This is a genomic window from Burkholderia theae, assembly GCF_048565265.1.
GTDB lineage: Bacteria > Pseudomonadota > Gammaproteobacteria > Burkholderiales > Burkholderiaceae > Burkholderia > Burkholderia theae.
In genome coordinates this window covers 2,727,302-2,784,972 of record NZ_CP183462.1, presented here as the reverse complement: position 1 = coordinate 2,784,972, position 57,671 = coordinate 2,727,302, and the positions used below count along the sequence as shown (strand labels likewise).

The 57,671-nt window shown below is 64.0% G+C and carries 33 protein-coding genes and 1 pseudogene (2 of these 34 running past the window's edge); 27 read left to right on the top strand and 7 right to left on the bottom strand.

What is annotated here, in order from left to right:
• On the top strand, nucleotides 1–15,224 hold the 3' portion of the coding sequence (locus ACN22W_RS30045; protein WP_419688228.1) for an Ig-like domain repeat protein. Its footprint begins 4,201 nt before the window's first position; 15,224 of the gene's 19,425 nt are visible here — the last part of the coding sequence; its start codon lies off the left edge, out of view; its stop codon occupies nucleotides 15,222–15,224.
• Nucleotides 15,225–15,821: 597 nt separating this feature from the next.
• The gene (locus tag ACN22W_RS30040; RefSeq protein WP_419688227.1) at nucleotides 15,822–16,286 is read left to right on the top strand and encodes a DUF2846 domain-containing protein; all 465 of its coding nucleotides are present in this window, start codon (nucleotides 15,822–15,824) and stop codon (nucleotides 16,284–16,286) included.
• Nucleotides 16,287–16,740: 454 nt separating this feature from the next.
• On the opposite strand, the gene ACN22W_RS30035 is transcribed toward ACN22W_RS30040, so the two are convergent.
• Nucleotides 16,741–18,012, bottom strand: coding sequence for a hypothetical protein (locus ACN22W_RS30035; protein WP_419688226.1), 1,272 nt, complete (start codon nucleotides 18,010–18,012; stop codon nucleotides 16,741–16,743).
• Between the two features lie 367 nt (nucleotides 18,013–18,379).
• On the opposite strand from ACN22W_RS30035, the pseudogene ACN22W_RS30030 reads away from it, so the two are divergent.
• A pseudogene (locus tag ACN22W_RS30030) lies at nucleotides 18,380–18,573 on the top strand (IS3 family transposase); the annotation flags it as partial.
• 30 nt (nucleotides 18,574–18,603) lie between these two features.
• On the opposite strand, the gene ACN22W_RS30025 reads toward ACN22W_RS30030, so the two are convergent.
• The gene (locus ACN22W_RS30025) at nucleotides 18,604–19,422 is read right to left on the bottom strand and encodes an alpha/beta fold hydrolase (RefSeq protein ID WP_419688225.1); all 819 of its coding nucleotides are present in this window, start codon (nucleotides 19,420–19,422) and stop codon (nucleotides 18,604–18,606) included.
• Between the two features lie 385 nt (nucleotides 19,423–19,807).
• Here ACN22W_RS30025 and ACN22W_RS30020 point away from each other — a divergent pair, with 385 nt between their 5' ends.
• The 5 genes from ACN22W_RS30020 (at nucleotide 19,808) to ACN22W_RS30000 (ending at nucleotide 24,750) form a co-directional block, all read left to right on the top strand.
• Entirely contained in the window at nucleotides 19,808–21,016 is a 1,209-nt protein-coding gene (locus ACN22W_RS30020; RefSeq protein ID WP_419688224.1) for a hypothetical protein, read from the top strand.
• A gap of 135 nt (nucleotides 21,017–21,151) precedes the next feature.
• Entirely contained in the window at nucleotides 21,152–21,853 is a 702-nt protein-coding gene (locus ACN22W_RS30015) for a cupin domain-containing protein (protein ID WP_419688223.1), read from the top strand.
• 10 nt (nucleotides 21,854–21,863) lie between these two features.
• Nucleotides 21,864–23,396, top strand: coding sequence for an asparagine synthase-related protein (locus tag ACN22W_RS30010; protein ID WP_419688222.1), 1,533 nt, complete (start codon nucleotides 21,864–21,866; stop codon nucleotides 23,394–23,396).
• Between the two features lies 1 nt (nucleotide 23,397).
• Entirely contained in the window at nucleotides 23,398–23,748 is a 351-nt protein-coding gene (locus ACN22W_RS30005) for a hypothetical protein (RefSeq protein ID WP_419688221.1), read from the top strand.
• 15 nt (nucleotides 23,749–23,763) lie between these two features.
• Nucleotides 23,764–24,750 carry a hypothetical protein gene (locus ACN22W_RS30000; RefSeq protein ID WP_419688220.1) on the top strand — a complete coding sequence of 329 codons (987 nt, stop codon included), beginning with the start codon at nucleotides 23,764–23,766 and terminating at the stop codon, nucleotides 24,748–24,750.
• Between the two features lie 300 nt (nucleotides 24,751–25,050).
• Here ACN22W_RS30000 and ACN22W_RS29995 read toward each other — a convergent pair whose 3' ends face one another.
• Nucleotides 25,051–25,476: a DUF2384 domain-containing protein gene (locus ACN22W_RS29995; protein WP_419688219.1), complete on the bottom strand. Its 426-nt coding sequence runs from the start codon at nucleotides 25,474–25,476 to the stop codon at nucleotides 25,051–25,053.
• Between the two features lie 1,103 nt (nucleotides 25,477–26,579).
• On the opposite strand from ACN22W_RS29995, the gene ACN22W_RS29990 reads away from it, so the two are divergent.
• The 17 genes from ACN22W_RS29990 (at nucleotide 26,580) to ansP (ending at nucleotide 50,639) form a co-directional block, all read left to right on the top strand.
• Nucleotides 26,580–27,581 carry an FHA domain-containing protein gene (locus tag ACN22W_RS29990; protein ID WP_419688218.1) on the top strand — a complete coding sequence of 334 codons (1,002 nt, stop codon included), beginning with the start codon at nucleotides 26,580–26,582 and terminating at the stop codon, nucleotides 27,579–27,581.
• Nucleotides 27,578–31,615, top strand: coding sequence for a TOMM system kinase/cyclase fusion protein (locus ACN22W_RS29985; RefSeq protein ID WP_419688217.1), 4,038 nt, complete (start codon nucleotides 27,578–27,580; stop codon nucleotides 31,613–31,615). Before ACN22W_RS29990 ends, ACN22W_RS29985 begins: the two co-directional genes overlap by 4 nt.
• Before the next feature lie 33 nt (nucleotides 31,616–31,648).
• Complete coding sequence (locus ACN22W_RS29980; RefSeq protein WP_193102005.1) at nucleotides 31,649–31,993, top strand: BMA_0021/BMA_0022 family TOMM bacteriocin; 345 nt, start codon at nucleotides 31,649–31,651, stop codon at nucleotides 31,991–31,993.
• A gap of 17 nt (nucleotides 31,994–32,010) precedes the next feature.
• On the top strand, nucleotides 32,011–32,376 hold the full coding sequence (locus ACN22W_RS29975) for a BMA_0021/BMA_0022 family TOMM bacteriocin (RefSeq protein ID WP_343491128.1): 366 nt from the start codon (nucleotides 32,011–32,013) through the stop codon (nucleotides 32,374–32,376).
• 75 nt (nucleotides 32,377–32,451) lie between these two features.
• Nucleotides 32,452–34,689 (top strand): TOMM precursor leader peptide-binding protein, encoded by a 2,238-nt coding sequence (locus ACN22W_RS29970; protein ID WP_419688216.1) that lies wholly within the window; start codon nucleotides 32,452–32,454, stop codon nucleotides 34,687–34,689.
• 1,016 nt (nucleotides 34,690–35,705) lie between these two features.
• Nucleotides 35,706–36,029, top strand: a complete 324-nt coding sequence (locus ACN22W_RS29965; RefSeq protein WP_412023468.1) for a hypothetical protein — start codon at nucleotides 35,706–35,708, stop codon at nucleotides 36,027–36,029.
• A 71-nt stretch (nucleotides 36,030–36,100) separates the two neighbouring features.
• The gene (locus ACN22W_RS29960; protein WP_193101996.1) at nucleotides 36,101–37,423 is read left to right on the top strand and encodes a 3-dehydroquinate synthase II; all 1,323 of its coding nucleotides are present in this window, start codon (nucleotides 36,101–36,103) and stop codon (nucleotides 37,421–37,423) included.
• A 9-nt stretch (nucleotides 37,424–37,432) separates the two neighbouring features.
• Complete coding sequence (locus ACN22W_RS29955; RefSeq protein ID WP_412023467.1) at nucleotides 37,433–38,233, top strand: class I fructose-bisphosphate aldolase; 801 nt, start codon at nucleotides 37,433–37,435, stop codon at nucleotides 38,231–38,233.
• Between the two features lie 55 nt (nucleotides 38,234–38,288).
• On the top strand, nucleotides 38,289–40,709 hold the full coding sequence (locus tag ACN22W_RS29950; RefSeq protein WP_419688215.1) for an AMP-binding protein: 2,421 nt from the start codon (nucleotides 38,289–38,291) through the stop codon (nucleotides 40,707–40,709).
• An 18-nt stretch (nucleotides 40,710–40,727) separates the two neighbouring features.
• On the top strand, nucleotides 40,728–41,447 hold the full coding sequence (locus tag ACN22W_RS29945) for a methyltransferase (RefSeq protein WP_412023465.1): 720 nt from the start codon (nucleotides 40,728–40,730) through the stop codon (nucleotides 41,445–41,447).
• Between the two features lie 55 nt (nucleotides 41,448–41,502).
• A complete protein-coding gene (locus ACN22W_RS29940) occupies nucleotides 41,503–43,260 on the top strand; it encodes an FAD-dependent monooxygenase (protein WP_419688214.1) in 1,758 nt (585 codons plus the stop codon).
• Nucleotides 43,253–44,011 (top strand): cupin domain-containing protein, encoded by a 759-nt coding sequence (locus ACN22W_RS29935; protein ID WP_129516137.1) that lies wholly within the window; start codon nucleotides 43,253–43,255, stop codon nucleotides 44,009–44,011. Before ACN22W_RS29940 ends, ACN22W_RS29935 begins: the two co-directional genes overlap by 8 nt.
• Nucleotides 44,012–44,077: 66 nt before the next feature.
• Nucleotides 44,078–44,842, top strand: coding sequence for an SDR family oxidoreductase (locus ACN22W_RS29930; RefSeq protein WP_048250630.1), 765 nt, complete (start codon nucleotides 44,078–44,080; stop codon nucleotides 44,840–44,842).
• A gap of 78 nt (nucleotides 44,843–44,920) precedes the next feature.
• A complete protein-coding gene (locus ACN22W_RS29925) occupies nucleotides 44,921–46,636 on the top strand; it encodes a GMC family oxidoreductase (RefSeq protein ID WP_419688213.1) in 1,716 nt (571 codons plus the stop codon).
• Between the two features lie 114 nt (nucleotides 46,637–46,750).
• A complete protein-coding gene (locus ACN22W_RS29920) occupies nucleotides 46,751–47,500 on the top strand; it encodes an SDR family NAD(P)-dependent oxidoreductase (RefSeq protein WP_412023460.1) in 750 nt (249 codons plus the stop codon).
• Nucleotides 47,501–47,567: 67 nt separating this feature from the next.
• A complete protein-coding gene (locus ACN22W_RS29915) occupies nucleotides 47,568–48,803 on the top strand; it encodes an acyltransferase family protein (RefSeq protein ID WP_419688212.1) in 1,236 nt (411 codons plus the stop codon).
• Between the two features lie 345 nt (nucleotides 48,804–49,148).
• Entirely contained in the window at nucleotides 49,149–50,639 is a 1,491-nt protein-coding gene (ansP, locus tag ACN22W_RS29910; protein WP_129516141.1) for an L-asparagine permease, read from the top strand.
• 54 nt (nucleotides 50,640–50,693) lie between these two features.
• Here the strand turns inward: ansP and ACN22W_RS29905 are convergent, their stop codons facing one another.
• Together ACN22W_RS29905 and ACN22W_RS29900 are read right to left on the bottom strand one after the other, a co-directional pair.
• Entirely contained in the window at nucleotides 50,694–51,233 is a 540-nt protein-coding gene (locus ACN22W_RS29905) for a cytochrome b (protein WP_419688211.1), read from the bottom strand.
• A gap of 190 nt (nucleotides 51,234–51,423) precedes the next feature.
• Entirely contained in the window at nucleotides 51,424–52,374 is a 951-nt protein-coding gene (locus ACN22W_RS29900) for a helix-turn-helix domain-containing protein (RefSeq protein WP_419688210.1), read from the bottom strand.
• 345 nt (nucleotides 52,375–52,719) lie between these two features.
• Here ACN22W_RS29900 and ACN22W_RS29895 point away from each other — a divergent pair, with 345 nt between their 5' ends.
• Nucleotides 52,720–54,318: a GMC family oxidoreductase gene (locus ACN22W_RS29895; RefSeq protein ID WP_419688209.1), complete on the top strand. Its 1,599-nt coding sequence runs from the start codon at nucleotides 52,720–52,722 to the stop codon at nucleotides 54,316–54,318.
• Nucleotides 54,319–54,366: 48 nt separating this feature from the next.
• A complete protein-coding gene (locus ACN22W_RS29890) occupies nucleotides 54,367–55,857 on the top strand; it encodes an aldehyde dehydrogenase family protein (protein ID WP_419688208.1) in 1,491 nt (496 codons plus the stop codon).
• Nucleotides 55,858–55,942: 85 nt separating this feature from the next.
• On the opposite strand, the gene ACN22W_RS29885 is transcribed toward ACN22W_RS29890, so the two are convergent.
• Nucleotides 55,943–57,034 (bottom strand): porin, encoded by a 1,092-nt coding sequence (locus ACN22W_RS29885; RefSeq protein WP_419688207.1) that lies wholly within the window; start codon nucleotides 57,032–57,034, stop codon nucleotides 55,943–55,945.
• A gap of 178 nt (nucleotides 57,035–57,212) precedes the next feature.
• On the bottom strand, nucleotides 57,213–57,671 hold the 3' portion of the coding sequence (locus tag ACN22W_RS29880) for an SDR family NAD(P)-dependent oxidoreductase (RefSeq protein ID WP_412023452.1). 264 nt of this gene lie beyond the right edge of the window; only the last 459 of its 723 coding nucleotides appear in the window; its start codon lies beyond the right edge, outside the window; it ends in the stop codon at nucleotides 57,213–57,215.

Here is a 57,671-nt window from a genome sequence, read left to right as displayed (position 1 = left end):
CGAGTACCGACCAGGCTGCAATACTCGACGGGACGGTCAGTTTCTACAACGGTGCCACGCTGCTGGGTACCGCGACGCTCGTGAACGGTCAGGCGAGCCTGACGGTGAACCAGTTGCCGGTCGGCACGAATGCGCTGACCGCGGCCTACAGCGGCGACGCGCAGAACGCGACGAGCGTGTCGACGCTGAGCCAGACGGTGACGCAGTCGCCGACCACGACGACACTGACTGCATCGGCCACGAGCATCACGCAGGGCACGGCGGTGACACTGACGGCGAACGTGGCGGGGGCAGCCCCCAGTGGACTGGTGACGTTCTTCAGCGGCATGACGCCGCTGGGCACGGCGGAGGTGACCAACGGCGTGGCGACGCTGGTGACGGATTGCCTGCCGGCGGGCACGGATGTGCTGACGGCGGCCTACACGGGAGACGCGAACAACCAGGGCAGCGCGGTGGCGACGGGGCCGACGGTACAGGTGACAGCGGCCGCCGGTGCGCCCCAGCCGCCGACGGTTTCCAGCAACAGTGGTCTCACGATGTGGTGGTCGGACGGAAACACGGATGGCAATCCGGCTTTGACCATCATGGAAGCTCCGCGGATCGGGCAGTCTCCGCCGCCGACGGGCACGTTCAACGTGTTTGATGGACAAACGCTGATCGCCAGCGTCCCGGGCTCCTCCAATGAGAGGTACGTGTACCTGCCGTCGATGTCGCCGGGCACGCACAACCTGACGGTGGTGTATTCGGGCGATCCGAACAATGTGGCGGAGATGGGAACGCTGCAGGTGGTGATGGGCACGACGACGCCGTCGGTAGCGCTCAGTTCGTCCTGTTCGCAGGCGACGGCGGGTGCGCCGGTGACGCTCACGGCGGCAGTCCAGCCCGGATCGAACTATAGCGGACCGTCGGCGACGGGGACGGTGACGTTCTACAGCAACGGCACGGCGATCGGCACGGCCAGCGTGGTCAATGGCGTGGCGACGCTGGAGACCAGCGGCCTTGCGCTGGGCACGGACAGCCTGACGGCGAGCTACTCGGGTGACGCGTTGCTCCAGTCGGCGACCTCAGCCACGTTCTCGCAGCAGGTGGTGAGCCAGCCGCCGGCGACCTGGTTGTCGTTCAACCCGTCGGCGCTCAGCGAGCCCTGCGGTTCGGCGTCAACGATCCAGATCACGGTCGGCGGCCAGGGCAATCCGCCGACGGGCACGGTGAGCGTCTACGACGGCACGCAGCTGCTGAGTACTGCATCGGTCACGGCAGGCGAGGCGAACGTGAACGTGGGCAGTCTCGCAGTGGGCGCGCACAACCTGAACGTGGTGTATTCGGGGGATGACAGCAATGCCGGCAGCACGGGCAACGTCAGCGTGACGGTTACGCCGGCGGCCAGCACGCTGTCGAACCTGAGCGCGTCGACGGTGACGCCGGGCGGTGCGCTGTCGGTGCAGGTGGCGGGTGCGAACCCCACTGGGCTGGTGAACTTCTTCAATGGCACGACGCTGCTTGGTACGGCGCAGGTCGTCAACGGGGTGGCTACGCTTACCGGTGTGGCGCTGCCCATGGGCACGTGGACGTGCACCGCTGCTTACTCGGGGGATACGAACAATACCCAGAGCGTAGTGCAGTTTCCACAGACGGTCGCCAATCCGGCAGAACCCGTAACCGCTTCATGGCTGAAGGTAACGACGAATGGTCCATCGGCGCTGGGTACGCCGATGACGTTGCAGGCGAACGTGAGCGGCGGCAACGGCGGGGAGGTGACGTTCTTCAACGGCAGCACGATCCTGGGCAGCGCCGTGATGACGAACGGCACGGCCAGTTTCACGACGAGCGCACTGCCGGTGGGCGTGAGCGACATCCATGCGGTCTATTCGGGCGATGCGTCCCACCCGAGCGGGGTGTCGGCAGTCACGCAGGCAACCATTACCGGCGCGGCGACGAACGTTGCCGTGAGTTGGCAAAGCCCGGGCGTGAACTGGGGCAATGCCCCGACCTGGAGCAGCCCGGTCACGCTGTCGGCGGCAGTGACGGATCAAGTGCAAGGGCTGCCGTTGGCGAGCGGGCAGGTGACGTTCTACAACGGCACGACGGTGCTGGGCACGGCCACGCTCGTCAATGGTCTCGCACTGCTGACGCTCACGGATCTGCCAGTAGGGCAGATGAACTTCCAGGCGGTCTACGCAGGCGACGCAACGCATGCGGGGGCGAACGCCCAGGGATGGGCGTCGGCCGTTGCACGGTCGACGACGACCACGCTGCAGGTGTCCGGCACGGCCAGCACGCTGAACCTGCAGGCTTCGGTGAGTGCACTTACCGGCTTGCCCGTGACGCCGACCGGGACGGTGACGTTCTATAACGGCAGCACGGCGCTTGGCACGACCACGCTGGTCAACGGCACGGCGAACTTCTCGTATGACGGCACGCTGTCGGCGGCGCCCCTGAGCGCAGTCTACAGCGGGGATACCGACAATGTGACGAGCACCAGCGTCACCATGGGTCGGTACGAAGGCAATTCCGTCCCGCTGTCGCCGACCGAGACGACACTGTCGGCCTCGGCTTCGAGCATCACGCAGGGCACGGCGGTGACGCTGACGGCGAACGTGGCGGGGGCGGCCCCCAGTGGACTGGTGACGTTCTTCAGCGGGATGACGCTGCTGGGCACGGCAGAGGTGACCAACGGCGTGGCGACGCTGGTGACGGACTGCCTGCCGGCGGGCACGGATGTGCTGACGGCAACCTACACGGGAGACGCGAACAACCAGGGCAGCGCGGTGGCGACGGGGCCGACGGTACAGGTGACGGCGGCCGCCGGTGCGCCTCAGCCCCCGACGGTTTCCAGCAACAATAATCTCGCGATGTGGTGGGCGGACACAAACACGGATGGCGAAGTAGCTTTGGGCATCGAGGAGGTTCCGACCGGGCAGTCCCCCGCGACGGGTACGTTCAGCGTGTTCGACGGGCAGACGCTGATTGCTAGCCTCGCGGGCTCTTCCAATCAGCACTACGTGTACCTGCCGTCGATGTCGCCGGGCACGCACAACCTGACGCTGGTGTATTCGGGCGATGCGGACACTGCGGCGCAAATCAATACGCAGCAGGTGGTGGTGGGTGTAATGACGCCGCCGGTAACGCTCGGCTCGTCCTGTTCACCGGCGACCGCGGGTGCGCCGGTAACGCTCACGGCAGCAGTCCAGCCCCCTTCGTACTATGGTGGGCCGTTGGCGACGGGGACGATAACGTTCTACAGCAACGGCACGGCGATCGGTACGGCGAGCGTGGTCGATGGTGTGGCGACGCTGGAGACCAGCAGCCTGACGCTGGGCACGAACAGTGTGACGGCGAGTTACTCGGGTGACGCGTTGCTGCAGGCAGCCACCTCGGCCACGCTCTGGCAGGCGATCGATGCGTCGACTCAGGTGACATCGACGTCGACGACCTTGACGACGTCACAGTCTTCCGCCAATTACGGTGCGGGCCTGACGCTGACGGCTTCCGTGAAGTCGAGTACCGACCAGGCTGCAATACTCGACGGGACGGTCAGTTTCTACAACGGTGCCACGCTGCTGGGTACCGCGACGCTCGTGAACGGTCAGGCGAGCCTGACGGTGAACCAGTTGCCGGTCGGCACGAATGCGCTGACCGCGGCCTACAGCGGCGACGCGCAGAACGCGACGAGCGTGTCGACGCTGAGCCAGACGGTGACGCAGTCGCCGACCACGACGACACTGACTGCATCGGCCACGAGCATCACGCAGGGCACGGCGGTGACACTGACGGCGAACGTGGCGGGGGCAGCCCCCAGTGGACTGGTGACGTTCTTCAGCGGCATGACGCCGCTGGGCACGGCGGAGGTGACCAACGGCGTGGCGACGCTGGTGACGGATTGCCTGCCGGCGGGCACGGATGTGCTGACGGCGGCCTACACGGGAGACGCGAACAACCAGGGCAGCGCGGTGGCGACGGGGCCGACGGTACAGGTGACAGCGGCCGCCGGTGCGCCCCAGCCGCCGACGGTTTCCAGCAACAGTGGTCTCACGATGTGGTGGTCGGACGGAAACACGGATGGCAATCCGGCTTTGACCATCATGGAAGCTCCGCGGATCGGGCAGTCTCCGCCGCCGACGGGCACGTTCAACGTGTTTGATGGACAAACGCTGATCGCCAGCGTCCCGGGCTCCTCCAATGAGAGGTACGTGTACCTGCCGTCGATGTCGCCGGGCACGCACAACCTGACGGTGGTGTATTCGGGCGATCCGAACAATGTGGCGGAGATGGGAACGCTGCAGGTGGTGATGGGCACGACGACGCCGTCGGTAGCGCTCAGTTCGTCCTGTTCGCAGGCGACGGCGGGTGCGCCGGTGACGCTCACGGCGGCAGTCCAGCCCGGATCGAACTATAGCGGACCGTCGGCGACGGGGACGGTGACGTTCTACAGCAACGGCACGGCGATCGGCACGGCCAGCGTGGTCAATGGCGTGGCGACGCTGGAGACCAGCGGCCTTGCGCTGGGCACGGACAGCCTGACGGCGAGCTACTCGGGTGACGCGTTGCTCCAGTCGGCGACCTCAGCCACGTTCTCGCAGCAGGTGGTGAGCCAGCCGCCGGCGACCTGGTTGTCGTTCAACCCGTCGGCGCTCAGCGAGCCCTGCGGTTCGGCGTCAACGATCCAGATCACGGTCGGCGGCCAGGGCAATCCGCCGACGGGCACGGTGAGCGTCTACGACGGCACGCAGCTGCTGAGTACTGCATCGGTCACGGCAGGCGAGGCGAACGTGAACGTGGGCAGTCTCGCAGTGGGCGCGCACAACCTGAACGTGGTGTATTCGGGGGATGACAGCAATGCCGGCAGCACGGGCAACGTCAGCGTGACGGTTACGCCGGCGGCCAGCACGCTGTCGAACCTGAGCGCGTCGACGGTGACGCCGGGCGGTGCGCTGTCGGTGCAGGTGGCGGGTGCGAACCCCACTGGGCTGGTGAACTTCTTCAATGGCACGACGCTGCTCGGTACGGCGCAGGTCGTCAACGGGGTGGCTACGCTTACCGGTGCGGCGCTGCCCACGGGCACGTGGACGTGCACCGCTGCTTACTCGGGGGATACCAGCAATGTCCAGAGTACGCTGTCTTTTTCCCAGACGGTAGGGCCGACCCCGCAGGTCGCCGTGCAGACAACGCCCGATGCTTCCCTGGACCGTACGATCACCGACATCTACAACCCCAACGGGCAGCTTTTTGCGACCATCGATGCAGATGGCTATATCACGCAGTACTGTTACGACAGCGCAGGCCGCGAAACTCAGACAATCCAGTATGCAACAGCCGTGCCGGATTTCGGCAATGCAGCTTCGTTTGCTGCTGAGGTCGATGCAGCGCGTGCGAGCGGCAACCTGGGTGCGCTGCTGCCGCCTGCGAGCACGAGCGACATCCACACGTACAGTATTTACAACGCACGCGCTCAGATAGTCGGCCGGATCGATGGCGACGGTTACCTGACGGAGACGGTCTATGACGCGAACGGCAACGTTACGCAGACCATCCGCTACGCGACCGCAGTGCAGATCGCGCCGGGCGCGACACTGACGCTGGCGGCGGTCCGCCCGTCGTCATCACCAGCCGATCAGGTTGTGACCCAGACGTGGAATAGTGCGAACGAGTTGCAGTCGAGTACCGCAGCCGACGGTACGGTAACGAGCTACAAGTACGACAGCATGGGCAACGTGATCGAGGCGACGACCGCGCTCGGCACGTCCGACCAGCGTACGGTCATGACCCGCTACGACGTGCAAGGCCGCGTGATCGCCGAATTGTCCGGCGACGGCGCGGCATTGATCACGGGCAACCAGACCCAGGCACAGATCGACGCGATCTGGAATCAGTACGCGGTGACTTATACGTACGACGCCGCAGGCCGCCGTCTGAGTGCGACCGATGCAAACGGGAATCGCACGACGTATTTCTACGACGACGCCGGCCGCCTCCGTTTTACGGTCAACGCGGCCGGAGACGTGACCGAGGATACCTACGACGCGCTGGGCCATCTCGTATCGAAGACCCAGTATGCGACCGCATTGAGCGGCGCGACGCTGTCGGGATTGCAAGGTGGCCTGTTGAGCGCAGCTACGAATCAAGGTGCGGTGACGGCGCTGCAGAACGCGCGCGATGCCGACGTACAAGACAACAGCGTCACGCAGTACGCCTATGACGACGACGGTGAACTGATTCAGACGACCGACGCGATGGGGGGCGTGACGTCGACGCACTACGACACGTTCGGCGATGCGGTACAGACGACGGAAACCATTTCCGCCGGGCGTTCGGTGATCTCCACGGCAAGCTACGACCGCCGCGGTCTCCAAACGGGCACGGTCGCCGACACGGGCGGCGTGGCGGCTGCCACGAGCGTGCAATACGATGCGTTCGGGCGGGTAATCGCGTCGACCGATGCGAACGGAAACGTGACGCACACCAGCTACGACGCGTTGGGGCGCGTGATCGCGACGACCGACGCTGCCGGCTCGACGCGCTCGAGCACCTACGATGCATTCGGCCGGGTGCTGACGCAGACGGATGCGCTCGGCAATACCACGACATATACATACGATACGGCCGCGCGCACCGTCACGACGACGACGCCGGACGGCATCTCGGTCACGGTCACGCACAATCGCGAAGGCCAGACCTTGAGCGTCACCGACGGCAACGGCAATACGACCGCCTATACATACGATGCCGACGGCAATCTGCTGTCGACGGTGACGCCGCTGGCGACTACAACGAACCAGTACGACGCCGGCGACCGGTTGATTAGCAGTACCGATGCGAATGGTGTCGCCACGACTTATACGTACGACGCCGCGAATCGCTTGCTGTCTCGCACCCTCGATCCGGATGGGCTCGCGCTTACGACGCAATATGCGTACGACGCCAAGAGCGAGCAGATCAGCGTGACGGATCCGAACGGCAACGTCACGCAGAATACCTACGATCTCAAGGGCGAAGTACTGACACAGACCGTCGATCCAGATGGTCTTGCGCTGACGACAAGTTACAGCTACGACCAGACGGGCCATGTCGTCACGATGACGAATCCCGGTGGCACCGTCACGCAATATATCTACGACGACCTCGGGCGCAGGGTGATGACGCAGGTCGATCCATCCGGACTCAACCTGACCACGCGGTACGCGTACGACGCGAATGGAAACATGGTCAGTAGCACGGACGGCGACGGCAATGTCGTGCGCTACACCTACGATGCGGACAATCGTGTCGTCTATACGGTGGATGGCGCGGGCGATGTCACGCACTATGTCTACGACTGGAACGGGAACGTAATCCAGCGGATTCAGTACGCTAATCGCGTTTCCGGGTACACAGGCGGCGTACCGCAAGTCTCGGCGGATGCCGCTCACGATGTGAACATCCGTACTGTTTACGACGCACAGAACCGCGCGATCTTCACGGTCGACGGGACAGGGGCCGTCACGCAGCAGGTTTACGACGGCAACGGCAATGTACTCGAGAAAATCGCGTATGCCACGCCAGTGCCGGTGGGCACGCCCGCGACCGCGTCGTCGCTGAGCGCTGCCGTCGCGAATATCGCTGATCCGTTACACGACGAGAGCGAGCGGTACGTCTTCGATGCAGCCAACCGTGTGGTGTGGAGCGTCAACGGTGTCGGGGCCGTCACGCACTATACCTACGACGGCGACGGCAACGTGACGAGCAAGATCGCGTATGCCACTGCGCTGGCCGCCGGTGCGGATCCGTCCACGGTCGCCGTCAGCAACCAGGACGAGGAAACCGATTGGATATACGACGCCGCGAACCGTGTCATCTATCAGCTGCAGGTCACCGATCATGCCGACGACGTGATCGCAGGTGTATCGGACATGAGGGCGGTAACGTCGTATCAGTACGATGCGAATGGCAATCGCATTCGAACTGTCGAGTGCGCGTGGCCGCTGCCGAATTACGTGTCGTCGTCGGATGTGCAGAATCTCTACGACAACATGGTGGTCGCGCCGCAGCTCGACCGCGTCCAGACGGACGCGTACGATGCCGCGGGGCGTCTCGTCTATAGTCAGGATGCGTCTGGTGCGATCACCCAATATGCGTACGATGGTGCCGACCACCTGATATCGACGACTCAATACGCTCAGGTAGCTGCCGTCGACGAATCGTTCATCGGCGAGTCGGACGGCGTGCACGGATTCCAGACGACAACACCGAATGCCGCGGCCTTTGCGCAGATGGTGACTGCGACGCCTGGCCAGGATCGCACGACTCAGTATGCATACGACGGAGCGGGACGTCAGGTCTACCGGATCGACGCGCTCGGCTACGTCACGCAAACAAGCTACGACGGCGTGGGGCGTGCCGTCGGTTCCACGCTGTACGCGAATGCCGTTGCCGTCAATGCGCAGGGCAATCCGTCAGTCGTGGCTGCGGCGATCGTTGCGGTGCCATCGGCCGACGAAACCACGTCGTCGGTATTCGATGCGGCGGGCAATCTGGTCACGTCGACCGACGCACTCGGACATACCCAGCAATACGCCTACAACGGCGTCGGCGACAGGCTTGCCTATACCAACCAGAACGGCGCAACGTGGACCTACGATTATGACGCGGCAGGGCGCGTCGTTAGCGAAACCGCGCCGGCTGTCGACGTGACTGCGGTTGCGCAGGATGGAAATGGCAACCTCGTGCAGAGCGGCACATCGAGCACGAACATCGTGACGGTGATGAGCTATGACGCGCTCGGCAACCTCACATCCCGTACCGAAGCGGCGGGCACGTCAGGGGCACGCACGACACAATACGTGTATGACGCCCTTGGTCGACAGATCGAGACCATCTATCCGCCCGTTGGAGTCTACGACGCGAGCGCCGATGCGCTCAACGTCAACGGCGAAGGCGCGGCGGCGACCCGCACCGATACGACCCAGACGCTGTACAGCCAGGTGTTTTACGACACGCTCGGCAATGCGGTGGCCGATCGCGATGTGTCGGGGAACTACACTTACAAGGTATACGATCGCACCGGGCAGCTTCGCTACGACATCGATGCGCTCGGTTATGTCACCGCGTATCAGCGGGATGTGTTCGGCGATCAGGTCGGCTTGACCCGCTACGCGAATAGCATTTCCACGGCGAACTGGGGCACGACGCCACCGGTCGACGCCGACATGGCCACTCTAGTCGACGGTCTCGGCAGTGCCAACGACCGGACCATCACGACGAACTACGATCAACTCGGGCGCGCGGTGCAAGTGACGCAACCGGAAGCGTGGGCCGACAACGGCGCCGGGCAGAGCGGCATGGCGAGCGAGGTGACGAAGACCACCTACAACGCGTTCGGCAACGTGGTGCAGACATCGGCCCTGGCCGACGCGTCGAGCAATACCTGGGCGACGACGACTTACTACTACGACTTGCGCGGACAACAGGCCGCCAGCGTCGATGCGCTCGGCTACGTCACGACCCAGCAGTTCGATGCGGCGGGCAATGTCGTCGTGCAGACCCAATATGCAAGCGCTACGAGCGGATGGTCGACGTCCGGATACACGACGCCGGCAGCCAGCAGCCAGGATCGCGAAACCACCTACGACTACGATCAGGCCAACCGCAAGGTCGGCCAGACCCTGGTTGGCGTGACGTATAGCACGGCGTCGGACGGCAGTAGCGTTGTTGGCAATCTGACCACGACTTACGGCTACGATGCGGTCGGAAACCTTACGCGAGCGACCGACGCGCTCGGTAACAGTACATATACGTACTACGATGCACTGGGTCGGGTTATCGCCACGGCACAGCCACCCGTATCGGATACGGCTAACGGGCAGGCACTGATTCCATTGGCGACGTATGCGCGTGACGCGTATGGCAATGTCGTCGCGAAGACGCAATATGTGAACGGTGCCGCATGGGCCAATCAGTCGGGCTATGCGATTGCCGGTGGCAGTTCGGCCGATCGAGCCACGCTGACGGAGTACGACAGCCACGGTAACGCAATAGAGACGACCGACGCCGATGGCAACAGTCACTTCATGTCGTACAACGCGGCCGGCCAGTTGGCAAAGGACTGGCAGTCGGTGCAGGGCATCGATGGCGTCGTGCACACGATCTATACCGTGTACCAGTACGATGCGCTTGGACGACAGACGGCAATCATCACGCCCAATTCGGACAGCGTCGTGTCGGGAGGCGGCATCGCGATAGAAAGCCAGGCACAGGCCGGCTCGTTGACCACGTCGATGGTCTTCGACTCCTTTGGCGACATGGTTCAGCGCGGGAGCTATGCAACGGGTGGAGCACCCCAATACCAGGAGTATTTCGATTACGACAACGCGGGGCGACTGTGGCGGACCAACAGCGGCGACGGGACCGCGCACGTCACGCTGTATGACCTTCTGGGTTTCAAGACCGCCGACATTACGAGCGCCGGCAGTGAAGGCGGCTCGGGGGCCGGTGTCGATCTGAGTCAATCGGCGTCTGCGCAGGCAGTCGACGAGATGGGATCGAACGGGCTGCGCCGCACCGACATGCAGGTCGACTTGCTCGGTCGAACGGTTACGGTGATCTTGCCGATGAGGCAGGACAGTACCGATGCGGTGGCTTATCGGCCGGTCGTGTACCAGACGTATGACCGCTGGAATAACGTCCTCAGTCAGAGCGACGCTCGCGACAGCGCGTGGATCACTTATTACGGGTACAACTGGAACAACCAGGTTGTCGAACGTATCCAGCCTGACGAAAACGGTCAGGAAAGCGGCGACAGCCCGGTCACGCAGATTTACTACGACGCGCTTGGCCGGCAGGTGGCGATCCGCGATGCGGACGGTAACGTCAACGGTCAGGTCTGGGACGCAAACGGAAATCTGCAAAGTGAGCTGCACGCGGACGGCGGTGTCGTGACGCACGAGTACGACGCGTTCGGAGAGCAAGTCAGGCTGGTCGATGCCGACGGCAACGTAACCGACTATGGCTACGACAACATGGGCCGTGATCTCAGCATCACGAATGAAGGTGTCGGCGTCTACGTCAGCAACGGGCAGGGCGTCTCCGGCGGGATTCAGAATCTGACCACGTACTCGACGTACGACGCTGCGGGTCGCAAGCTGACTCAAGTCGATGGAACCGGGGCGGTCACCCGTTTTACATACGACCTGCTCGGTAACGAGATTGCAACGACGGATGCTGACGGCTACGCGAGCTATTCGGCGTACAACGCTCAGGGTAAGCAGGTTGGGTCGCAGGATGCGGACGGCGCAGTTGCGACGTGGAGCTACGATTATTTCGGCAAGCTGACCGGTCACACGGATATCGGCGGCGCCAGCTATGCGTTCAACTACGACAACGCACGTCAACTCGTGTCGCAGACCAATACGCGCGGCCAGAATCTTTCCTATACCTACGACGCGGCGGGGCAGCTTGTCCAGATCAACGATGCGGCGTTGAATCAACAAACCTACTACAGCTACAACGCAGCGGGCCAGCATGTATTGGAGGAGACCGTCCAGGGCGGTGTGGCGTATCAGAACCAGACGCTCGGCTACGACACGCTGGGCCGGCTGAGCATCGTCAACACGGCGGATGGCGTAAGCATCGTGACCGACTACGACAAAGTCGGCAACAAGATGCACGAGCACATTACCGTCCCGGGACAGACCGCGCAGGATCTGTTCTTCGCCTACGACAGCATGAACCGTCAGATCCTGGTCGACGGGGCGGTTGACAACAACGCCAGCAATCTCGCGAACATTACGCCGGGGCAGGGCCACATCCTCGCGTACGACCACAACGGCAACCGGATCGAGGATCGGTCGTGGGGCACGCAAGTCACACCGCAATATGCGCAGAACCACGACGAAGCCGGCGCCCCGGTTGGCGCGCCGTATTTGTCGGGTTATGCGTCAAACACCGGCATCCAGACGACCTGGTACACGTACGACTCGATGAACCGGTTGTCGACGGTGGCGACGGGGGCCTACGGTCCGGTGCAGACAGGTACGCAGCAAGTCCAGACCGGGGTCGACGAATCGGGCGCGCCGGTCTATACGACGGAGCCGGCCTACACGAACGAGCCGTTGGGTCGATCAAAGGCGATCGTGCTCGATACACGGCTGTACGACGGCGCAAGCCGTGTGGTGCAGTCGGGGCCGGATGGCAGTCTGCCGGCAGCGTATGTACAGGCGCTGACCAATGGGAACCTGGACCTGTCGGGCGCGGCGACGACGGTCAGCCAGTACGACGCGGACGGTCGACTGCTGTCACAGGCGGTGACGAATGAGGCGGATCCGAGCTCGAGTTCGACGACGCAGTACACAACCTACGACGCGGCGGGGAACCTGGAGGCGTACCAGACCACGCAAGGCGTGAACGGCGACACGATCGTGACGGATACGACGATATCGTTGGCCCGATACGACGGTTATGTCGAGACGTCGCAGCAGGCGGTGAGCACGAACGAGAGTTCGGGAAACCAGACGAGCGGCTCGACGACGGAGTCCTACGACGCGAACGGGCATTTGACCTCGGTCGTCGACTCGGCGACGCCGAGCAACAGTCGGACGCTGGTGAACGATGCGCAGGGCCATGTGCTCGACAAGATGCAGCAGGGGGAACTGCACGAGCTGGTGGTGAACGGCGAGGTGATCGGCATCTATGGGCAGGACGCTAGCGGGGCGGTGGCGAACTTCGACCTGGCGTATACGAAGGTGACGAATAGCTATCCGGCGGCGGCGACGGGTCAATACCCGGTGAAGGCCGGGGACACGCTGCAGAGCATCGCGCAGGCGGCGTACGGGGATAGCAGCCTGTGGTACCTGATCGCGGACGCGAACGGGTTGAAGGGCAACTCGGACTTGAAGGTCGGACAGGTGTTGAACATCCCGACGCGGGTCGGGGATGTGCACAACAACGCAGGGACATTTGCGCCGTATAACGCACAAAAGATTGTCGGTTCGACGTCGCCGCAACTGCCGGTGCCGGCAGGGAATGCGGACAGCGGAGGCGGGTGCGGGCCGATCGGCGAGATCATCATGGCGGTGGTGGCTGTGGTGGCGACGATCTATACGGCCGGTGCGGCATCGGTGGCGTTTGGTCTCGCGGACAGTGCAGTGGCGGCCGGAGAAAGCACGTTTGCGATCGGCCTGGATACATTGGGTGGTTCGCTGGCCGGCGCAAGTGGACTCGAAATGGCGGGCGCTGCCGCCGTGGGCGGCGCCGTGGGCTCAGTTGCGAGCCAGGCGGTAGGAGATGCGACAGGCGCGAGCTCCGGTTTCAGTTGGGAAGGCGTGGCGTTGGGTGCACTCGGCGCCGGCATAGGAGCGGGAGTAGGTGCCGAAGCGTCGACGCTGGGCATTGGTGGGTCAGGAATTCCCGATGCAGTTGGACGGGCGGCCTTGGGCAGCGTTGTGGCTCAGGGCATCGGAGTCACGACCGGGTTGCAGCATTCGTTCAGTTGGCAAGGCGTGGCAGCGGCGGCGGTCAGTGCGGGAGTAGGATCGGAGGTCGGACAGAGTTTCGGGGCCAGCGATTTTGCAAATTCGCTTTCCCCGGTGGCAGCGAATGCAGCGAGAGTTGGGTTGTCGTCCGTAGCGGGTGACTTGACGGCCAGTGTAATGAACGGCGGTCATATCGATGTGGCGCAGATCGCAGGGGATGCGTTTGGCAATGCGCTGGGCGAGAGCCTAGCAGGCGAAAATCTGGCGGCCAACGGCAACAGCGGCGGCAATCCGTTTGCGGCGCAGACGGAGAACCAGATCAACGTGGGTAATCCGGGTGACGCTGCGCTGTTCGGGCCGATGGGTAACGCCACACAGTGGGGCGGTACGGGTTCGAGCACGTCCGGCTTCGATACCAGTGCGGCGTACAACCAGTTGGTTGGGGCGTTCGGTGAAGCGCAGAACGGATACGGCAGTGCGCCGGGCATGCTACTGGCGGCCAACACCCTGACTGAACCAGGGCAGCCAACGGCGATGTCCGATGCGGGCAATGACTCAGGCATAAACTTCGGTATTAATGGCATCGGCTGGAGTCCATCCAGTACGATGCCAACGTTGGCCGATGGTACGCAGGTGTTCGAAAGCACGGATCCGAACGACCAGCGGTTGCTGGTTCAGGGTAGTGTGGGAGGGGCAATACCGACGGTGCCCGGATATCAATTATCGTCGATTAACAGTTACGGGTACGGATCGCAGAACTATTACTACACATCTGCGCTTACCGATGCGGCAGGGCAGGCAAGCCAGGAGTTGAGCATCGTATCGACCGACCCGAATACAGGTGCCATTACGTGGAACACCGGATCGGTGTCGTATCCGGTGCCGACGCCGGACGTGACCAGCCAACCGTTATCTGATGCTGGCGCTGGCATGACCGGAACCATCCGTCCGCTGAGCGACTGGGACAGCTTCCTGACATTCAATCCCGCTGGTCGGTTCATGGCCGGACTCGGCAATGGGGTGTCGAACCTTTTTACCGGGTTGGTCAATACAGCCGAGCAGGGCGTGCTAACTGCGGGAGACGCGGTTAGCTACGGGCTGTCGCGCGCAGACAATGCGCTGGGCGGCAACATGGGTTACCAGCCGCAAAGCGCGCTGGGAATCACCATTCAGAATCAGGGGGCAGGAGAAACAGCGCTGAACGTGTTTGGCAGCGTGGCCACTGGCGCGGTCAATTCGGTTTTCGGGCCGATCAACGCGCTGTATCATCAGGACGCGACGATGCTGGGGCAGAGCACAGTGGGCTTGGTGGCGATGGCTGCGCCGGCTGTGGGTGCTGAAAGCCTTGCTGGAGACGTCGCGACAGAGAGTGTGCCGGAGTTCTTCGGAGCACGAGGGCCAGCCAGTGGGCGACTGTACGACCCAACTCAGGCGGGAGGCCCGATTCAGCAACTGACTACGGACGGTGTCCAAATTACGCATGATGGGATTGACACTGTCGAGCAACACATTGCACGATTCGGTCAAGATAATGCAAATGACTTTATGGTGAATAGGCTGCGCGGCATTGCGAATGGCAACTTGGAAGCGACGCAGTATGACTTAAACTACTACACGCATGAACTGACTGAGTTCCAACGCTACACCAATCTCGGTTGGGAAGTTGGTCAGCCAGCCGATCCTACGAAGGCTTATCAGTTGTGGAATAACGCTCATACAGCCACGCTGGAGGATTTTGGCCTTAAAGATGGACAGCTTTATCATCCGGATGCACCGCAATGAATGAAGACATCAAAGTAGCGATATTGAGGCTAATCTCCGAATCAGAGGGACCTTGGAACTGGCTTAAGCTTGATCGAGCACTTTCTGCGCGTGGGTTAGGTGGTCGTTGTAATGTCGCGGAGGTAGCTGCGGTGCTGTCAGACGAAGGTCTCATTACGGTGACAGGTAGTGCTAATCCCGCAATGCCTGTTTATGCAATTACCAGCGCTGGGCGTAGGTGGCTCGATCACCTCGCATAAAGCGGTGGCGGGTAATGGCTGATTGCTTCAAGGCTAGTCAGCCATTACTGCGGCAGAAAGTGTAGGTGCAACGGCTGCTGTTGACTCTGCGGCTGACGGTGCTAACTTCATCACGCTCTATTGTGGCAATGCCTCTGCGGAATGGCGCTAGCGGACAGGTAGGGTTCGACGGTCAGGTACCCGTTTCTCCCTCGATCGGGGAGAAACGCAGCGGCACATGCTGAACTGCGGGCGGCTAGAAAACCGCTCCGTCGTCACGGCCCTCGCGTGTTGAAAACCACACGGGCAGAGCAGCAAATTCCGTGGCTGTCGACATATCGACGCTTGATGTCTAGTGGTAAATAAAGGAGCGCAATAAATGCAATTGAAGAAAGTGATCCCTTTGAGCGTCTCACTGTTGATTCTGGCGGGCTGTGCCTCGGTGCCGATGGGCGATCCGCAACGCGATGCCGAATTGAAGACATTCAGCGCTCCCCAGCAGAAAGCGGCGATTTACGTGTATCGGAACGAGAACATGGGGGGCGCCGTCAAGATGCTGGTGACGCTGGATGGGAAAATTCTGGGCGACACCGCCGCGAAGACTTACCTGTATAGCGAGGTCGAGCCAGGCCGTCATCAGTTGATCTCGAAGGCCGAAAATGATTCGACGCTCGATGTTGATACGGTCGCCGGAAAGATCTATTACGTCTGGCAGGAGGTCAAGATGGGCGTCATGTACGCTCGCAGCAAGCTGCAACTCGTCGACGACACCACCGGGCAGAATGGGGTGAAAGAATCGAAGCTGACTGTCTTGAAATCTGAGCAGGTCGAGGCTGCAAAATGACGATCTGTTGCTGCTAGCGCTTGTACCGACGCCCGCGTAAGCGGGCGTTGCCGTATCTGCGTTTGAATCTCAGAAGAGTGCGGTCGGACGGCTTGCCGAAGTAGCGTCGCTCGATGCCAAGTTGTCGTGGTGGTGGCGATTTGTAACCACTTTTCCTGCGGCGCCCCCACATCTAGGATCGAAGAAAAAGTAAGCGCGAGTGATGTGGCCGTCGTCGTTCTGTACTTAGAAATAAATAATACGCTCCCTATCCCCGGCCGTTACGTGGGGTGAGAGCTGCTGGGGAGAAAGCGGGCCTACCGCGCGAGCACAGTATCGAGCAGATCGGACGCGAGCTCGCTCTTTTTCACGGCATGACTTCCTAGTCTCGATGACAACGTCATGCCGGTATTTTCCGCTTTCAAACGGGACAGTTTGGTGGGTCAGGGTCAATCCCGCTTGCCCCGTCACCAGGTCATGCATCCCGCATGACAATATCCCACGCGGTATGACATACCTGTCCGGGCAGTGCGAGCGCACAAAGCGCCAGGCGATCGCCCCGCTTCACGGCGAGCTTGAAACGGTGAGGCAGCGCCAGCGGTTGCACTTCACCGTTGAATTCGAGTTGGGCACACATGGCGGACGGCTCTCCGCTCAGGTGCGAAAGGCTGATGTCGATCACCGCCCGCTCGCACGTCACCGCGAGTTCGACCCGGTGCGGCGCCCACACATTGAGTGCGCAGCCTTGCGGATTCCGGAACGAAACGCCCGCAGCGAGACGCGGCATGTTCGGCAGCACGTCCTCGTACGCGGCGAGCGCCAGCCCGATGGCGGCGAAACGCTCGACGTGCTGTGCATCGAAAACAGCCGGCTGTTCCCGTGCACCGGCTTCGAGCGCCAGCGCAAACGCCTGCCCGAGTTCGATCGCGCGCTGCGCATCGCGCGCTAGGTAGCGCCAGCGGTTCAGGTAACGGATTTCGCCCGTCATGTGTAGCCCGCGAATGCGCGCGCCGCGATGCTCGAGCACGATCTGCCCCGTACCGAAATCGTGCCGCTCGTGAAGCCCCCACTTCGTGACGAAGTTTTGCTCGCAACCCACGAGCCGAACGTGGCCGAGTCCGCCCCACAAATGCAGGAACGTCGTGTCGAGTCCGTAGATCACCGCAAAGTCCTGGCCGATTCTTCCCACCTGCTCGTGAACGTGCTGCGCGAACCGCGCCCAGGCCGCCCGGCCGCCCACAACGAGCCCTGCCTGTAGCGGGTGCTGCAGCCGGTCGAGTACGTCTTGGATGCATTGGCGCTCCAACGCCTCCTTACGCTCGCCGACAATTGGGCTCGTCACAAACTCGCAAAAGTGGGCGTCAGGTGCGACGTGCAGGTGATCGTCTTCGGGCACGACGTCGAAGATGTCGAAGTGCGGCCCGGGAAACCAGATATCGGCATCGTAGAGTGCGAGCGTATGCAGTTCCGGACTCGTGTCGAAGACCGCGGCCGCCGAGATGTAGCGATCGTAGGGCAAATCGCCCGACCTGACCCCTGTGTAGACCTCAATACCGTTGACCAGCAGCCGCTGCTGCTTCTCGGCGGACAGGTCATAGCCGATGACGCCGATACGGCCCCGGTAGTCGGTCGCACGCAGCGATACGATGAACGGGATGACCATCTCGTACCAGGCTTGCCTGTTGTTGTCGATCGCCAAGGCGACGAGATGGCGACGATTCGGCTCGCTGTTGTCTGACGTGCTCATGGGTGTGATTCTGGCGTCGGAAGCCCAGGGTGAAACGGGCTCTGCGCTGTTTTTTCGTCGCGAGAAGCCGCGGATTTGATTCGCGTCAGCATGCAGTTTGCCACCTAACCTTCTCGATAAATTCCTAAGGGGAAACGATTCGAAACCCCGTCCCGCGTGCACTTTAGTCCGTGTGACTTGTTTGATTGTAGTGGAGTTCAAAGGCGCCCGGTGGGCCGACCGACCGGTGCCAAAGCACACGCACCTTTTTGCATGCCGAACCGAATTGCGTCACCATAGCGCACTGAAATATCGCTCACCACGCGAGTTTCGACGCACCGTGGATTCATCAACCGTAGTGTGAGGCCGTGTCCGGGACTACGGGGTTAACTCCACCCCGATCGAATCCTTCTGGGAGCGCTGAAGAATGAACTGGTCGCTTAGCCACACGCAAGCCCGTACGCCTTGTGATCACCGAATACATCGATCTTCTACCACCGGTAACGCACGCAGGCGCGTCTGAACTATCAGTGGCCTGTCGCGTTCACGCAGCGCTTCTATCGGTATCAGATCGCTGCTTAACCTGTCGGCATCCAAGAATCTTGTCCGACCTCACTTCGGCGGCTGCTCCCCCATCGGCGTATTCTCCGTGATCCGATGCGTCAGTTGACGGCGCAGAATCCAAGCGGAGATCGCATGTACGGTCGCCGCCTCGCGGCCGAGGTAGCCATGATTGCTGAATGGACCGCATGCGTCGCCCTGCGAACCTTCGGATCCTTCCACCCAGATGACTGGGTAGCGCCCGTCGAGCGCCTGCGCATACCCAGGAGATGTGACTTTGCACGCGTCTGACACGTGATGAACGAACAACAGCGGTTGCGTGATCGTGGCGAAGTCGAACCCCTGCAACCCGCCGCCACCTCTCGACGCGCGGAATACCGTCGACGTAAGCACGACGCCGTCGACGTCGCTCGGCAGCCTGACCGCAACGTTCGCAGCGGAAATCGTGCCTCGGCTGGTGCCGACGAGATAGATCTTTTTGACGCCGGTCCGTTTCCTCATGTCCGTCAGAATCATCGCGACTTCGTCTGCGTGCTCCCGGGAGCTACGCAAACTGTCAGACAGCGCACCAAGATCCGAGCTCGGATCATACGTCGCGGTCGTCAATCCGTCTTCCGAAAAATAGTGTCGCGAACGCACGAGGAAATTGCTGCCCGGGTTTGGAATCCCTGATGCCAGCCCAACCTGACCTTGCGAACCTGCAAACAGAACGATGCCCGTATCGGACGTCGGGGCGCCCGGGTCGGACGTCAGAAGGTAGCGCAGCGTCGTGCCGTTCGGTTTGACGAGGTCGATGAGCTGCTCGGTCACTGCAGCAAACGCCGTGGGAGTGGCCAGAAGCAAAGTCGCGCATGAGGTCGCGATGAGCATGCGGAATTTTCCCGCTGAGGGTAATCGGTCCGGCGGGGTAGGCATGTCGCGATGGCGTTCGTCATGGTGAAAGGGGCGAGGTTCGATCACTGCACGGCAACGATCATCATTCGATCTCGTAAAAGGCTGCCGTTGCTTTAGGCGCTTGTCAATAGCGCATGCATCTCGCGAGGCGTCGATCCGGCGCACGGCAAAAAAATCTTCGCACTGCACTAAACATTTCCCGAGATATTCGGATAACTACCCAACAGAAGCGCGTGGATAAGGTCGCTGTTGTCGCGCAAGCGCGGTGCACGATCGCAGCGCTTCTGGCGTGCATGGGAAATGTAAATCGTGCGACCGTGAAGCTGATGCTGCGGCGCCATCATTGAGAATCGGAGATGTCATGTCCGACGAGCAAAACCTGGAATATCTCGAATCGGCCCTGCGAAAGCCCGTCGAGGATCCAGTAGCGTATGGGCGGGACCTCGATGCGATGCTGACGTACGGCTCAACCGGGCAACTGAGCGAATGGAATCTCGGGCGCGAGACGCAAGGTACTCGCTTGGGTGAATTGTTGGAAGACCTGCGCGCGCATGGCAATCACAAGCAGATCGGCATCGTAAAGAGCTGGATTGCGACAGGAGCGGGGCGTCCATGGGCGCTCTATCTTTTGAAACTGTTCAATCGCGATGTGGGCCATGCGCACGACATCGTCCGTGCGTTGTTACGGGACACGGCGGACGGACCGCCCTACCTGTTCGTGTTTCTAATCGTTCTAGCGGCATTCTATCGACGCGATCGGAATGTCTATCGCGCACTCGAATTCTCGGAGCACGCGAGATGGCGAAACATCGTGAACGGGATCGTGACGGATGGCGATGCCGCGCAGTTCATTCGGAAGCTGCCGATGCCGATTCGATATTACGGAGGCGGCACCAACACGGTTCTGGGCTTGTACGACGCTAATTTTTCGTCGCCATCGTTCGATGGATTCAACCTGAATGCCGAATTTCTTGGTGATCTGGGCGGCGGATTCGCGACCGCCGACATCAGCCGCGCAACAGGGCGCGAATGGGTCAGCCTTGACGTCAATAGCGCGAATCCATACGACCACGATCCGGACCGGCTGATCATTAGGCATGTCACGCCCGCAGGCCGTCACGCGTTACTGGATGAAGACCGTCGGTGGGCTTACATCGACGAGCAGGCAAAGATTGAATACAGAAAATGGAGCGTGCTCGACGGCCGTCCGCTAAGCGAAGTCATTGGCGACAGAAAGAGCTATTCGTTTGTCAGCACGGGTTTCTGGACGAGCACTGTTCGGCCGATCGACCCACAGCGGGCCACGGATCGTCACACCTATCGCGATACGTCTGCAATGGCGAGTCTGCGGCTCGCGGAACTGGCGGCAACCGGTCGCCATGTTTCATTGTTCACGATCGAACGGGCGACCTCGGTGCACCGTCGTTTCAAGACATGTCTGATGGAATGGCGGGACAGGAAGCTAGTCACCATGCGGCTTCAACCCAATCAGCCGTCCATTCCGAAGAGGAGCGGAGGCTATGCGTTCCTGCTCGATCAGATTGATCCGAGTACACCGTTCTTTTGGTGACCGGAGCACCGAAGAGGGTTGTTCGGCGGCACCGCCAGGCATCCGTCCCGAGGCGGTGGCTTGAATCGGGACGCGAGTCGCGCTTGGGCCGTGTGCATGTGCAAACCGGTACATCGTATTGTTAGGGAGGTAATCGTGAATCGTGCTTTCTCCGCTTTCGAATTGAATCATGGGCCTCTGGCCGTCGTTTCGACCGATACCATGCCTACTTCGCTATTCGCCTGGAACGACGAAGCGGTGCTGGATCTTCCCGCGGATGGAACGCATTTCGGTTTCGTGTATGGCGGCACGGCAGTGCTGCAATGCGCAGCGGGTCGCTTCGAACTGCAGCCGGGCATGTATTTTTGCGTGCCCGGCCGCGCTAAGGTGAGTGGAGGCGGTGGGGGAATCGTAGTCAGTCGTCACGACTATTCGGGATTCTTCCAGTTGGGTGGACCTATCGAACCGTGGGGGCGCCTGAAATATATCGACGGCTGCACGGACTCGCTGCTGATTCCCCCGGTACAGCGCGGGGATGCATGCTTGAATTTGCTGTGCTTTCCGCCAGGCATCCGCCAGACATCGCATACGCATCCATCAGTTCGAGTGGGGATCGTTGCGAGCGGATCCGGCGAATGCGTAACGCCAGACGGTGTCATTGCGCTTTGTCCCGGCAAGGCGTTCGTGATTCATGAAGAGCAGTTGCATGCATTCGTTACACATGACGACTCATTGCGGGTCATTGCCTATCATCCCGACAGCGACTTCGGACCGACGCACGAGGATCACCCGATGATCAATCGAACAATGGTCAATGGGGTGTCCGCAGCGGAACTTGAAGCCATTCGTACTCGATAACGTCGATCTCATGAACCTCTGGCTGAAGATTCATCTGCCCTCATTCACGGTGGAGCACGAAGGGTTTGCCGTCAAGGCGCTCGATCGCGCCACGCTCTACCATTCCGGCGAGGCGGAACATCTCGCCGCCATCGAACAGTTGGCAAATGCCGAGTACTGTCAAGCCGTTATCGTGGACGCGGATGCGCGGACCGCATCGTTTGGACGCGATTACCTGGGGCATTATCCGCTCAGCTTCGCGTGCACCGCGCAGCATCTCTATATATCCGACAATTTCGCGCGCATCTATCGGGCCTTGCGTGCGGACGGGGTGACCCCGACGCTGTCGGAGGAGGCGATCGCGCTTTATTTCACGATGGGCTTTGCGCCGCACGGCATGTCGATCTTCCGCGAGATCACGAATTGTGCGGCGAGCGGATATTACCGGCTGTACGATGGAAAAGTGACGCGGGTCAGTCTATTCGAGCCGATCGAAATCGGCCAGTCAGAAGCGCTGGATGGTTTGCGCGACGCGATCGAATGCGAAGTGCGTCGTGCGTCCGCGTTGTCCGACGAGATCGACGTATGGTGTTCCGGCGGTCTGGATTCGTCGATCATGGCCACTTTGTTCAATGCGGACGGCGCCGGTGCGAATCTGCTGACACTGGCTTACGGGCGCGAGATCGAAGACGAGCTTGGCGACGGGGAGCGTCGCTTTGCGGAGGCGGTAGCCGCGCATACGGGCGTGCCGCTGCGCGGTGTCGAACTGGACTGTGCGGGATTTGCCGGTACGTATCAGACATTCCTTCGCCATCACCACATGCCGGTAATCGATACGCCGCTCGTGCCGAAATATCAGCTGGCCCAGTCGACGCGTGCGGTGGCCATCACGGGTGAAGGGGGTGACAACTTCTTCGGCGGGCCGAAGAACGCGACGGTAACGTATGCGCACCAGCGTCAGCCGCATCTCTCGTACGGTGAGCTTTATGCGCTTGCGTATCACCGCTTTATTGGCGAACTGCCAGGTATCTTGCGTAATGGTGAAGCGCTTCGACACTACGCAATAGAGTATTGCGAAAAACTTGTCGGAGCATATCCTGGCGACCTTCTGAGGAAACTCTTCTACCTGAATTCGTTCGAGAAACTCTCGGGTCTGATCTTTGCCGAAAGCTACTATCCGGGTAAGCTGTTCGGCGTGCGTGTCCGACATCCATTCGCATCCCTGAGTGTTTATCGGGCTGCATTCAAACTTCCAGATCACACGAAATTCGATTTTCCGAAGACCAAGATCGCATTGACGAAGTTGTATGGTCCGATGCTTCCGGATCTTATTGTGCGCAGAAAGAAGTCTGGAACGCTGATTCCGCTGGGACACTACTTGAACGGATTGGATGCGCAAATGTTCGATCTGTCTGCTCTTGCGGAATCTGGTCTGTTTTCGGAAGCATTGCTCGATTCGATTCGCGCGAAGGCGCCAGGTACGCTGAATCACCCATTGTTCCTCTACTCGCTGTTGACGCTGAATCACTGGATAGCGAATCTTTCCAAGTCCACTGGAGATTGAGATGGAAAACTTCAAGATTTATCCGACCGCGCCAGTCGTCACCACGCACGCGGATCTGGCGTCCTGGTACGACGACCATCCGATGAGTATCGGGCTGACTTCGGCGTGCATTTCTCCGATGGAAGCGGAAGCACTGCTGGATGCGGGTGCGACGTTTACGACGATCCTGTTCGTGAATGGGGCAGGAGCCGATCTGATCGATCGTGTGCTTGCGCAATGCAATGGCGACGAAGCGACTCATACAAGTGTCGCGGAACTGGCGATCGGTGACGCTTCTGCGGAATCGGTCCGGCAGATTCACCGAGCAATCCGCGGCAAGTCACAGCGGATGTTCTATAACTTCGGCGGCTGAACGGGCGGCTATATCATGGCAAGCTATAAGGGCAACCTGCTGAACCATTTCAAGATCGTCAAGAAGTGGGCCGACCGGGCGGGCGCGGATGCGATTCTGGATGTGTCGAGCTTTCGCTTGCTGATTCGCCGAAACGATCAGCAAGCGGTGCTGTATCCGCAGTTCATGAACGTTGAGGACAGGCGTAGGCAGTATTCGCCTGAACTGACCGATGCGTCCCGAAGGTTCATCGGTTGGTTGCCTTATTCCGTACGCAGATGGGCGATAGCGAGCGACAAGATCGAATTCAAGCGTTATGCGGAGCGTGCCGGGATGCGGACGCCGGAATATTGTCTGGATGACGACCCTGCGATCCGTGATGTGATCGTCAAGCGTCGGAGTTCGTCGTTCTCCGTGGGTATTCGTGGGCCATTCAGGCATGCCGGCGAGGCGCCGCTCGATGCATCGCAAAGCGAATACTACGAGCGGTTTATCGACGGTCGGATCGGTAAGATTTGGTTTTATGAGAATTTCCCGATTTGTATGGAGATCGAGCGAATGCCAAGCGTAACCGGAGACGGCATGTTATCGGCGCGTGATCTGATCCAGGTGAAGTTGCGGGCGAAAGGCGCGACCGGCTTCGATATGGAGCGTGCAGAAACGTTGCGGCGTTTTTGCGGCGACTCGCTTGAGCGCGTGCCGGCCCGCGACGAAACGGTCGTCGTGGACTTTCGATACGGTTCTGCGCTTGCTGTCCGGGAGCCAGGGCAGAATATCAATCTGAAGAAGGCTATGCCTGAGGTGTGGAGCGACGAATTGCGCGCGATCGGCGAGGCATGCTGGCGCGGCATTCCCGCCGAGATCCAGGAAGGCACGATCTACACCGTTGATGTTGTCGTCGACCCAGAAGAGAGAATCTGGGCATTGGAAATGAACTCCAATCCATTCGTTCACCCTTTTCTCTATGGCCATCTGCTGTCCAATCTCGTGAAACGAGATGCGGCAGAACGCGTGCGTCACTAAGAAGCATCGAACCTGAGACAGCTTTCGTGATCGTTGCCCGCGGCCAACCGAACACTGGTACGCGGTGACGATCACGTCACGATATCATCGTCTCGTAGTGTGGCATCTCGACGACGCATCATGCGCACGTTTCGAATGGCCATGCGGTTGGGCGTGACCCAAAAATAAAATGCCCGCTCATCGGCGGGCACTTGAAAAGGTGGGGCAGGCAACATACCGCGGAACGACGTCCAAGCCAGTAAGCCCCGCTCCCTGTTTTCTGTCGCCGAACAATGGTCGGCGATGACGTAAGACTAGCTGCTATTTTTCAGACCCGCAACGTATGGTCTCCGCGCCGGTCTCAAGCGATGCCATGTAGCGCAGCAAGTCCTCCGTACGTCCCTCCGATACAAGCTGTTCAGCAGTCTTGTAGTCAAAGGCTGGCAACGGTTCATTGCGATACCAGAAGAGTGTGCTCTGCACGTCACCGGAGATATCGGTTGCCGCCCGGATGATCCGAAGCGCCTCCCGAAGGAACTTCTGCACGCTCTCGGAGCCCGCCAAGCGGCATATTGTGTTGCGATGTACATGGGCCAGTCGTGCGAGCGTCTGCATGTCGATATGCAGAGCGGCAGCGAAACGTCTCGCCGAGATGATCGGAGCAATGCTCTCCGGTTCTCTCAAAGACGCCATGAATTGAGCGAAATTGCTGGGCGGCGCCGAACTGCGAGTGATGTCGGATTCCATAACGGTTCACTAGTCGCACACTATATGCACATTTATAGCACATGCGAATCCGCCCTTGGTCTGTGTGTTTCGAGCGAGCAGGACATCTAAAGCCCGGATGCGGCTTAGGTGGAGTCGTTTCGATCCGCAGGTGAAATTGTTCCACGGGGCTTGATCTACATGTAAATCTTCGATTTTTATGGGGTTGTGGGGCGGCCTTCATTCAGAGGTCAACTTTTCTGCGAATTCTGTAGGGAAAGACCATCTTTTTTGCCACTTCCTGGCGGGAAAATTCGCAGAAAAGATGACCAATTCATTGATTTGGATGGACCGTGGAGGTCACCTTTTTTTGCGAACCTACACTGCGGCCGTCTGCTTGCGACGAGGATTCCCGCCGATGCGTTCCGTCAACCTTTTGGGCGGGTCGATCCTGACGACCGGACGGTTGGATGATCTGGCGGTCGACGCAAGACCTGATTTCGCAGTGGCCGCGAGCTATTAATCGAAAGGCACAGTCGTGCCGACCCTTATTCGACTACCGAAGACACTTCGAGAAACTCGTCGTGACGCAACGTCCTGATGCAATAAATGAGGCAATGCTGATTTTCAAAACACTGGCGATCATTATTTAAATTGTCGGAATGTTTTTTAAGCCGATTGAAATGAATTAATTGATTTCCGTTTCATCAAACAGATTTTCCGTGCCAGCAAAGGTATCCAAGTCAGGCGCATCATTCAATGTGATCTCACCCAGACAACGTACGTCGGCCATGGATCGCGCGTTGATGAAGATTTTCGACCCTTTATTTGCAGCCCGGAAATTCGCCGAAAATGTAAAGCATTGCAATATAAAATCCCGGATCGAGTATTCCGGTTGCGATGCGCGATTTTATTTGGCAGGATTTTCATCAAGTTGCTCGGTTTTAAAACGGCGAAACGGTCGGCAATTCTATTAACCGAAATAACACGTGCCGGATGAGCAACGATTCGAAAGGAAGCTGACGAGAAAACAGGTAACGAGGCGGCGAACAGTCGAGATTGTTCGCGATTAATGAATCAATCGCTTGCCCGGCAGCGCCGATGCGTGACTCGGGCGATCCGGGCGAATCCGATACGGGGCGGCCATGGCGATACTCAAGAACGATACCTCCGGAGAAGCATGCCTGCTCCGCGCGTATCACGTGTTCGGGCGCGATGCCGCACGCTGCGACACGGTCATCCGGGATGGGTCGGTGTCCCGCGTCCATGCCCATATCCGCTGGATCGGCGGTTCATGGGAACTCCACGATCACAGCAGCAACGGCACGTCGGTATCGGGTGTGCCGTTGCGCGACGGCGAGCATGTGGTGCTGCAACAGGGTGACGTGATCCGGTTCGGCAGGGCCGGTGTCGCGCCGTGGCGCGTCGAGGCGCTCGACGATCCGGCCGACACGCTGTGGCCGGTCCGGGGTGCCGCGCCCCCGATCGTGCTCGCGTCGCGGCAGATCCTGCCGGCACACGCCGCGCAGCCGGTCACGATCGTCCGGTCGCCGGCAGGCGAATGGCTGTGCGACGACACGTTGCCGCCGCGTGCGCTCCATGACGGCGATGAAGTGTCGACCGGCGGCATCACGTGGCGCCTGGCCCTCGTGCGCAGCGGCTCGACGGTGATGCTCGCCGCGCCCGCCGATCCGGCCGTGCCGGCGCAACTGCTCGAATTTTTCGTCAGCCGGAACGAAGAACACGTGCGGATGCTGCTGCATGTCCGCGGCGGCGTGGTCGACCTCGGCGAGCGCGCCCATCACTACAGCCTCGTGACGCTCGCCCGCGCGCGCTCGGCCGACATGCAGGCCGGCCACGACGCCGCCACGCAAGGCTGGATCGAACTCGACCGGCTGGCGCGCATGCTCGGCATCGATACGTCCCATGTCAACGTGCAGATTCACCGCGCCCGGGCCCAGTTCGCGGCGCTGCCGGGGCTGGACGGGAGCCAGCTCGTCGAACGCCGGCGCGGCAGCGTCCGGTTCGGCGATTTTCCGTTCCGCGTCATGCGCGGCGAGCACTTCGAATGCCAGTCGGTGCCGGGCGTCCAGCCGCGTATCGGCGCGCCTCGTCCGGCGCCGAGCCTGGTCGCCCACTACTCGTGAACACGGGAGAACCGGCCGTGTTGCTGACCCCGTCCCGCGCGCCCGTTGTGCAGGAAGCACGTGAACCGCGGCAGCCCGCCGCGCCTTTCGCGGAGCTGGTCGGCACCCGGCGTTATCGGCTCGGTGCGCTGCTCGGCGAAGGCGGCAATGGCGTGGTGTTTCGCGCGACCTGCGGCGAGACGGGGCAAGCCGTCGCGATCAAGCTGATGCGGGATGACGCCGCGCGGACCGCGGCGGAGCGCGCGCGCCAGCGTGCGCGCTTTCAGCGTGAGACGAGCCTGTGCGAGGCGCTGCGGCACCCGAACATCGTCGCGTTGCTGGACCGGGGGGAAGCGCCCGACGGCCGGCTGTTCGCCGTATTCGAGCTGGTGCAGGGCCGGACCCTGCGCGACCGGCTCGCGGCGGAGGGGCCGCTGTCGGCCGTCGATACGGGCCGGCTGATGACGGAGGTGCTGGACGCGCTCGCGGCCGCGCATCGGCAGGGCATCGTGCATCGGGACCTGACGCCGCAGAACATCGTGATCACGATGGCCGAAAACGGGCCGCACGCGAAGCTCCTCGATTTCGGCATCGGTGCGTTGTTGCCCGGCACGGAAGACATCGCGCGCCAGACCTCGACGCTCGCGACCGAGGTGCTCGGTTCGCCGCCCTATTGCGCGCCCGAGCAATTGCGCAACGAGCCGCCGACGCCCAGAACCGATCTGTATGCGTGGGGCCTGATCGTGATCGAATGCCTGACGGGCGAGGTCGTCATGCACGGCGCGAGCGTGGCCGACATTCTTTATCAGCAGCTCAGTCCGGTGGATGTCGCGCTCCCGCCGTCGATCGCGTCGCATCCGCTCGGCTCGGTATTGCGGCGCGCGCTGAGCAAGAATCCGGAGCAGCGCGCCGCGTCGGCCGACGAACTCGCGGTGCCGTTTCGCGCGCTCAACTTCGCCGCGCTCGTCGGCCAGTTCGATGCCAGCCGCACCAGCATGCAGACACGTCCGCGCCCGTTCGCGCCGCGCAGCGAGACGATCGCGACGGTCGGCGAGTACCGGCAGATCACCACGCTGTGCTGTTGCGTGACGATCACCGGCGTGGGCCGGCAACGCCACGCCGGAACCGATCACGGTGACTTGCTCGACGGTTACGAGGAGCAATGGCTGACGAAGTGCGCCGACATCGCTGTCGGTTACGGCGCGCAGGTCGACGGACGGCTCGGCGACACGCTGCTGTTCCATTTCGGCCTGCGCGGCGACATCGACCGGCCGGCGCGCCGTGCCGCGCGCGCGGCACTCGACATGGTGCGGGTGACCGAGCGCGCACGGCTGCCGACGGCGCCCGGCGGCCGCGCCGGTGGCGAAAGCTGGCGCGTCGAGGTGGCCGCCGCGATTCACGTCGGGCAAGTTCTCGCCCATGCGTCGCGCATGTCGGGCGTATCGACGCCCGCGGCGGCGGCGCGGCTGCTGCGGCTTGCCGGGCCCGGGCAGATCCTGATCAGCGACGATGCGCGGCTCGCGCTCGAACGGCATGCCGACTATCGGCCGACCTCGTTGCGGCTGGCGCGGGCGGGCCTCGTGCCGCAGCCGGTTCATGAATTGCTCGGCGAACGTCGTGCCGATACGCCGTTCGATTCGCTCGACGTCGGCATGCGGGCGCCGATGGTCGGCCGCGCACGCGAATTCGACGCGCTGATGCGCGCGTGGCAGGAGACGCTCGGATGGCATCGTCGCGCGATGCGCGGCGAGCCTGCGCCGCGCGGCGTGCCGCGGCTCGTTGTCGGCGATGCCGGAATCGGCAAGTCGCGCCTCGTGCACGAGCTGTGCGAGGCCGTCCGGATGCAGGGCCACACCTTCGCGCATTGCGGGTGCCTGCCCGAGCGGGAAAATCATGCGCTGTTTCCGATCCTGAGATTCATCGGCGCGCATTGGCATATCGACGCCGACAGCCCGCCCGGTGTCGCGCTCGCGGCGATCGACACCATGATCGCGCCGCTCGAATGCGATCACGCGGCGGCCCGTGTCGCACTGGCGACCTGGCTGGGGCTACCCTGCGATGCGAAGGGGTTTCTGTGGTCGAGTGCGCGCGAACAGCACGCGCTGTTCGACGTCCTCGAGCAACTGATCGTGTCGCTCGGCAACGGCGCGCCGGTGCTGCTCGTGGTCGAGGACGTCCAGTGGATCGATCGCTCGACCGAGGATTTTCTTGCGTACCTGCAGCGCTCGCCGCGCGCGGCGGCCCTTGGCATCGTGTACACGTCGCGCCCCGTCAAGCTCGGGCGCTGGCGCGGCGCGACCGAACGCCTCGTGCTGCGCCGCCTGCCGCGCGACGACGCGCAGCGCCTGATCTCGGCGTGTGTGGGCCACGGCACGCTCGATCCGGCCTGGCTCGACCGGCTCGCCCAGCGCACGGCGGGTATCCCGCTGTTCATCGAGGCCGTCGCGCGCGAGTTGACGATGAGCGGCGCGGACGGCTCGCTTGCGGAGCTGCGGGCAACCGACCCCTATCCGCTTCCGCTCAGTCTCGGCGGCATGCTCGGTCTCGCGTTCGACCGGATCGACGACGCGCGCGACACCGCGCAGCTCGCCGCGACCATCGGGCTCGAGGTGGATGCGCAACTGCTCGCCGACGCATCGCCGCATGACCGGGCCACGCTCGACGCGCATCTGCGGCTGCTGCTCGAAGAGCGGATCGTGTACGCGCAACATCGGCGCGATCGCGTGTTCTATTCGTTTCGCCACGCATTGATTCGCGACGCGGCGTACGAATCGATGCCGCCCGCCGTGCGGCGCGGCAACCATGCGCGCGTCGGCCGCGCGCTGCTCGCGCAAGGCGATCGAGGCGCCGGCGCGCATGCGTTCGGCGTTGCCGGACACTTCGCGCGCTCGGGTGCCTTCGCCGACGCGATCGTCCACGGTATCGACGCGGCGCGCCGCGCACTCGAACGTTCCCGGTACGACGACGCGATCCGCTACGGGCAGTCGGTGTTCGACTGGCTCGGCAACGCCGACTACGCGCAGCGCGAGCACGACAGCGCGCGCATCCGCGCCACGTTGACGCACGCGACGATGGCACGGTTCGGCTGGGCGGATCCGCTGGTGCGCGAGCATGCGGAGCAACTGTTGCGGCAGATGCAGACGCTCGACGACCCGGCGCTCGAGATCAGCGCGCTCTGGACGCTGTCGACCTACTACCACGTCGCGGGCGATCGTCCCACCGTGCGCAGGATCGGCACGCGGCTGGACGCGCTCGCGACCGAGCGCGGCGACGCCGGCGTCCAGGTCGCGGCGGACGCGATGCGCGGCATGAGCCTGTGGGTCGACGGCGACTATACGCGCGCCCGCGCCGCGTTCGACGCCGTGCTGGCCGGCTACGACGTACGGCGCGACGTGGACCATCGGCGCCTCCTGGGGATCGATACGCGCGCGTGGACGATGGCGTCGCTCGCGAGCGTGCGCTGGTGCATGGACGACGATCCGCAGGCCTCGCTCGTGATGGCGCGCGACGCGGTGTACTGCGCGACCTGCCTCGACCATTTGCCGACGCTCGGCGTCACGATGATGTACCTCGCACGCACGTACCAGCTGGCGGGCGATCGCGACGCGGCACGCACGCTGTCGGAAGCGATTCTCCGTCTGTCGGAGGTGCATCGGCTGCGCGCGGTCGAGCACTACGCCGCGATCATGCTTGCGTGGACGCAAGGGGATCGCGCGGGCATCGTCGCGCATCTCGACGCGCAGCGGCAATCGGGCGGCCTGCTCGGGCTGACCTACTACGCGTCGCTGCTTGCCGAACTGGACGCCGGGCGCGGCGACTACCCTGCCGCGCTCGCGCAGGTCGAGCAGTGCCTCGCGTGGTGCGAGTCGACCGGCGAACGGTATTACGAAGCACAGCTGCTGCTGAAGAAGTGCGAGTACTTGCGCCGCGCCGATCCGCGATGCGGTGGCGTGGCCGCGCTGGCCGCGTGCCGGCGCGCAATCGAAGTTGCAACGACGGCGGGCATGGGCCGCATTGCCAGGCTTGCCGAAACGATGTTGCAGTCGTTGCCGTAAGTGGTTCCATTCATCAATCAGGAGAACATACTGATGAGCACGGATAATCGATTACCGACGTACGAAGAGTTTCTCGAATACCGGGCAACCGTCATTCGGGCGATAGCGCTCGCGTGGCATTCAAAAGCGTTTCTCGACGAACTCGAGGCCAATCCGATCCACGCGTTGCGCGAGCATTTCGACTATCACTTTCCGTTCGATCTCGACCTGAAGGTGCAGACCAAGTCGTCGGCCTGGACACCGGGCGTCAACGGCGACTGGACGGCCGGCCAGAAAAACAAGCTCACGTTGTTTCTGCCGCCCGCGCCGGCGAACGAGAAGCACTTCGCGCAGGCGCTGGCCGCCTACAACGCGAACCACATCACCATCATGGAATGAGGTCAGGGGAAACCGACATGGCAAAGGAAAACGCTAATCCGACGCTCGAATCGATGCTGGAGTTTCAGAAGGTCTATCTGCGTGCGATCGCGCTTTCATGGCGAAACCCGGACTTCAAGGACGAACTGCTGAAGAAGCCGCTGGATACGCTCGCGAAATACTTCGGTTACCAGTGTCCGTGGATCATCGACATCGAGGTCGTCGAACCACCGGACGGCGATCATGGCTGGAGGGACCACGGGAAGGACGGCGGGAGCTGGCACCTGCCGCGCAACGTGATGACGGTCGGCATACCGGAAAAGCCGCTGAGCCGGGACGAAGAAGCCGTTGCACTCGCGGCTTACAGCGACGCCGGGTCGACTTACCTGTTCACCTGCTGCTGACCCGGCGCGGTCGCGCCGCGTACAGTCGCGCGGCGCGACCGCGATGTTTGTTGACCCGCTGCACGGAACCAGACGATGCTTGATGACTTTTCGCGCGTGTTGCGCTTCAAACCGCATTTGCTCGTGCTCGATGCGGGGCCCGAGACGCTGTTCGTCGTCGATGAATTCAAGCGCGCGATGCTGTCCGGCGCGCACTTCGTGCAGATCGCCGCCTGCTTGCGGGCGCGGATGACGATCGCCGAGATCGTGGCATCGCTCGCCGGCACGTTCGGAGAATGGGACGTGCTCGCGCGGCTCGATCACCTGGTGCAGCGCGGGTACCTGCGTGCCGACTCGCCGCACGACGACGATGCGGCGCGCGGCTTCTTCGAGCGCGCCGGACTCGACGGCGACGCGGCTTGTGCGCACGTCGTTCAACTGCGTGTTGCGGTCGAGGCGTTCGGCGCCGACGATGCCGCGCTCAGGCGCGCGCTCGACACGGCCGGCATCGAAGTCGTGCCGGACGCCGAATTGACCGTCGCGATCACCGATACGCACGACCGCGACGATCTCGCCGCGTGCGCCGCCCGCACGGCGGCGCGTGGCGGGGCATTGCTCGTCGTCGCGGCCAGCGGCGTGCAGACGCTGATCGGACCGTTGCTGGCCGGCGGCGGCGCGTTGGCCGACGCGCCGTGCATCGAATGCGTGCGCTACTGGATTCGCATCAACCGGCCGGTCGAGGCGCTGCTTGCACGCCATCACGGCAGCGACGCGACGCGTCTGCCGCCGGCCGCCTCGCGCGCCGGGGCCGCCGCCGCGGCGGCGCTGGTGGCGGCGACGGTCGAGCAGATCGCGGTCAACCGCACGGCGTCGGAACGGCTGCAAACGCATATCGTGGCGCAGCGCATCGACACGTCGACCGCCGAGCGGCACCGCGTGACGAGGCGTCCGCAATGCCCGTGCTGCGGCAATCCCGCGTGGATGCGCGAACAGGCGGCGCATGCGCCGCGGCTCGCCGACCATGCGCCGTTGACGCGTACCGACGGCGGCTACCGTAGCGCCGATCCGCAACAGGTGTTCGAGCGTTATGCGCATCTGATATCGCCGGTCAGCGGCGCGATCGCGTATCTGCACCCGATGCCGAAGCGACACGCGGGCCTGCGCAAGGTCTATGCGTCGGGCTTTCTCGTGTGCCCGGCCGCCGTCCCGGGCAGCAACCGGTTCGACAGGCTCTGCTCCGGCAAGGGCCGCACCGACGATCAAGCCCGTGCGAGCGCGCTATGCGAGGCGCTCGAACGATTCAGCGGCGTGTACCAAGGCGACGAGGCGACGCTGACCGGAAGCATCGAAAGCCTGCTCGCCGATCCGGCATGCGACGCCGTACCGATTCACGTGAACGATCTTCAGCAGTTCAGCGAACGGCAATTCGACGCGCGCGATGCGATCAACGCGTTGACCCACGATGTTCGAAAGCAGGTGCCGCCGCGTTTCACGGCGCACGACGTCATCGACTGGACGCCGGCCTGGTCGCTCGTGACCGGCAGGCGCCATCTGGTACCGCTGAGCTACTGCTATGCGGAAACGCCCGACAGCGCGCAGGCTCATGCCGCATGCGTGCACAATCCCAACGGCTGCGCGGCGGGATCGAGCGTCGACGAGGCGATTTTGCAGGGCATGCTCGAATTGATCGAACGCGATGCGGTCGCGATCTGGTGGTACAACCGGATCCCGCGCCCCGGCATCGATCTCGCGAGTTTCGACGATCCGTATTTCGATGCGCTCGTGCGCGAATACGCGGTGTTCGGATGGCGTCTGTGGGCGCTCGACATCACCACCGATCTCGGGGTGCCGACCGTGGCCGCGCTGGCGGAAAATCCGCAAGACGGGCGGTTCTCGATCGGCTTCGGCTGCCATCCGGACGGTCAAATCGCAGTGCAGCGGGCGCTGACCGAAGTCAACCAGTTGCTCGATATCGCAGCGGATGCTCCGCACCCGTGGGATCGCGACAAACTCTTGGCAACCGGTTTCCTGTATCCGGCGGACGGCGTGCGCTGCACGACGCGCGCGACCTGGCAGCCGACCGATGCTGCATCGTTGCCCACGGCGCTTGCGCATTGCGTCGGGCGCATCGCGGAGGCCGGCATGGACGTGCTCGTCGTCGACAAGACGCGGCCCGACATCGGCTTGTCCGTGGTGCAGGTCATCGCGCCGGGGCTGTGCCATTTCTGGCCGCGTTTTGGCGCGCGACGGCTCTACTCGGTTCCGGTGGAGTTGGGTTGGCGCGCGCAGCCGTGCGGCGAACAGGAGCTGAATCCGGCACTGCTGTTTCTGTGACTGAACCGATGGCCCTTTCGTGGCAGCGGAAGGGCCAGGTCTCCACGGCGATGACTGGCATGAACGGTTCGCTTCGCATCGTTCGACGACCGTTCGCGACCCCCGGCGATTGTCGCTCGGCTTCGGGAAACGTGCCCGAAATCTCCGTCTGGATGAGCACACCGAACTTCTTCCAACATGTCCGGAGAAATCCCGTTGCACGTTATCAATATGCCTAATGATATGGATGCCGTATCAATATAAAAATCCGTATTCCTGACATTAAGGTTGACGTGGACGTGACCAACATCAAACAGCCACGCCAATGCGGCGGCGCGCACGTGCGTCCGTTCGCGGACGATCTCCGATAAGCGGATCCCACGCATCAGGTACAGGCGTCGGCACGCCAGCTCCGCGCATGCCAACGCCGCTGCCCCGGGGTGTCCGCTGCTTCCTCTTCCGGCGCTGTCCGGCCCCTTTTTCCACCGCCTGTCAGGCAGCGACCGCCCGGTCCGCGCGCGCATTGCCATCCTGAAATCGAGCGTATTTCAGTGACAGAAAATCGCGCCCCGCGTCAATAGCGTTCTTGCTCTCTCATTCCGATAAATTTTTTTGAGATGTTATTCAATTGCAGAGCAACTTCCATTTACACTAGCGACGCGATGCCAATGAGGTTGAAGGAATGTGAATAATTCACCGGATCAAGCCGTTTGAAAGAGCGTTGGCCGTGTGAAAGAAGTCCGTTTATTCCGTAATGCTGAAAAGATCGGCTGCATTAAATCGGTTCAGGAAATTAATCGATTTTCGCATCTCGAGTAACTAACGAAATCATTGTTTCGTCATGTGAAGCGATGCGCGCATCCAGGGTTTGACGAGTGGCGATGACCTGCCGGCGAGAGACGGCAGCGTGAAACGAGAAAGGCATGTCTGCCGGGGCGGCGCTGGTGCTGGTCCGGGAGCCAGGTTGCTGACGAATTAATCACCGCGGAATCGTTGGGAGTTGAATCATCCGGTTCGCCTTGCATCGGCATTGGCGAATGGACATCTTCGGTCGCTGCATCGAGTGCATACGTTTTTCCGGCGAGTCAATGATGAATGAATCACCGCAAATCCGTTGGGTGGTTGAATTTTTCGATTCGTCAAATATTCCGAATCACGGATACATATTTTTCAGTTGTCGCAAAAGTTACATCTGTTATCCGGGAGAGCCAATTGGCTTTACTCCCGACGGTATGGCTGCGGCAATCGCCGCGTTGCGTCACTGCCTGAAACAGGCGCCACCGAGAGAAATACTGATTTCCAATAAAAAGATCGACCGTGTCTCGCAGTCAGGGATGCCTTGCGAGCTGGTTCAGGCTTGAGCGTCGACAGTTCGTGGCATGGCGCCAGTAGCCGCGCCGTGTCTTTGTTTATCCACCTGGAGAGGATGCGCATGAGCAATGCGAGTGTGACAGCGAAGATCAAGGAAACGCCCGCGCCGAAAGAACCGACGACGATTCCGACTCCGTTCGAGACTCAGGAGACGGTTGCGAAGCGGACGTCGGTGAAGCTGACCAATGTATCGGCGAACGGCCAGTCGAAGCGCGCGGCCCTGGACGGGCAACTGGTGTGGTACGACACGGCGCAACTGGCCCGGCCGCATCCCGACGACAGCATGTTCGTGCGGGTCGTCAATTCGCTGTACAGCGGCGTGGTGGTCTACCCGGACAACGCGGCCAACCTGCTGCCGGCCATTCCGGCCCGGATGCGGATCGTGCTCCGCCTGCGCAATGCCGCGGACATCAACGCGTTTCGGGAAGGTCCGCTGTTCGCCGAGTTCAAGGACGACGGCAAGCGCCGGCGCAGCGTGGCCTGTGCGGATATCGCGGCGCTGCGGCAACTGGGTGCGGAAGGCATTTCGACCTGCTACACGAGCTACGTCGACGATCGCGACAGCCTGCTCGGCGCCATCAACGACGGGCTGGGGTTCGACTATCTGTGGATCCGTTTCCGTGACCCGACCAACATTCCGCTGGAACTGGTGATCGCGTCGCTGCAATCGACGGGCACGATCCTGATGAAGGAAATCAACGAGCCGACCAACGTCGACGACGCGATCGTGTCGTACGGCGTGATGGAGTACGGCGCGGAAGGCGTGATTTTCTCGCCGCGCGACCATCAGGCGATGACCTCGTTCCTCGAGCAGATGGCGGACGCGGAACACGAGAACCTGTCGATCCAGACCGGCACGGTGATCCAGAGCCGCCCGGTGGGCATGGGCTACCGCGCATGCATCGATACGTCGACGCTGTTTGCGCCGGACGAGGGGATGCTGGTGGGCAGCACGTCGCAAGGCGGCCTGCTGGCCTGTCCGGAAGTGTTCTTCCTGCCTTACATGGAGTTGCGTCCGTTCCGCGTCAACGCGGGGGCCGTGCATTCCTATGTCTTCAATACCGGCAACCGCACCGACTACATGAGCGAGCTCAAGGCGGGCTCGCCGGTCATGCTCGTGAATGCGAAAGGCCGCGTACGGCGCGCGACGGTGGGCCGGATGAAGATCGAGCAACGTCCGCTGCGCCTGATCGAGGTGGAGTTTCCGGGCAAGGAGCGCGTCAACGTCCTGATGCAGGACGACTGGCACGTGCGCGTGTTTTCCGACGCCGCCAAGCCGCTCAACATCTCGGAACTGAAACCTGGCGACAAGGTACTGGGCTACGTGACGGAGCCGGGGCGTCACGTGGGCATCAAGATCAACGAGACGATCATCGAACAGTAGGAGACGTCGATGGGCTACGTCGGTAGAAAACTGAGAGAGCGCCGGATCCTGTTCCCGGATTCGCAGCGCGGGCTGATCGTGCCGGTGGACCATGGACTGACGCTGGGTCCGATTGCGGGCATGCAGGCGACGGAGGCACTGGAAAGCTGGGTCGGCAGCCGCGACCTCAGCGCGGTGCTCGGTCACAAGGGGCTGATCGAGCGCCTGATCGTGCGTCAATGCCTGCACCCGGCAACGGGCGTGATCGTGCACCTGAACGGCATGGCGAGCCTGTCGCCCGATGCGGACACGAAGATCATGGTGGCCGATATCGACACGGCGTTGAAGCTGGGCGCGGACGCGGTGTCGATTCAGGTGAACTTCACGACCAGCAATTTCGCGCACAACTTCGCCATGCTCGGCGCGGTGACGGACGCGGCCCATGCCGCCGGGCTGCCGTTGCTGACGATGCTGTACGACAAGGTGAAGGCGCCGACTGCCGCGGAACGCCTGGCCCGCCTGCATCACCTGGTGCGGGTCGTGACGGAACTGGGCTCGGACGCCGTGAAGCTCGCGTATGCGTCGGTGGACGAGATCGAGGCGCTGGCTTCCGTTCACGGACGCGACATCCGGATCTTCTTCGCGGGCGGCGAAAAGGCGGACGAGGAGGTGCTGGTCGCGATGTCGCAGGCTGCGATCCGGCATGGCGCAACCGGCCTCTGCATCGGCCGGAACGTGTTTCAGCATGCGCGGCCGCAGGCGCTCCTCAGGAGGCTGGCGGACAGCGTAAAAGGCCGGTCCGAGCAGGTGGCCGAACTCGATGTCGTGTGATTCCGTTCGCCGCGCCATGGGGGCGCGGCCGTGGAGAACCAATCCGATGAATGCAATGAACGATCGACCGGCAGCGGCGCAGGTCATGGCCGACCCGATGCAGCTGTCGCAGCTTTGGGCGGACATGTTTCCGGAAGGGCTGCTCGAGGAGCTGGGCGCGAACCCGTTTCTCGCGGCGTGCCGCGACGGCACCGTCAGCGACGCGCAATTGCGCGGCTTCCTGATTCAGCACCAATATTATTCGCAGTACTTCACACGTTACCTGTGCTCGCTGATGGGCGGCCTGACCGAGCTGAACGAGTTCAAGGCGCTGTCGCACAACCTCGCCGAGGAGTTGCTGGGCGACGGCACGGACCAGGTGTCGCACGCGGAACTGTATCTTCAGTCGATGGACGCGATGTCGGCGGCGCCGCGCAGCCTGCCGATGCTGTCGAGCACGCGTGCGCTGATCGACGTCATGTTCCTCTATTGCCGCGGCGCCGATCCGCTGGACGGCCTGGCCGCGCTGTGCCTCGGCGCGGAAGCGATCGTGCCGATCGTCTATGGCCCGATCCTGGACGCGCTGCGGCACCGCGATGCGCCGCTGCAGGCCACGCGATTCTTCCAGATTCACGTCGAGGAGGATGAGCAGCACGCGATCGTGATGCGCGAAATCATCGACCGGATGCTTGCCGAGAAGCCCTACCGGCGCGCGCGCGTGATCGCGGTCGGCGAGGAGATGGTGCGGCGCCGGATGGCGATGCTGACCGAGCTGCTGTCGTATCCGGGCGAGGACGTGCCCGATGCCGACGCCCGCTTGCCCGAACCCGAACTGGCCATGCTGCGCGCCGATGCGTCGCTGGGCAGCGGCAACTTCGTCGATCTGTGCCTCGCGCTGAATCCGGCGAAGGATGTCGAGTTCCTGCAGCTGGACAAGCCGGTGAACTATGGCGACGGTGTGCCGGTCCGGGCGTTCAGCCTCGCGACCCTGCAGCAGTATCGCGCGGCGCTGGCGGACTGGTACCTGGGCCAGGGCGTGGGCCGCGGCGACGTGGTGGCCGTGTGCGTCGAGGACGGCATCGCGCCGTTTCTCCACTACCTCGCGCTGACGAGCCTCGGCGCCGCGATCGCGCTGATCAATCCCGCGATGCCGGCCGAAGTGGGCGCCGCGTACATGAGCGAGAACGGCTTCGACACGCTGGTGGCGGACACGCACACGCAGGCGACGAGCGCATTCGTGCAGCACTGGCGCGCGTCGAACGCGGGTCGGCTGGTGGACGCATCGCGCGCGGCGCTGCGGCGCGACGCGCAGTTGCCGGCCTGGTGGCCGGTGGCGCCGGAGGATTCGACGCTGGTGATGCTGAGCCATACGTCGGGCACGACCGGGATCCCGAAAGCGGTGCGCTTCGAGCACCGGCAATTCTTCATGGGCAAGCGGGCCCGCATCGGGCGCTTTGCCGAGGGCCCGGACGAGCGGTTGCTGACGGCGTTGCCGCAATCGCATTCGGCGGCGATCAGTCATCTCGAAACCGCCGTGCTGCATGGCATTCCGACCTACGTGATGGGGACGCAGGAAGGCGACGCGGTGCGTGCGGCCATCCGCGCGTTTCGTCCGACCACGGTCGTCGCGTTCCCGAAGAGCTACATGCAGCTGGTCGAGGGCGGCGTCGGCGCGCGTGAATTCGACTCCGTCCGGCGCTGGTTCAGCATGGGCGACGCGGCGCACCAGAGCCATACGCGCCGTCTTCTGGTCGGTGCGCCGGAATCGCGCTTCATCGATGCGTTCGGCAGCTCCGAACTGGGCATGGCGCTGTTCCGCTGCGAATCGACCGTCGCCGCGCTGGCGCCGCAACGCGCGATCGGCCGGCCGGTGGATATCGCAGTCGCGAAGATCCTCGATCCGGTGACGGGCCGCGAAGTGGCGCCGGGCCAGCGCGGCCTGCTCGCGGTGCGTGCGCCGACGATCACGTCGGGGTACTGGCAGCAGCCGGAGCGTACGGCCGGGGCATGGCAAGGCGGCTATTTCCTGACCGGCGACGTGGCGTACTGCGAGGACGGCATCTTCTATCAGATCGACCGCGAAGTCGACGTGGTCGAGACGGCGGCGGGCCGGCTCTATACGTTGCAGCTGGAGGAAGTGGCCCAGCAGGTGGAGGGCGTGTGCGACGTGGCCGTGGTCGGTGTGGGCGGCGGCACGGCCGACGATCCGGCGCTGCTCGCGCTGGTGCTGCCCGACCGGCACGCCGCTGATCCGGCGAGCGTGGCGGAAGGCGTGCTCGAGGCGCTGCTTGCCGAATGCGGCGCGGTGCTGCCGGAACGCGGCGTGGCCGTGGCGATCGTGCGCAGCCTGGCGTTCCTGCCGGTGGGCGCGACCGGCAAGGTACTGAAGCGGCTGCTGCGCGATTCGGCGGGCTCACTGCTGCGCGAGGCGTTCGACGGTGCGGCCGGGACGCGCGACGTCCTGTATGTCGCGCGCGGTTCGGCCGCGCGCGTTTGAACAACGGATAGGCGACACATGAACGATCAAGACTACGAATCCGACGCGTTTGCATCGGTGCGGCGCCGGCTGGCCGCCGCCGAGGCGGACGGCATCGTCCACTACGTGTGCGACGGCCGCAGTTTCGAAGTGCATGCGGGGGTGTTCCCTCCGACGCATTTTCAGTCGACGGGCATCTTCACGCGGCACCTGCCGTATCGCCGCGGGGGCAGCTTTCTCGAAATCGGCTGCGGCGCGGGCGTGACATCGGTGATGGCCGCCCTCTCCGGTTGCGCGCGGGTCGTGGCCGCGGACATCAGCGCGGCTGCCGTGCGCAACACGCAGGCCAACGTGCTGTTGCACGGCGTGGCGGACCGGGTGTCGGCGCGGCACGGCGACCTGTTCGACGTATTGGAGCCCGGCGAGCGGTTCGACCAGATCTTCTGGAACTCGAATTTCGTGTTCGTCCCGGAAGATTACGTGTTCGAGAAGCCGATCCTGCAGGCGTTCTGCGACGCGGGGTACCTCGCGCATCGCCGGTTCCTGCGCGAGGCGTCGCAGCACCTGACGCCGGACGGGCAGTTGCTGATCGGCTTCAGCAGCCTCGGCGACGAACGGGCGCTGACGGACATGCTGGCCGAACACGACTACTCGTCGACGATCGTGGCGTCCGCTTACGGCGAGGGGGCCGGCGCGCACCGCTACGACATCCTGCGGCTGTGGCCGGGCGGGCAGCCGTCCGCGGTCGACGCGGCGTAAATCCGGAGCGTGCATGTCGAACGCCGCATGTGAAGCGCGCCCCCGGTCCGGAACGATGCACGAACGTCCCGTGGCGATCGTGGGCGGCGGCCCGGTGGGGCTGTTGCTCGCGTTGTTCCTCGATCGCCACGGCATCGCGTCGGTCGTGTTCAACCGGGAATCCGACAGCCGCTGGCATCCGAAGGGGAGCACGCACAATTCCCGGACGATGGAGCACTATCGCCGCCTCGGCATAGCGGAGGCCGTGCGCGCGTTGGGCTTGCCGCCCGATCATCCGCGCGATGTCGCGTATTTCACGCGGCTCGCCGACTGGGAGCTGGCTCGGCTCGCGATGGGTTCGGAGTACGAACGGATGCAGGCGGCGCGCACCGCCGAAGACGTCGACCAGGTGCCCGAGCCGCTGCTGCGCGCGAACCAGATGTACGTGGAGCAGTTCCTGCTGGCCCATGCGCGCACCCGGCCGAACATCGACTTGCGGTTCGGCTGGTGCGTGAGCCGGTTCGAGCAGGACGACGCGGGCGTCACGCTCGACGCGCAAGTCACGGACGGTACGGCGTCGGGCGAGTCATGGCGGGCCGCGTACCTGGTCGGCTGCGATGGCGGACAGAGTTTCGTGCGGCGTGCGCTCGGCATTCGTTATCTCGGCCCGAGCGGTGCGAGCGACGGGTTTCTGAGCGGCCGGATGATCTCGAGCCATGTGCGGATTCCGGCGCTGCATCGCGAGCTGCTCAAGGGGCGCGAGTCGTGGATGTACAACGTGATGGCGCCCGGCTCGCGGATGCTGCTGATCAGTCTCGACGGGGCGGACGAGTTTTTGCTGATGTCGAAGGCGGACGAAGAGGATGCGTTGCCGGACGATGCGGCGGTGATTCGCCGGATTCGCGAAGGGGTCGGCCGGCCGGTCGAGGTGGAGGTACTCGCTCACGCGCCGTGGCAGGGCGGTGTCGCGCTGGTGGCGGAGCGTTACTCGGACGGGCGCGTGTTCCTCTGCGGCGACGCCATTCACCTGTTTTCGCCGACGGGCGGTTTCGGCATGAACACCGGCATCGACGACGCCGCGAACCTGGCGTGGAAGCTGGCAGGCGCGGTGCAGGGCTGGGGCGGCGCGGCATTGCTCGCGAGTTACGAGGCGGAGCGCCGGCCGATCGCGCTGCGCAACACGGCGGCGGCGCGCCGGCTGACACAGCGCGTCGGCGAGGTGCAGGTTCCGGCGGAGGTGGAGGCGGCGGGCGCGCAGGGCGACGCGGCGCGCGCGCGGATGGGCGAAGCGCTGCAGGCGTTTCGCACGCAGTTCGAAGCGATCGGTGTGGAGCTGGGGGCGCGATACGACGGCTCGACGATCGTCTGGCCGGATGGCGACGCACCGGACGACGACCCGCTGACCTACCGGCCAAGCAGCGTGCCGGGTGGCCGTCTGCCGCATCTTTGGCTGACCGGCGCGGACGGCGTGCGCCGCTCGGTATTCGACCTGCTCGGCACGGGTTTCACGTTGTTGCGGGTGAGGACGCCGGCTGAACCGTCGGCGTCTGACGACGGCGCGGCGCGGCTCGTCGATGCCGCACACGCACGTGCCATTCCGCTGTCGATCGTCGAGATCGTATCGGACGCGGCGCCGGTGTTGTACGAGCGGCGGCTGGTCCTGGTTCGGCCCGACCAGCATGTCGCGTGGCGAGGCGACTTCGTGCCGCGCCACGCAGGCGAACTGCTCGATCGCGTGGCCGGGCGCGCGACCGGTTCGGCCGACGTCGGGCATCCGGCCGGCGCAGCACACGGGTTTAACACGGAAGTTCAACTGAGGAGCGACCATGAGTGAAATGCTGGAGGAAGCGCAAACGTCGACCGGGTCGGCCGATCATGCCGGTTCGCAGCACCACCGGGCGGATCACGACGTCGAGTCGGATTGGGCGGAAGACGCGCAGGCCAACGCGGCCGCCTTCGCGCTTGTCGAGGACGACCCCGAGCCGCTGGTCGTCAACGGCGAGCCGGAGGGCGCGTCGATCAAGTTCGTCCGCACCGGCGACAGCACGGGCGGCCGGTATCTGATGGCGAAGGTCGAGATTCCGCCGGGATCGGGGCCGCCGCTGCACCTGCATACGTTGACCGACGAATGGTTCTACGCGCCGGAAGGCGGAATCGTGATGCTGATGGGCACGAAGAAGTACAAGGATCTCGACCAGCCGCCGAACATCGCCGGGCGCGACACGATCCGGATGATCCCGATGAAGAAGGGCAGCCTCGTGTTCGGTCCGCGCAATCATATCCACGGTTTTCTCAACGTGTCGGACAAGACCGTCGTCGTGCAACTGGTGTGGACGCCCGACACGCCGGGCGAGTCGCTGCTCGGTTACTTCAAGTCCATCGCGAAGCCCATGCTGCCGGGCGTCAAGGGCGCGCTGAACAACCCGATCGTGCAGCTGAAGGCCGTCAGCGAGGCGCGTGAATTCGGGATGATGTTCAGCACCGATTTCTGGAGCTACGCCGAGAAGGTCGAGGAGGGCGTCGCTCCGTTCGGCAAGAACCTGCCGGGCCTGATCAAGCTGTTCAAATCGGGCGAAGGTTCGTGAGTGAAAGCGCCGGACGCATCTGCCGGCGCGATCTGTTAATACGCAATGCTAATCAAGGTAAAGAAAATGACTCTTCTCGCTGACAAGACCGCAATCGTGACGGGCGCCAGCTCGGGTATCGGCCGCGAGGCGGCGAAGCTGTTCGCGAAAGAAGGCGCGAGCGTCGTCCTGGTGGCGCGCCGTGCGGCGCAGCTCAACGCACTGGTCGACGAGATCGCCGGATTCGGCGGCAAGGCGATTGCACTGGCGGGCGACGTGAAGGACGAGCGTTGCGCGAAGGAAGCCGTCGAGCTGGCCGTCGGCAAGTTCGGCGGGCTCGACGTCGCGTTCAACAATGCCGCGACGATGGGTGCGCTCGGCAGCGTCACCGACATCACGCTGGACGGCTGGCGCGACACGCTCGAAACCAACCTGACGAGCGCGTTCCTCGGCGCGAAGTATCAGATTCCGGCGCTGCTCGCGCGCAAGCGCGGCTCGCTGATCTTCACGTCGTCGTTCGTCGGTCACACGGTCGGCTTTCCGGGCATGGCGGCGTACGCCGCGAGCAAGGCAGGGCTGGTCGGCCTGACCAAGACGCTCGCTGCCGAGTATGGCCCGTCGGGCCTGCGCGTCAACGTGCTGATGCCGGGCGGGACCGACACCGAGATGGGCCGCGAGGCGGCCAGCACGCCTGAGCAGAAGGCGTTCGTCGAGAGCATTCACGCGCTGAAGCGGATGGCCAATCCGGAAGAGATCGCGAAGTCGGCGCTGTATCTCGCGTCCGATCTGTCGAGCTTCGTGACGGGAACGGCGCTGCTCGTCGAAGGCGGCGTGTCGATCACGCGCACCTGATCGGTTGTCCATCGGGCGGCGCGATCGCGTCGCCCGTTCATTCCACTTCCTTCTCCAATTCCAATTGCCGGGACGACCATGAGTCACGAGGCCGAGCACCATCCGCAGCATCCGCAACTGAACGATTCGAACCCCGGCAGGCCCGCGGGCCGCCGGGCGTTTCTGGGGAAACTGGCCGCGCTGGGCGCGGGGGCTGCCGGGATCGGCGAGTTCAGCCATTTCATCGATGCGGCTGAAGCCAGCCAGACCGGGAAACTGCGCGACAGCTACGACTACGTCATCGTCGGCGCCGGGTCGGCCGGATGCCTGCTGGCCGACCGGTTGTCCGCGTCGGGCGCGTCGGTCCTGCTGATCGAGGCGGGCAGCAACCAGCTCGGCCAGTCGAAGGTCGCACTCGTCGCCGACTGGTTGCGCAATCTCGGCAGCGATACCGACTGGGCGCGCACGAGCGTGCCGCAGGGGCAGCTCGATGGCCGCCAGCAAGCGTCGCCGGCCGGGAAGACCTGGGGCGGTTCGGGCAGCATCAACGCGATGATCTGGCTGCGCGGCGATCCGCGCGATCATCGCGCGTGGCAACAACTGGTCGGTCCGGAATGGAATCCGGCCGAACTGAGTCGCGCGTACCTGCAGATGACGCAGGCGTCACGCACCTGCGGCACCGCCGCCGGTCACATCACGGTCGGCCGTTATGCCGACGCGCATCCGCTCACCGCGGCCTATCTCGCGGCCGGCGTGTCGACGGGCCTCGGGCAGATCGAGCTGAACGCCGGCCGGCGGCTCGACGGCACCGGCGTGACCGAAGTCAACGCCACCGCCGACGGGCACCGTGCCGGGCCGGCACAGGCATTCCTGGCGCCCGCGCTGGCCCGGCCGAACCTGACGATCCTGTCGAACGCCGTGGTTTCGAAGCTGGTCCTGCAGGGAACGGCCTGCCGCGGCGTCGAGGTGCGGCTCGGATCGTCCGCGCTCACGATCCACGCGACCCGCGAGACGATCGTGTCGGCCGGCACCGCCGTGTCGCCGCAACTGCTGATGCTGTCCGGCCTCGGGCCGCTCGATCAACTGGCGCCGCTCGGTATCCAGGTGCGGCAGGACATGCCCGCCGTCGGCCGCAACTTCCACGATCACCTGCTGTTGAGCGTCACGTACAAGGCCCGCATGGCGATTGCGCCGCAGGTGTCGAACGGCGTGTCGACGATGGCGTATTACGGCGGCACGGCGGTCAGCGCGCCGACCATCCAGGTGGCCGGCATGCAGTATCCGTTCGGCGGCCCGCTTGCCGCGGGCGAAGGCTACACGCTGATTCCGTTCCTCGCGAAGCCGCGCAGCCGGGGAACGGCCCGGCTCGTCAGCGCGGACCCGCGTCAGCCGCTGGCGCTCGACCCGAACTACCTGGCCGAGGCGATCGACCGCGACACGATGATCGCGGCACTCGACCGCACGCTGGCGCTCGGCGCGGCGCGCGCGCTGGCGCCGTACAACGGCGGGTTGCAGTCGAGTGCGTCGCTCGTGACGCGCGCGGACAAGCTCGCGTTCATCCGGCAGAACGCCGCACCCGGCCTGCATTTCGTCGGCAGCTGCGCCGCGGGCCGCGATCCCGCCACGAGCGTGGTCGATGCGCGGTTCCGGGTGTGGGGTATCCAGAACCTGCGCGTCGTGGACGCTTCGGTGATTCCCGAAGTGCCCGCGGTCAACATTCAGCCCTCCGTATTGACCGTCGCGCAGCTTGCCGCAAATCAGCTCCTTGCCGAGGCACGCGCAAGCGGTGCGATGGCTGCGGTCGCGGCCTGCTGAGCCGGCTGTGTCGAACGTTCCGCGCCGGGGCTGCCCCGGCGGCTTCGGGCCGCTCATCGCACGCATCGGCGCGTTGCGCGGCCTCTTTCCCATTCATTGCTGGAGACATCGCAGATGAAATCACATCTGGGCAACAAAACCGCGCTGGTCACGGGGGCGTCGCGGGGCATCGGACGCGCCACGGCGCTCGCACTCGCGCGCCAGAACGCATACGTGCTCGTGCATTACTCGACCGCGGCGGCGGAAGCGGAAGCCGTGGTGGCCGAGATCCGGGCGGCAGGCGGGCGCGCCGACGCGCTCGCGGCCGATCTCGGCACGGCGGACGGCCCGCACGCACTGGCCGCCGCGACGCGCGAGGCCCTCGACGGCCGCCTCGATATTCTGGTCGCGAACGCGGGCATCGCGATGAACGCGTCGATCGACGACATGTCGCTCGACGATTTCGACCGGCTGTTCGCGGTCAACGTGCGCGCGCCGTACTTCCTGACCCAGCAGTTGCTGCCGTTGATGGGCGACGGCGCCAGCATCGTCCTGCTGTCGTCGCTCGGTGCGCGTTCGCCGGTCGGCGAGATCTCCGCGTACGCGGCGACGAAAGGCGCGATCGACACGCTCGTCAAGCACTTCGCGCAGGCGCTCGGCAGCCGCGGCATTCGCGTGAACGGCGTCGCGCCCGGCGTCGTCGACACCGACATGTCGGCGTTCGTGCGCAGCGACGCGGGCCGCGAGCAGGTCTTCAAGCTCCAGGCGCTGCAGCGGGTGGCGCAGCCGGAAGACATCGCCGACGTCATCGCGTTTCTGGCGTCGGACGGCGCGCGCTGGATCACGGGCGACATCGTCCAGGTCGACGGCGGCACCAAGCTGTGATCACGTGGCCCGGCGTGCCGGATCGCATGCCCCGCGCCGGCGCCGCCCTATCCGGACGGAGGAAATCATGAAGGCATTGCCGGACCATTCGGCGCTCGCGCACATCGCGCAGCGGACGCCGCGCAACCTGGAGCTGGATCGCCTGCGGGCGATCGCCGTGCTCCTGACTTGCTACGTGCACTGGCGTCAGGTGTTCTATCCGTGGACGTTCACGATGCAGTTCGCCGGGCCCGCGACCCCGCTGGATCTGCTGAGCAACGCGTGGGCCGGCGTCGACCTGTTCTTCGTGATTTCCGGCTACATCATTTCGCGCACGATCGTGAGCGAATTCGATGCGCTGCGCGCCGATCCGGGCGCGCTCGCGGCGCATGTCAAGGCGTTCTATGTGCGCCGCGCGTTCCGGATCCTGCCGGTTGCGTGGTGCGTGATCCTGATCGTGGTCGCCTGCGGGGCATGCCTGAACGCGGGCGGCTATTTTGCCGACACCACTTACAACCTGCAGGCGGCGCTGTCCATCTTCACGTACACGTTCAACTTCTGGCTGCCCGATCACAAGATCGCGCCGGGCGTGCCGCTCGCGCAGTACTGGAGCCTGTCGGTCGAGGAGCAGTTCTATCTCGTGTTCCCGCTGTTTCTGATGCTGACGCGCTCCACGCGGCAGCGGGCGCTGTGGCTTGCGCTCACGCTGCTCGCCGTCTCGGTCGCGATCCGCCCGTACCTGCTTGCCGATCCGCTCAAGGTGTTCTTCTATACGCAGACGCGCTGCGACGGCATGCTGTACGGTTGCCTGCTGTATCTGGCGACCACCCGGCCCTGGTTCGCCGCGATACGCGTGAGCGCCCGCGGAAATGGTTATCTCGGCGGAGCCGTCGTGCTCGTGCTCGCGCTGGTGCTGGGCTCGATCACCGCGATCGGCTTCGACAACGTCGTCGCGGTGCCGGTCGTCTGCATGCTGTCGGCCGCGCTCGTGTTCATGGCCGCATGCGAAGGCGGCGTCGTGTCGTTTCCGCAGCCGCTGCAATGGGCGTTCGACTGCATCGGCCGGCGCTCCTACTCGCTGTACCTCGTGCATCTGCCGATGTTCTTTCTGACGAACGAGCTGATGTTCCGGTACACGCGCGCTCACGAGATTGCCATTACCGCGCGGCTGTGGCCGCAGTACACGCTGTTGATGGTGCTGCTCGTCGCCGGGGCGACGGAGCTGCTGTATCGCTGCGTCGAGCGGCCGATGATCGCGAAAGGCCGGCGTGTCGCGGCGGATGTGATCGGGGCGGCGCAAACGGCGTTGCCGAAGGCGGCTTGAGGGCAGGCTCGGCACCGGCGCGGCGGCACGTGCCGCGCCGGGCGACGCACGCGCCCTCCCGATTCCGCCGGGGCGCGCCGAATCTTTCGAAATCCTGACGTATTTCAAAAGGCTTTCCGCCCGGGTCGCATGCGCGATTCGGGGCAGGGAAAGTCGAAATTTGCATAGCGTTTGTGAGTGGAATTAAGGCTGCATACGTTTGCGGTTGACGGTGCCGCGCGCGATGTCCGGCGTGCAGCGGCCTCGATGCGCGGCGTGATGGGGCATCGTGCGGCCGTGGGCGCCGCCGGGCCCGGATCGCGGTACGGTCCGAACGAAATCACGCAAGCACGAGAGGATGCAGCCATGGCATCGATTCCCGAACCCACGCCGAGCGGCGAAATCAGCAAGCGGAGCTGGCTCGAATCCCACGAGGCCGGTTATCACAAGACCCTCGGCAATCGACAGGTGCAGATGATCGCGATCGGCGGCGCGATCGGCACCGGTCTGTTCCTCGGCGCGGGCGCTCGCCTGCAGGCCGCCGGGCCGTCGCTCGCGATCGTCTACCTGGTGTGCGGCCTGTTCTCCTTCCTGATCCTGCGCGCGCTCGGCGAACTCGTGATGCATCGCCCGAGCAGCGGCAGCTTCGTGTCGTACGCGCGCGAGTTTCTCGGCGAGAAGGCGTCGTTCGTCGCCGGGTGGATGTATTTCCTGAACTGGGCCATGACCGGCATCGTCGACATCACCGCGGTCGCGCTCTACATGCATTACTGGGCGCCGTTTTCCGGCGTGCCGCAGTGGATCTTCGCGCTGGTGGCGCTCTGCATCGTCGCGACGATGAACCTGATCGGCGTGAAGTGGTTCGCCGAGATGGAATTCTGGTTCGCGCTGATCAAGGTCGCCGCGATCGTGCTGTTTCTCGTGATCGGCTCCGTGATCCTGGGTACCGGCGGCCACGTGGCCGGCCATGACACGGGCATGCACCTGATCACCGACAACGGCGGGTTCTTCCCGCACGGATTGATGCCGGCGCTGGTGCTGGTACAGGGCGTGGTGTTCGCGTTCGCGGGCGTCGAACTGGTCGGCACGGCCGCCGGCGAATGCAAGGATGCGCGCAAGGTGCTGCCGCGCGCGATCAACAACGTGATCTGGCGTATCGCCATCTTCTACGTCGCGTCGGTCGTCCTGCTGGTCTGCCTGCTGCCGTGGAGCGCGTACAAGGCGGGCCAGAGCCCGTTCGTCACGTTCTTCGGCGCGCTCGGCGTGCCGGGCATCGGCTCGGTGATGAACCTGGTGGTGCTGACGGCGGCGCTGTCGAGCCTCAACTCGGGCCTGTATTCGACCGGACGCGTGCTGCGCTCGCTGTCGATGGGCGGCTCGGCCCCCGCGTTCCTCGCGCGGATGAGCGCGCAATCCGTGCCGTACGCGGGCATTCTCGTGACGGTCGCGATCTACGTGATCGGCGTGCTGCTCAACTATCTCGTACCGTCGAGCGTGTTCGAGATCGTGCTGAACATCGCGTCGCTCGGCATCATCAGCACGTGGGGCTTCATCGTCGTCTGCCAGATGAAGTTCCGCGCGGCGGTCCGGCGCGGCGAGGTGGACGACGTGTCGTTCAAGATGCCGGGCGCACCCGTGACGTCGTGGCTCACGCTGCTGTTCCTGCTCGGCGTGCTGGTGCTGATGGCATTCGACTACCCGAACGGCACGTGGACGATCGCGTCGATCCCGCTGGTCGTGCTGCTGCTCGTGATCGGCTGGAAGTGGGTGAGCGGCCGCGCGCGTCGCGGGTCGCTCAAGCCGACGATCCCGTCGGTCGCGCTCACGCAGAACGTGCTCGAGAAGGGCGACGACTGACGCAACGCGAGGTGCGCCGCGGGGCGGCCGCCGGCCGGTTGCCGGCGCGCCCGCTCAAATGCCCATCCGCGCGGCCACCCCGTCGCGATCGACGAACTTGTGTTTCAGCGCGGCCGCGACGTGCATGACCAGCAGCAAGCCGAGCGTCAGCACCAGTGCGCGATGCAGCGCATCGGTCAGCAGTCGCAACGGCTCGTCGCGACCGACGAGCACCGGCAGATTCGCGATGCCGAAGAAACTGACCGGATGCGCGCCGGCGAGGCGGTGCACGTAGCCCGTCAGCGGCACGAGGAACAGCAGCAGGTACAGCACGCCGTGCAGCGCGCCGGCGATCCGCGCCTGCCATGACGGCACGCTGTCCGGCAGCGGCGCCGGCGTGTGCGTCGCGCGCCATACGAGGCGCGGCACGGTCAGCATGAAGATCAGGCTGCCGATCGACGCGTGATAGAACAGGATGCCGTTGAACTGCGGCGAGTTATGCGGAAACGTATCCATGTAGAGCCCGATCGACAGGTTCGACAGGATCAGGATCGCGATCGACCAGTGCATGGCGATCGCGAAGCGTGAGTAGGCGGCGTGATTGGGCTGTGACATGAGCGGTCTCGCGGTTTCGGGTGGGTGTCGCGCGCCCGCACGTCCGGCGGCGGACGGCGTGGCGACCCCCGATATACCGGTGCCGGGCCGGATTTATTCCCGGTGCATGCATCGAGCGCTGTTGCAGCGCATCGATTATTTCCGGCTGGCCGATAGCGGGACGGGGCACCACCGGAAACAGCGCTTCAAGTCAGGAACCCGAAATCGTTCGATGCGCGAGCCGGTAAGCGCCGGGGCTGCATCCGAACCGCGCCTTGAACGCGCGCCCGAAATGCGTGATGTCCGAGAAGCCGCACGCGATCGCCAGCTCCAGCAGATTCCGGTTGGTATCCGCCGGATCCTCCAGCGCGCGCCGGCTCGCCTGCAGCCGGTATTCCTGGATCAGGCTCTGCGGCGTCTGGTCGGTCGCGGCGAGCGCGCTGTAAAGCGTGCGTCGCGATACGTTCAACGCGCTCGCCAGCCGGTCCGGCGACAGGTCGGGGTCGTGGTAGTGATGCGCGAGATGGATTTCGGCATTCATGCGCAGGGCCGCGCTGCGCGCGTCGGCGCCGGTGAGCGAATCGCCGGCTTCGCGGCGAATCACCGAATCGAGCAGCATCAGCGTCGACTGCTCGAAGCCGAACAGGCTTTCCGGATCGTTCGGCACCTGCCCGTCCATCAGAAAGTGGATGGATTGCAGCGCCAGCCGCGCATTGCCGACGGTCTGGCGAACCTGGACGCCCTCCCGCTCCACGAACCACCGCCACATCGTGCTGCTGCGCGGCGGCGTCAGCGCGGCGACGAAGCGTGACGCATGCGCGGATTCGATCCGGTACGGCTGGGTCGCGTCGTAGATCACCCATTCCCCCGGATTCACGGTCGACGTCGTGTTGCGCTGCGTGATGCGACTTTGCCCGGCGATCTGGAACAGGATCTTGTAGCAGTCGCTCTCCGTGCGCGCGGCCAGCGCGCGATCGCGGTCCACCTGGACGGCCGTCGTGTCCACCTCCGCCATGCGCAGCCCACCGACCGATGCGACACGCACCGACATCCGGAAAAGCGGGCCGGTATCGTGAAAAACCAGCGGCAGGAAACTGTCTGCGACGAGCTCGCGCAGGTTCGGGCTGCCGTTGGTGGCGCTGACGACGAGTTCATGTGCCATGGCCGGGAGAGGGAAGGTGCCGGGAACGCACCAAGGGTAATGCAAATGAATGAAGCCGGTACGGTCGCCGCGCCGTTCTGCACGCTGAGGCCAAAAGTGTGCACGCAACGCCGAGGTGCGCCGGTGACGCGCTTCTAGAATCGGAACGCGGTCGACAAGTCATCCGCCCGCATCGGGCTTTCGCCACGGCGATGCCCGCCGCGGCACGACCCACCGCACCGGCTGGCTCGCGCCATCAAGAACACCCATCGATTTTCAAGGAGACTCCGCCGTAGGCCACGCGACATACACGGCGGCGGCACGCGCCGGCGAACGTCGTGCGGACGACGGCGGGCGCATACCAGGATGTCCGATAGAACTTTCGACTACATCGTCATTGGCGCCGGGTCCGCGGGCTGCACCATCGCAACCCATCTCGTCGAGCGCCGCAAGGGTACCGTCCTGCTGCTGGAAGCGGGCGGGCACGACAAGGACCTGTTCATCCACATGCCGGGCGGGATCGCGAAGGCCATTCCGCGCCATACCTGGCCGTATGCCGCCGAGCCGTCGGACGACGTGAAGGGCCGGTCGATCGCGGTGCCGCAGGGGCGCGTGCTCGGCGGCTCGAGTTCGGTCAACGGGATGCTTTACGTGCGCGGGCACCGCAACGACTACGACCGTTGGGAGAACGAATTCGGCTGCAAGGGCTGGGGCGCCGACGACATGCTGCGCTACTTCGCGAAGGCGGAGAACAACGAGTCGCTGACGGCGCCTTTTCACGGCAACCACGGGCATCTGCAAGTCACCGAGATCCGCTACCGGCATCCGCTTTCGCAGGCGTTCGTGCGGGCCGGCCAACAGATGGGGCTTGATTACCTGGTCGACTACAACGGCGAGCGCCAGGAGGGCGTCGGGTTCTATCAGGCGACGATCTTCAACGGCGAGCGCGGTTCCACCGCCGCGACATACCTGAAGTCGGTCCGGAACCGCGCCGAACTCTGCCTCGAAGTCGACGCGCTGGTCGAGCGCGTCGAGATCGCAGGCGGCCGCGCAACGGGCGTCACCTATCGCCAGGGCAACCGGCGCGTGACGGCGCATGCGCGTTCGGAAATCATCGTGACGGCCGGCGCGATCGGTTCGCCGAAGATCCTGCAACTGTCCGGCATCGGGCCGCGCAACGTGCTCGACGGCGCGGGCGTCCAGGTGCGGCATGAGCTGCCGGTGGGCGAGAATTTCCACGACCACCTGCACATGTCGGTGAACGCGACGATCCGCACGCCGGTGTCGCTGTACGGTCAGGACAAGGGATGGCGTGCGCTCAAGCACGGCATCGAATGGAAGTTTTTCCGCTCGGGCGTGCTGACTTCGCCGGTGCTCGAAGGGTTCGCGTTCGTCGATACCTGCGGGCAGGGGCAGCCGGACGTCCAGTTCCACTTCCTGCCGATCATCGATTCGTTCGACGATCCGATCGGCGTGACGCAGGGCCGGACGCACGGCATCACGATCAAGACGGGCCATCTGCAGCCGCATTCGCGCGGGCGCGTGATGATCCGTTCGTCGAACCCGGACGACCTGCCGCGCATCGACGGCCGTTACCTGGCTGACCGCCGGGACGTCGACGGCCAGATTCGCGCGGCGAAGCTCGCGCTGAAGATCCTGCGCCAGCCGGCGCTCGCGGCACACGTCGACGAGATCTTCTCGCCGGATTGCCCGCCTGACGACGAAGCGGGCATCGAGGACTGGGTGCGCGGCGCGGCGAAGACGGTCTATCACCCGGTGGGCACGTGCCGGATGGGCCTGGACGCGGCGTCGTCCGTCGTCGATCCGCAACTGCGCGTGCACGGCATCGCGGGGCTGCGCGTGGCCGATAGCTCGACGATGCCCAGCATCCCGAGCGGCAACACGAACGCGCCGACCATCGCGCTCGCCGAAAAGGCGTCGGACCTGATCGCCAGCGCGGCCTGATCGGGCATTTCATTCACATCGATTTCCGGAACTTCTGGAGGCAGGCAAATGGCATTGGTACAGATGCTGGACGAGGTCAAACGGTTTCTCGCGCGCGAGCACGGTCACTACATCGACGGCCGGGCAGTGGCCGGCAGCGGCGGCGAACGGATCGACGTACGCAATCCGGCCACGCGCGCGGTGATCGGTTCGGTCGCGCAGGCGACCGACGACGAGATCGAGGCTGCGATTTCGTCGTCGCATCGCGCGTTCCGCGGCGAGTGGGCGCAGGCGACGCCGGCCGATCGCGAGCGCATCCTGCTGCGGTTCGCGGATCTGATCGACGCGCACGGCGAGGAAATCGCGCAGATCGAAACCGCGCAGTCGGGCAAGCTGATCGGACTGTCGCGGGCGATCGAAGTGAGCTGGTCGGCCCGCTGGCTGCGCTATTACGCGGGCTGGGCCACCAAGATCACGGGCGAAACGCTCGCGCCGTCGTTTCCGAGCATGAATGGCGAGCGGTACACGTCGTTTACGCTGCGCGAGCCGCTGGGCGTGGTCTTCGGCATCATCCCGTGGAATTTCCCGGTGATGATTCCCGTGTGGAAATTCGGCGCGGCGCTCGCGACCGGCAATACGGTGCTGATCAAGTCGTCGGAGTTCACGCCGCTCACGATGCTGCGCATCGCCGAACTGGGCACCGAAGCCGGGTTGCCGCCGGGGACGCTGAACGTCATCAACGGCACGGGCAAGGTCGGCGCACAGGTCATCCGCGATTCGCGCGTGGCGAAGGTCTCGTTCACGGGCTCGGTGCCGACCGGCCGCATCATCGGCGAGGAAGCCGTCAACGCGAACTTCACGCGCTTCACGCTCGAACTGGGCGGCAAGAACGCCGCCGGCTTTTTGCCGGATACGCCGGTCGAGAAGATCCTGGATGGCGTGATCGAGGCCGGGTTCCTGCACAGCGGGCAGGTGTGCGCGTCGGCGGAGCGCTTCTTCGTGCACCGTTCTCAGTTCGACGAGGTGGTCGAGAAACTGAAGGCGCGGCTGGATGCCTTCCAGCCGTCCGACCCGATGGACGACGCGGGAACGATCGGCCCGGTGTGCAACGAACCGCAGTTCCGCAAGTGCATCGATGCGTTCGACCGGGCCCGGGCGGACGGCGACACCATCGTCACGGGCGGCGGTGCTTATGCGCGCGACGGTTTTTACGTGAAGCCGACGATCGTTCTGCCGAAGTCGCTGCAATCGGATTCGTACCGCAAGGAGATCTTCGGCCCGGTCGGCGCATTCGTGCCGTTCGACGATGACGAAGAGTTGATCGCGATGATGAACGACACGCCTTTCGGGCTGACCGCGAGCCTGTGGACGAACGATCTCGCGAAGGCGCTGCGCTATGTGCCGCGCATCGAGGCCGGCACTGTCTGGGTGAACATGCATACGCTGGTCGACCCGGCCGTGCCGTTCGGCGGCGCGAAGGGTTCCGGCATCGGCCGCGAATACGGCTCGTCGTTCATCGACGCTTATACGGAACCGAAATCCGTCACGATTCGCTTCTGAGTGCGTGGCAGGCGCGTTACCGCATGAAAGGCCGGTAACGCGCCGGGTCGACCGGGCCGGCGCAAACCGGCCGACCCCTTCTCCGTCAGAACCGCGTACTGAACCCGATCCGCGCGATCGACTGCAGCGCGCCGCTCGACGCGCCGTTCGCATCCATCACGCCGTTGATCTGCGCGTTGCTGCCGTGGCCGGTGCGCTGATGCGCGGCCGCCACATACACCATCGTGCGTTTCGACAGCCAGTACTGGACGGCGGCCAGGATCTGATGCGCATGCGCGTTGTCGAGCGTGTCGTTGCCCTTCATGTACGTATAGCTCGCGCCGACCACCCACGCAGGCGACGGGTGCCACGCCGCGCCGGCTTCCGCCGACCACGCGCCCGCGCCGTTCTGCGCGTTGTGCACGGTCGTGACGAGTGCCTTCCCCGTGACCGTGCCGAGCGTGTAGTGCACGCCGGCGCCCCAGTTACGCACGCTGGTCGGCGGCAGCCCCGCCGACGCGCCGTATTTCTGGTTCGTATAGGCCGCGCCCGCGCCGAACGGGCCGTTGTCGTAGCTTGCGCCGACGCTGACCGTGTTGTTCGCGCCGACCGACCCCGCGACGTTGCCGAAGCCGTACAACGCACCGAAGGTCAGGCCCGACAGCGACGGGCTGGTGTATTTGACCGAATTTGCGACGCGATTGCTGCCCGCGACGCGATCCCAGTCGAACGCACCGGTCGGGTTGTTCGGCAGCGCGAGCTTGTCGAACGGCCCGTTGCGAAAGCCGTACAGGCCGACGAGATCCTGCGCGATCTCGTTGCCGCTGGCGGCGAGCGAATCGACCATGAACTCGTACTGGTTGCCGAGCGTGAGCTTGCCGTAGCGGTCGTTCTCCAGCCCGACGTAGGCTTGCCGCGCGAACAAGCCGCCGCCGATGATCGAGCCGTTGCCGAGCGAATACTGGTTGACGAGCCGGAAGATCGCACGCGTGCCCGCGCCGAGATCCTCCTTGCCTTCGAACCCGAGCAGGTTCGGAAAGAAGATGTTGTCGTCGAATTTCGGATTGCCGTGGCCGCCTTGGTTGCTGACATAACTGATACCGGCATCCATCAGCCCGAACATCGTCACGCTGCTTTGCGCGAACGATGCAGCAGGAATCGCGCAGACGGCGAGCGCCAGAAGGGTCTTTTTCGTCATCTCCAATGTGCTCCTCACATGTTTCCGATCGGATCGGATATTTTTGATTGGACTACTGATTGATATGATTGAACCTGGCCGGGATCGATCCCGATTCAGGTGCAACCGAAAGGAACCGGATCGCGCACGCGGCACCGGCGGGCTGTCGCCTGTCCGCCGCTGCCGCGTACGCGGCGCGCTAGACCGTCGAATACCCGCCGTCCACCGGCACGACCGCACCGGTGACGAACGACGCGCCGGGCGAGCACAGGAACAGGATCACTTCCGCGACTTCATCGGCCGTGCCCCAGCGCCCGAGCGGCGTGCGCTCGAGGATGCGGCGCGACGCCTGCGTGTCGGCCATCAGCCCGCTGCTGAGCGGCGTATCGATCCAGCCGGGCGCGACCGCATTCACGCGAATCCCGCGATCGGCCCACGCTTGCGCGAGCGAGCGCGTGAGCTGTGCGATGCCGCCCTTGCTCGCGCTGTATGCGGGGCGGTCCTTGCTGCCGAAGTACGTGTACATCGACGCGATGTTGACGATGCTGCCGCCGTTCGCCGACAGCGCCGGCCGCGCGGCGTCGGATGCGCGCATCACCGACGTCAGGTTCACGTTCAGCACGAGCTCGAACTGGTCCATCCGGTATTCGTCCGCGTG

Excerpts from the sequence above, each read along its gene's own strand:
- ACN22W_RS30040 (WP_419688227.1), top strand. The coding sequence starts at position 15,822 with ATGCAATTGAAGAAAGTGATCCCTTTGAGCGTCTCACTGTTGATTCTG.
- ACN22W_RS30035 (WP_419688226.1), bottom strand. The coding sequence starts at position 18,012 with ATGAGCACGTCAGACAACAGCGAGCCGAATCGTCGCCATCTCGTCGCC.
- ACN22W_RS30025 (WP_419688225.1), bottom strand. The coding sequence starts at position 19,422 with ATGCTCATCGCGACCTCATGCGCGACTTTGCTTCTGGCCACTCCCACG.
- ACN22W_RS30020 (WP_419688224.1), top strand. The coding sequence starts at position 19,808 with ATGTCCGACGAGCAAAACCTGGAATATCTCGAATCGGCCCTGCGAAAG.
- ACN22W_RS30010 (WP_419688222.1), top strand. The coding sequence starts at position 21,864 with ATGAACCTCTGGCTGAAGATTCATCTGCCCTCATTCACGGTGGAGCAC.
- ACN22W_RS30005 (WP_419688221.1), top strand. The coding sequence starts at position 23,398 with ATGGAAAACTTCAAGATTTATCCGACCGCGCCAGTCGTCACCACGCAC.
- ACN22W_RS30000 (WP_419688220.1), top strand. The coding sequence starts at position 23,764 with ATGGCAAGCTATAAGGGCAACCTGCTGAACCATTTCAAGATCGTCAAG.
- ACN22W_RS29995 (WP_419688219.1), bottom strand. The coding sequence starts at position 25,476 with ATGGAATCCGACATCACTCGCAGTTCGGCGCCGCCCAGCAATTTCGCT.
- ACN22W_RS29990 (WP_419688218.1), top strand. The coding sequence starts at position 26,580 with ATGGCGATACTCAAGAACGATACCTCCGGAGAAGCATGCCTGCTCCGC.
- ACN22W_RS29980 (WP_193102005.1), top strand. The coding sequence starts at position 31,649 with ATGAGCACGGATAATCGATTACCGACGTACGAAGAGTTTCTCGAATAC.
- ACN22W_RS29975 (WP_343491128.1), top strand. The coding sequence starts at position 32,011 with ATGGCAAAGGAAAACGCTAATCCGACGCTCGAATCGATGCTGGAGTTT.
- ACN22W_RS29970 (WP_419688216.1), top strand. The coding sequence starts at position 32,452 with ATGCTTGATGACTTTTCGCGCGTGTTGCGCTTCAAACCGCATTTGCTC.
- ACN22W_RS29965 (WP_412023468.1), top strand. The coding sequence starts at position 35,706 with ATGGACATCTTCGGTCGCTGCATCGAGTGCATACGTTTTTCCGGCGAG.
- ACN22W_RS29960 (WP_193101996.1), top strand. The coding sequence starts at position 36,101 with ATGAGCAATGCGAGTGTGACAGCGAAGATCAAGGAAACGCCCGCGCCG.
- ACN22W_RS29955 (WP_412023467.1), top strand. The coding sequence starts at position 37,433 with ATGGGCTACGTCGGTAGAAAACTGAGAGAGCGCCGGATCCTGTTCCCG.
- ACN22W_RS29950 (WP_419688215.1), top strand. The coding sequence starts at position 38,289 with ATGAACGATCGACCGGCAGCGGCGCAGGTCATGGCCGACCCGATGCAG.
- ACN22W_RS29945 (WP_412023465.1), top strand. The coding sequence starts at position 40,728 with ATGAACGATCAAGACTACGAATCCGACGCGTTTGCATCGGTGCGGCGC.
- ACN22W_RS29940 (WP_419688214.1), top strand. The coding sequence starts at position 41,503 with ATGCACGAACGTCCCGTGGCGATCGTGGGCGGCGGCCCGGTGGGGCTG.
- ACN22W_RS29935 (WP_129516137.1), top strand. The coding sequence starts at position 43,253 with ATGAGTGAAATGCTGGAGGAAGCGCAAACGTCGACCGGGTCGGCCGAT.
- ACN22W_RS29930 (WP_048250630.1), top strand. The coding sequence starts at position 44,078 with ATGACTCTTCTCGCTGACAAGACCGCAATCGTGACGGGCGCCAGCTCG.
- ACN22W_RS29925 (WP_419688213.1), top strand. The coding sequence starts at position 44,921 with ATGAGTCACGAGGCCGAGCACCATCCGCAGCATCCGCAACTGAACGAT.
- ACN22W_RS29920 (WP_412023460.1), top strand. The coding sequence starts at position 46,751 with ATGAAATCACATCTGGGCAACAAAACCGCGCTGGTCACGGGGGCGTCG.
- ACN22W_RS29915 (WP_419688212.1), top strand. The coding sequence starts at position 47,568 with ATGAAGGCATTGCCGGACCATTCGGCGCTCGCGCACATCGCGCAGCGG.
- ansP (WP_129516141.1), top strand. The coding sequence starts at position 49,149 with ATGGCATCGATTCCCGAACCCACGCCGAGCGGCGAAATCAGCAAGCGG.
- ACN22W_RS29905 (WP_419688211.1), bottom strand. The coding sequence starts at position 51,233 with ATGTCACAGCCCAATCACGCCGCCTACTCACGCTTCGCGATCGCCATG.
- ACN22W_RS29900 (WP_419688210.1), bottom strand. The coding sequence starts at position 52,374 with ATGGCACATGAACTCGTCGTCAGCGCCACCAACGGCAGCCCGAACCTG.
- ACN22W_RS29895 (WP_419688209.1), top strand. The coding sequence starts at position 52,720 with ATGTCCGATAGAACTTTCGACTACATCGTCATTGGCGCCGGGTCCGCG.
- ACN22W_RS29890 (WP_419688208.1), top strand. The coding sequence starts at position 54,367 with ATGGCATTGGTACAGATGCTGGACGAGGTCAAACGGTTTCTCGCGCGC.
- ACN22W_RS29885 (WP_419688207.1), bottom strand. The coding sequence starts at position 57,034 with ATGACGAAAAAGACCCTTCTGGCGCTCGCCGTCTGCGCGATTCCTGCT.